The organism is Kitasatospora purpeofusca (assembly GCF_034043715.1).
Taxonomy (GTDB): Bacteria; Actinomycetota; Actinomycetes; order Streptomycetales; family Streptomycetaceae; genus Kitasatospora; species Kitasatospora purpeofusca_A.
The window spans coordinates 1-57671 of record NZ_JAXCLC010000048.1; the positions used below are offsets into that span (position 1 = coordinate 1).

Here is a 57671-nt window from a genome sequence, read left to right on the forward strand (position 1 = left end):
CCCCCCCGGCCCGACCACGTCGTCGCGGACAAGGGCTGCAGCTCCCGTAGGATCCGCGCCCGGCTGCGCCGGTGCGCCGGACCTTAGGGCTTCGGCTTCTCGGTCCAGTCCTCGGCCAGTAGTCCGAGTACGACCTCGTCCAGGAACTCCCCGCTGACCCAGGCCGACCGGCGCAGCGTGCCCTCGAGCGTGAAGCCCGCGCGGGTGGCGGCCCCGACCATCGGCAGGTTGTCGGCCAGGGTGTCGACCTGGAGCCGGTGCAGGCCGCGCACGGTGAACCCGTAGTGGCACAGCAGCCGCACCACCTCGCCCGCCAGGCCGCGCCCGCGGAAGCCGGGGCGCAGTGCGATGCCCAGGTGGGCGACGCGGTTGTGGGTGTCGATGCCCCACAGCAGTGCCTCACCGGCCAGCTCGCCGGAGGGCAGCTCCACCACGGAGAACAGGGCCGCGTCGTCCCCGGCCGGTGCCACGGCGTACGGGGATTCCGCGGCGCCGGGGGAGATCGGCCGCCACGGCCGGGAGTCGGCCCGGGAGCGGGTGGGCACGTCGTCGTAGAGCTCGCTCTGCAGTACCGGGACGTCGCTGTCGTGGCGGGCGCGGAGCCCGATGCGGGAGGTTTGTAGCATGTCACATTGCTAACAGCCCTGGCCTTGCCCCGGCAACCGGTTTTCGCCTCCGGTGGCGGCCCGGGCGGGGAATGCCTCCGTGGTGGACGGCTGTTGGCAGGGACGTGACCGCCTCGCCCGCCCTCCGCCTCTCCGTACTGGACCGTTCCCGGACCCGCCGGGGGGAGGAGCCCGCGCGGGCGCTGCGCGACACCGTGGCCTTCGCGGTGGAGGCCGAGCGGCTCGGCTACCACCGGTTCTGGGTCTCCGAGCACCACGGCGTGCCGGGCGTGGCCGGTTCGGCGCCGACGGTGCTGGCGGCGGCGGTGGCCGCGGCGACCTCGCGGATCCGGGTCGGCACCGGCGGGGTGATGCTCCCCAACCACCAACCCCTGGTCGTGGCCGAGCAGTTCGGTGTGCTCGCGGCGCTCTTCCCCGGCCGGATCGACATGGGCCTCGGCCGGTCGGTGGGCTTCACCGACGGTGTCCGCCGCGCGCTGGGCCGGGAGAAGGACGCCGCCGACGGGTTCCCGGAGCAACTCGCCGAACTGCTCTCCTGGTTCGACCCCGCCGCGCGCGGTCCCGGCGGAGTGCACGCCCGCCCCGCCGAGGGCCTGGACGTCCCGGCGTACGTGCTGGCCACCGGTGCGGGCGCGGAGGTCGCCGCCGACGCCGGGCTGCCGCTGGTGATCGCGGCCGTGCGGGGCGAGGAGGCGATGCTGGCCGCGATCGACCGCTATCGGCAGCGCTTCCGGCCCTCCGCCCGCGCGGAGCGGCCCTACGTGGTGGTGTCGGGGACGGTGGCAGTGGCGGAGACGGAGGACCGGGCCCGGGCACTGCTCGTCCCGGAGGCCTGGTCGAGTGCCCACAGCCGGACCCACGGCGAGTTCCCGCCGCTCGAACCCGCCGAGGAGATCCTGGCCAGGCCAATGGCCCCACGCGAGCGCACCGCTTTCGAACAGGCCCTCACCGGCCACATCGTCGGCACTCCCGCCCGGGCCGTCGGTGACCTCGCCGCGCTGCTGGAGCGCACCGGCGCGGACGAGTTCCTGGTCACCACCAGCACCTACGACCGGGCGGAGCTGCTCACCTCCTACCGGCTGCTCGCCGAGGCGGCCGGGTCGGCGGGGTAGGCGGAGCCGGTCCACGGGCGGGAGTCGGGGTCGGCGAACGGGCCGTCGAGGGCAGCGAGTTCGTCGGCGTCGAGGACGAGGCCGGCCGCCGCCGCGCTGTCGCGGATGCTGGCGGGGCGGCGGGCGCCGGGGATCGGGACGACGGCGGGGGAGAGGGCGAGCAGCCACGCCAGGCCGACCTGTTGCGGCGAGACGCCGCGCGCCTCGGCGACGCGGTGGAAGGCGGTGCGCGCCGGGACGCCGTCCGCGGGATCGTCCAGCACGCTCCGGGCGAGGCCGCCCAGCGGGCTCCACGGCAGGAACGCCAGGCCCAGCCGTTCGGCGAGCCGCAGCTGGGGCAGCGCGCCGCGGTCGGCCGGGGAGAACCGGTTCTGCACCGAGACCAGCCCCGGGCCGAGGATCTCCCGCGCCGTCAGGATCTGTTGCTCGTCGACATTGGAGATGCCCGCCGCGCGGATCTTTCCCGCGTCCAGGAGTTCGCGCAGGGCTCCCACCGAGTCCGTCCAGGGCACCCGGGGGTCGGGCTTGTGCAGCTGGTAGAGGTCGATCGCGGCCACGCCGAGGCGGCGCAGCGACTCCTCGCAGGCCCGCCGCAGGTGCTCGGGCCGGCCGTCGACCGTCCACGAGCCGTCCCCCGGACGCCCGCGCCCGCCCTTGGTGGCGACCAGCACGTTCGCGCGGTCGGCGGGGGAGCGGGCGGCCAGCGCGCGGGCGATCAGGCGCTCGTTGTGGCCGGCTTCACCGGCGTGCCAGTGGTAGGAGTCCGCGGTGTCGAGCAGGGTGACGCCCGCGTCGATCGCGGCGTGCAGGGTGGTGAGGGCGGCCTCGGGGCCGGGGCGTCCCTCCACCGAGAGCGGCATCGCGCCGAGCCCGATCGCGCCGATGCTCCGCTCGCCGAGGGTGCGCTGTCGCACGGTCACACGTCCTTTACGGTGGTGGTGGTGGTGGTGATGGTGGCGGCGACCTCGACGGTGGCCCCGGCCTCGGCGGTCGTGGCGGCGGCGGCCTCGCCCACGGCGGCGGGCAGCCAGGAGCCGAGCGGCGAGAACGAGAGGCCGAGCGATCCGGCCCGCCGGGTGTCCATCGGGTACCAGCGGTCGAAGGAGAACGGCGCGTGGTCCGCGCCCTCGGCCGGCCGGTAGCGGGCGGTCGTCCCGAGCTGTCCGGCGATCAGCTCGGACAGTGCGACCGCGTCGATCGGCTCCGCCGAGGCGGCGTTGACCGCGCCGACCGAGGACGAGGCGGCGACCGCGACCAGGGCGGCGGCGATCTCCTCGTGCCGGACGAACGAGGTCGGCTGCGGCCGCTCGTGCACCGCGACCGGCCGACCCGCGGCGACCGCCCCGGTGAAGTGTGCGAGCCGGCCGGTGAAGTCCAGCGCCCCGCCGCCCAGGACGTGGGCGCTGCGCACGCTCGCCCAGCCGAACGGCGGCTCCCCGGCGGCGAGGACGGCCTCGGCCTGGCGCTTGCCCTCGGCGTAGGAGGTGGCTTCGCCGCCGAAGTGCCGCACGAGCGCCGCCGGGTCGTGCCACGGCAGGTCGAGGTCCACCGGCCAGTGCGCCGGGTCGACGGCCTCCTCGCTGACCGGCACCCCGGGCGTGGTGCGGACCAGTGGCGAGGTCGCGGGGTCGTAGACCTCCATGGTCGAGGTCATCACGTACCGCGGGGTCCGGTCGGCGAAGACCCGGCGGGCCACCGCGGCCTGGGCGGGCGTGTACAGCACCTGGTCGATCACCGCGTCGAAGGTGCGGTCGCCGAGGGCGGCGGTCAGCGCGTCCTCGTCGTCCCGGTCGGCCAGGACGTGGTCCACGCCGGGCGGCGGCGGTGCGGAACCGCGATTGACCAGGGTGACCTCGGCGCCGGCGTCGCGCAGCAGGGTGACCAGGTGGCGGCCGAAGTACCTGGTCCCGCCGATCACGGCGACCCGGCGCGGGGCGCGGTTCCCGGCGGTGGCAGTGGCACCGGAGTGGCTCGTGGTGGAGTGGCTCATGGCCACCACTCTGCCGCCGTGCGGTCATCAGCAGAACTGCTGATCTACTGAACACGTCATCAGTTGAACTGGTGACCTGGCCGAGTCGGCCACGCCCCGCGTCCCGTCAGAGCCAGCCGCGTCGCGCCGCCTGCACCCCGGCCTGGAAGCGGGTGGTGGCGCCGAGCCTCACCAGCAGGGTGGAGACGCGCCGCACGACGGTGCGCCGCCCCAGGCCCAGTCGCCGCGCGATCGCGTCGTCCGTGGCGCCGCTGGCCATCAGGACGAGGATGCGGCGGTCCCGGTCGTCGAGCTGGAGCCCGGGGCCGGAGGTCGACGCCGGGACGGCGAGCCGCCAGAGCGTCTCGAAGACCGCGGCCAGGGCGCCGAGCAGGCTGGACGGACGGACGAGCAGCGAGACGACGCCCGCCCGGTCGTCGGCGGGCAGGGTGACGATGGCGAGGTCGTCGTCGCCGAGGGCGAGCTTGAGCGGCGGCTCGTCGAGCGTCCGGGCCTGCTCGCCGGCCTCGATCATCCGCGCCATGTTGGGGCCGGCGACCGGGTCGTCGAAGGCGCACCCGCCGTAGATCGCGCGGTAGGCGACGCCGGCGGCCATCCGCCGGCGTTGCAGCACCTCCTGGTCGAGGTAGTGCGCGGAGTCCCCGGAGTACGGCGGGACGTCGATGACCCGCACCTCGCGCCGGGCGGCGAGCTGCAGCCGCCGTCCGGCCGCGAGGACCTCGGCGTGCTCCTCGACCACCTCCAGTGCGGCGTAGCCGCCGGCACCGCGGCGGGCGAGCCGGTAGAGCCGGTCGAGTTCGGCCCCGGCCCGGCGTGCGTCGGCCCGTCGGACGGCGTCGCGCTGGAGCGCGGCTTCGACCACCTGGCCCGGGGGCAGCGCCTCCCAGGTGAGCCGCCGGTGGTCGCAGGCCACCACGATGCCCTCGTCGGCGAGTTCGCCCAGCAGGGCGAGCAGGGCGTCCTCGCCGATCCCGGCCTCCGCCGCGAGGTCGGGGAGACGCGCCTGCGGCCGGCCGATCAGCCAGTGGTAGATCCGGCCGCGCTCGGAGTCGGGATCGAGTACGTCGTGGAGCACGGCACCTCCGTTCTCGCCATGTCCATGGCGATATGACGAGTCGTCGAAGCCTACCCGCGCCGGTGGCGCACATGCGCCGGTGGCCCAAGCGGGCCGCCGGGCGCTCTGGCGCGCGGCGGGGTCGGATCGCGAGAGTTGCTCGGTGTCCGCACAGTTCGCCGGGCGTCCCCTCCGGACGGCCGGCGCACGGCCGCGCCCTCACGCCCAAGGACGACCCATGACAGCTGCTCCACCCACTGCCCGGCCCGCGCGTGCGAGGACGGCGGTCGCCGCCCTGGTCGGCGCCCTCCTCCTGCTCCTTCTGCCCGGCGTGTCGTCCGCGCGGGCCGGGGTGCCCGCCCCGCCGCCGATGACGGACGGCTTCGGACTGACCAGGGTCGGCGCCGTGACCGGCAGCGCCACGAACTTCGTCCTCACCGTGACCACCCCCCAGGTCGCCGGCGAGCACACGATCCGGATCCTGCTGCCGGACGACTACGCGGACCGCCCCGACAAGCGGTACCCGGTCCTGTACTTCCTGCACGGCGCCTCGGACAACCCCGCCAACCCTGGCCTCGCCTACCCCGCCCTGACCGCGGCGACCTCGATGATCACGGTCGTCCCCGACGGCGGCCTGCGCGGCTGGTACACCGACTGGCTGGACAGCGGCACGGCGGCCGGCCCGCAGAACTGGCAGACCTTCCACCTCACCCAGGTGGTGCCCTTCATTGACGCGAACCTCCGCACCCTCACCGACCGGAAGCACCGCGCGGTCGGCGGCCTGTCGATGGGCGGCTTCGGCGCGCTGCACTACGCCCAGGCCCGCCCGGAACTCTTCGGCCACGTCCTCACCATGTCCGGCGCCGACGACCTCTCGGCCGACGAGATGGTCATGCGGGGCGCCGTCGTCGGGACCCTGACCAACGCCGGAACCCTGCTGTGCGCCCCGAACGGCGGGCAGCCCTGCGGCTTCGACTTCGGACCCACCGTCTCCAGCGACGCCGTCTTCGGCACGCCGTACCCGGTCTTCGGCGCCGACTGGCGCTGGAACGCCGCCGACCCCACCGGCCACGCCGGACTGCTGGCCGACACCGGCATCGCCGTCTACACCGGCAACGGCAACGGCAACCCCGCCGGCATGGAGTTCTGGGCCGAGGGCACCGCGACGCGCTTCACCGACCGCCTGACCGCCCTCGGCATCCCGCACCGCTACGTGAACTACGGCAACGGCGCGGGCTGGGGCACCGCCTGCGACGGCGGCCACAGCTACGGCTGCTGGGCCCAGGACCTCGTGGACTACGTGCCGCGCCTCGAAGCCGCCTTCGCGGCCTGACCCGGGCCCGCCCGGCGCAGTCGCCGTCCGCGCGCCGCCCGTGCGCACCGCACCACGGTTTCCCCTCCCGACGAAAGGACCGACCCGTGCCGTCGACCTCCGCCCCGCCCGCGGCCCCGAGCCGCCGCTCCGCCCCCTGGCTGCGCCTGCTCGCGGCCGTCCTGGTGACCTGCTGCGCCGCGCTCGGCCTCACCGCCGCGCCGTTCACGGCGACGCGGGCCGACGCGGCCGTCACCGCAGCGTCCGGCGCCGCCGCCGGACCGACCGCGACCTGCGCCTCCCCGCAGCAGTGCCTGACCATCACCTCGCTCAGCAACGGCCGCCGGCTCGACGTCCAGAACGGCTCGACCGGCGACGGCGCGTACGTCGTCACCAACTCGGCGCCGGGCTACCACCAGTCCTGGCGGCTGAACGTCGACGCCTCGGACTCCTCGTTCACGATCGTCAACAACACCACCGGCAAGTGCGTCGACCTCGCCTGGCTCACCCCCGCCCTGCGCCAGCAGACCTGTGCCGGCCAGGCCAGCCAGAAGTGGTTCCTCCAGCCGGTCGCCGGCGCCGAGGACTCGTTCATGATCCGCCACCAGGGCGACAACACCTGTCTCGACCTGCTGCTCGGCGGCAACTACGACGACGCCTGGACCGACCAGTACGCCTGCAACGGGACGGTGAACCAGCGCTGGTCCACCGGCTTCCCCGCGGCGGCCCGGAACCTCGCCGTCGACCACGCCGCCAAGCAGTGCCAGAAGGACATCTCCACCTGCTCCTGGGCGCTGAAGAGCGAGGCCCCGGCGGCGCCGCTGCCCAAGGTCTGCGTCTCCTCGGTCTGGTTCAACAACACCTCCGGCACCGTCCAGCAGGCCTTCTCGGTCACCAACATGAGCGGGTGGTCCAACAGCATCGGCGCCGACATGGGGACGCAGATCTCCGCCGGCGTGCCCGGCGGGGCGCTCACCACCGTGGTCAGCACCGCGCTGCACTACAGCAACGTCTGGCAGGGGTCGACGACCGTCAACAACAGCGTCGCGGTGTCCGTCCCGCCCCAGCAGTACGGCTGGGTGACGCTCGCCGAGCTGGCCCGCAAGGTGACCGGCACCTGGACCTTCGACGCCCGGGGCCTCCCCTGGACGGCCGAGGACACCCTCACCGTGCCGCTCACCTCCGACCCGCAGGCCGGTGCGACGCTCTACATCGCCAACACCAGTCCGACCTTCACCAACTGCGCCTGACCTCCCGGTCGTGGGGGCCGCGCAGGACGCGCGGGCCGCGCGGGCCGCGCGGGGGCAGTGCGTACGGCGGACGGACCGGGCGGAGCCACCGCCCGGTCCGTCCGCCGTCCGCCGTCCGCCGTCCGCCGTCCGCCGTCCGGCTCAGGTCAGTGGGTCGGGCCGGAGTGTCACCGTCTGCGGGAGGGTGACGGCGAGAAAAATACCCCCGCGGGTATCCTCGGAGCTGGTGGGAGACCCTTCCCCCCGGATCCGAGGAGTCCCGAGATGTGTCGTCGTACCAAGTGCCGCACCTGCGGCAAGGCCGGCTACGCGGGGTGCGGCATGCACGTCGACCAGGTGCTGGCCGGCGTCCCCAAGGCCGAGCGCTGTGCCTGCGACCGGGGCGCGGGAGGTGGCGGTGGCGGCCGGGTCGGCGGCCTGCTGGCGAGGATCCTGGGCCGCCGCTGAACGAGGCGGAGCGGCGGAGCGCGGCCTCCTTGCCGCACTCCGCCGCACTCCGCCACACTCCGCCGCACTCCGCCGGGCGCCCGGACCGCCCCGGCGGCTCAGTCGTGCGAGAAGGAGATCCGCGGCAGGACGCGGTCGAGCCAGGCCGGGGTGTGCCAGGCGGCGGCGCCGGCGAGCCGGAGCAGGACCGGCAGCAGTACCAGTCGGACCAGGGCGGCGTCCAGCAGCACGGCGACCCCGAGGACGATGCCCATCTCCTTCGGTGGCAGCGGTCCGGAGAGCGCGAAGGTGAAGAACACCGCGACCATGACGCCCGCCGCCGCGAAGATCACCCGGCCGGAGTGCGCGAGGGCGCCGACCATCGCCTCGCGCGGGTCGCCGGTGCGTTCGTAGTGCTCCTTGGCGGAGGCGAGCAGGAAGACGGTGTAGTCCATCGCGATGGCGAAGATCATCGCGAAGAAGAACACCGGCGCCCACCCGTCCAGGAACCCCTGCGGGGCGAAGCCGAGCAGGCCCGCGCCGTGGCCGTCCTGGAAGACCAGCCGGGCCACGCCGAAGGCCGCGCCGGTGGACAGCAGGCCGGCGGCCGTGCCGAGGGCCGAGATCAGCGGGGCCCGCAGGGCGACCAGCAGGAGCAGGAAACCCAGGGCCATCACGACCCCGATCACCAGCGGGGTCTTCGCGGTGAGCAGGTGCTGGAGGTCCAGGTTCTCCACCGCCGCGCCCCCGACCAGGGCGTCCGGCGGCAGGTCGGCCCGCAGCGTGTCGACGGTGCGCGCGAGGTCGGGGCTGGACGGGTCCACGGTGGGGACCGCCTGGAGCATCGACCAGCCGGAGCCGTCGGCGGCGGGCTGCGCAGGCAGCACCCCGGCGATCCCGGGCGTGGCCGCGACCCGGGCGGCGGCCCGCGCGACGTCCAGTGCGCCCGTCTCCGTGTCCGCCTGCGCGGGGAGGAGGATCTGCAGGGTGCCGGGCGCCCCCGGGCCGAAGGCCTGCTGGACCGCCGCGTACCCGGCGCGGGCGCTGCTGTCCTCCGGCACGACGGTGATCGAGGGCATCGCGGTGCGCAGCCCGAGGACGGGCGCGGCGAGGGCGACCAGCACGACGAGTGCCCCGGCGCCGTAGCGCAGCGGGTGCCGCCACAGCCGCTCGCCCCAGGCGGCGAAGCGCGCGGACCGGTGCGGGCCGGCGTTCAGCCGGGGCAGCGCGAGGGCGTCGACGCGGTGGCCGAGCCGGCCGAGGACGGCGGGCAGCAGGGTGAGGGTGGCGGCGAGGACGAACAGGACGGCGAGCATGATGCCGCCGGCCATCGACCGGAACGCCGGGGACGGCACCAGCATCACGGCCGACAGGCTGACCAGCACTGTCGCGCCGGACAGCAGGACGGCCTTGCCCGCGGTGTCCATGGTCTCCGCGACCGCGTCGGCCCGACCACGCGCGCGGGCGGCGCGGAAACGGACCACCAGGAACAGCGCGTAGTCGATGCCCAGGGCCAGGGCGAACATCATCGCGAAGTTCATCGCCCAGACGGAGATCGGGAACAGGTGGCCGATCAGCACCAGGGAGCCGGCGGAGGCGGCCAGCCCGGCCAGGGTGAGCAGCAGCGGCAGTCCGGCGGCGACCAGCGATCCGAAGGCCAGCACCAGGATGGCCAGGGTGACCGGCCAGGACATGATCTCGGACTTCATCATGGCGTCGTGGTTGGCCTTGTTGAAGTCGCTCCAGAGCACCGAGGCCCCGGTGGCGTGGACGTCGACGCCGTCCCCGGACAGTGCGTTCAGCGGGCCCTTGAGGTCGTCGGCGGCGCGGACCATGTCGTCGGGGGAGGCTTTCGCCCCGGCGAGCAGTACGGCGGTCCGGCCGTCCGGGCTGATGGTGGTGCCCGGCTGGGGCGGGACCACGGTGGACACCCGGGGGTCGGCGGCGGCGAGCGCGGACGCCCGGTCGAGGACCTGCCGGACGGCCGGATCGTTGACCGGCCGGTCGGCGCTGACGACGATCTGCAGCGCGGTGGAGGCGTTGCCGCCGAAGTGCTGTTCGGCGACCTGCCGGGCCTTCACCGACTCGGAGCCGTCGGCCTGCCAGCCGGCGCCGGACAGCGCCGTGGTGACCTGCGGGGCGAAGGCGCCGAGGGCGAGGACGGCCAGCAGCCAGCCGGCCAGGACCGTCCTGATGTGCCGGGCCGACCAGAGGCCGAGCCGGCCGAGCGGACCCGGGGAGGCGGGTGGTCCGGCGGGTGTGGCGGCGGGTGACCGGTCGAGGGCGGCGTCCGGGTGTTTCACGTGCTGCTCCGATCCTTGGGCGGCCGGTCCTCGGCGGCCGAGGGGGCGCAAAATACGGGTGGGGGTATCTGGGAGGGTGAAGAAAAGGGCCCACCCCGGGTGGGCCCGATCGGCCGGATCGGCCGGTCAGCCGGTGAGTGCGGCCAGGGCCGCGCGCAGGCGGGTGGCCGCCTCGTCGGCGACGGGCGCCAGCTCGGGCTTGCCGGTGACCCGGACGAGCAGCTGCGGGTCCATGGCCTCGACCAGGGTGCCCCCGTCGACGGCGCGGACCACGACGTTGCACGGCAGTAGCAGCCCGATGTGCCGGTCGGCCTCCAGGGCGCGGTGGGCGAGGGGCGGGTTGCAGGCGCCGAGGATCAGGTAGTCCTCGATCTCCTCGTCGAGCTTGGCCCGGAGGGTGGCTCGGACGTCGATCTCGGTGAGGATGCCGAAGCCCTGTTCGGCGAGTGCGGTCCGGACCTGCTCGACGGCCTCGGTGAAGGGCCGGTCGAGGGTGACGGCGATCCCGTGGTCCATGTGGTGCTCCGTTCCTGGTGCGGTGGCGCGGTTCCGTCCGCGCCGCCGGTGCGTCGGGCTCGGGCTCGTGCTCGTGCCTGCACCTCACTGTACCCCCGGGGGTATTTTTCCGGGCACTTGCCGGAGTCCGGCCCGGAGCCGTGTCGACGTACGGACGCCGTACGGGCGGTCGTCCGCAAGGGAGTTCGCAAGAGAGTTCGCAAGGGAGTTCGGCGTGGTCCAGGTATTGTCAGGAAACTTTACTTACCACTAGGCTCCCCGACGGCGGCTTGGCGCGGCGCCCGCATCGCCGGGGCGTGACGTGCTCAGCGAGAGCTCTGACCCGGCCGCCGCGGTGGTGCGGGCCACCGCCCGGCCGGTGGCTCGCGTGCGAGCCGGCCGGAGTCCAGCTCTCGCCGTCGTTCGAGGTCAGGGAGTCCAGGGATGCGTCCCGAAGTCTCAGTGAGGCCTGTACACATCGGAGTGTTCGCCGCCGTGCTCGTGCTGGTGGGCGGACTGCTGCTCGGCTGGTCCGGGCGGGCGGGAGCGGCGGCCGATCCGCTGCTCTCGCGGGGCAAGGCCGCCACGGCCTCGTCCACGGAGGGCTCGTCGTACGCGGCGGGCAAGGCGTTCGACGGGAACACCGGTACGCGGTGGGCGAGCACGGAGGGGAAGGACCCGCAGTGGCTGCGGGTCGACCTCGGGGCGAACGCCGCCGTCTCGCGGATCAAGCTGGTCTGGGAGGCCGCGTACGCGAAGGCGTACCGACTGGAGGTGTCCGCGGACGGAACGGCCTGGACCCCGCTCGCCGAGGAGAAGGCGGGCAACGGCGGGACGGACGAATGGACCGGCCTGAGCGGGAAGGGCCGCTACGTCCGGATGTACGGGACGGCGCGCGGCACGTCCTACGGGTACTCGCTGTTCGAGATGGAGGTCTACGGGACCGCGGACACGACGCCCTCGCCCACCGGGCCGTCCCCGACCGGGACGACGCCGGGCGGGGCCTTCACCGTGGTCGCGGCGGGCGACATCGCCGCGCAGTGCACCGCCTCGGACAGCGCCTGCGCGCACCCGAAGACCGCGGCGCTCGCCCAGCGGATCGACCCGAAGTTCTATCTGACGATGGGTGACAACCAGTACGACGACGCCAGGTTGGCGGACTTCCGGGCCTACTACGACAAGACCTGGGGCGCGTTCAAGGCGAAGACCCACCCCGTCCCCGGCAACCACGAGACCTACGACCCGGCCGGTTCCCTCGCCGGCTACAAGTCCTACTTCGGCAGCATCGCCTATCCGCAGGGCAAGAGCTGGTACAGCTTCGACGAGGGCAACTGGCACTTCGTCGCCCTCGACTCCAACGCCTTCGACCAGAGCGCCCAGATCGACTGGCTGAAGGCCGACCTCGCGGCGAACGGCAAGAAGTGCGTGGCCGCCTACTGGCACCACCCGCTGTACTCCTCGGGCGGGCACGGCAACGACCCGGTCTCCCGGCCGGTGTGGCGGATCCTCTACGACGCCAAGGCCGACCTGGTGCTCAACGGGCACGACCACCACTACGAGCGGTTCGCCCCGCAGGACCCGGACGGGAAGGCCACCGCGGACGGGATCGTCGAGATCGTCGGCGGGATGGGCGGCGCCGAGCCCTACCCGATCGAGCAGGTCCAGCCGAACAGCCAGAAGCGGATCAGCGGCGAGTACGGCGTGCTGAAGCTCGACCTCACCGACTCCGGGTACGGCTGGAGCTACGTCGGTACGGACGGCAAGGCCAAGGACACCAGCCCGACGTACAGCTGCCACTGATGATGTACCTGGCCACCACTGGCCGCCGTGCGGACGCGCCGCCCCGCCCCGACGGGGTGGGGCGGCGCGTCCCCGGTACGGTCGTCGCGCTCGGCGCGGTCAGCCTGGTCACCGACGTCTCCTCGGAGATGGTCACCGCCGTGCTGCCGCTCTACCTGGTGCTGGGCCTCGGCCTGTCACCCCTCCAGTTCGGCTTCTTCGACGGACTGTTCAACGGCGCCACGGCGCTGGTCCGGCTCCTCGGCGGCCGGCTCGCCGACCGGGGCGGCGGCCGTCACCGGACGGTCGCCGGGGCGGGCTACCTGCTCTCGGCGCTCTCCCGGCTCGGCCTGCTGCTGGCGGGCGGCGCGGCCGGCGGGATCGCCGCCGCGATGGCCGCCGACCGGCTCGGCAAGGGCGTCCGCACCGCCCCCCGGGACGCGATGATCACGCTCAGCGCGCCGCCGGAGGCCCTCGGCCGGGCGTTCGGCGTGCACCGGGCGATGGACACCACCGGGGCGCTGCTCGGCCCGCTGGTCGCGTTCCTCGTCCTGTGGGCGACGGCCGACGCCTACGACGCGGTGTTCGTCGTCAGCTTCGCCACCGGCCTGCTCGGCGTGGTGGTGCTGAGGCTGTTCGTCCCCGCCGACCCGGCGGCGCCGACCCGGACCCGGACCCGGACCCGGACGTGGACGCTCCGGCCGACCGCCCTCGCCGGCCCGGCCCGGGCCGCCCAGCCCGTCCGGGCCCCGAAGCCGGCCCGGGCCGCGCCCCGGCTGCTCGCCGACCCCGCCTTCCGGCGGGTGGTCGTGGCCGCGGCCCTCCTCGGCGCCGCCACCGTCGGCGACTCCTTCCTCTACCTGCTCCTCCAGCGCGGCCTCGACCTCCCGGCCGCGCTCTTCCCCCTGCTGCCGCTCGGCTCGGCGGCCTGCTACCTGCTGCTCGCCGTCCCGGCCGGGCGGCTCGCGGACCGGAGCGGACGGCGGATCCCGTTCCTCCTCGGCCACGGCGCCCTGCTCGCCGCCTACCTCACCCTGCTGGCCCCGGCCGGACCGGCGGTCGCGGTGCTCGTCCTGGTCCTCCTCGGTGTCTTCTACGCCGCCACCGACGGCGTGCTGATGGCCCTGGCCGCGCCCTCGCTCCCGGCCCACGGCCGGGCGAGCGGGCTCGCCGTCCTGCAGACCGGCCAGGCCCTGGCCCGCCTGGTCGGCGCCGCCGGCTTCGGCGCGGCCTGGACGTGGTGGGGTCCGCGCCCCGCGCTGGCCGCCGCCGCCCTCGCCCTCGCCGCCGCCCTCACCGCCGCCTGGCGGATCCTGCCGGGAAGGAAGGCCCCATGAAAACCCGCTCGACCGCGCTGGTGCTCGCCGTCCTCGTCCTCCTGGGCGGCTCACTCGGCTATGTGCTGCACGCCCGGCAACGCGGCGGTGCGCCGCAACTCGTCGCCGCCGAGGCCTCGTTCACCCTGGACCTACCCGGCCTCTACTACCGCGACACCGCCACCGGCCGGGTCGCCCGCAGCCCGGGCGGCGTGCCGGACGGCCCGTCCTGCGCCCGGTTCTACGCCGCGGGCGACCGGGCCCTGTGCCTGCGGGCCCTGCCCGGCACCCCGGCCCGCACCGAGGCGGTGGTCTACGACCGGCGGTTCACCGAACTGCGGAAGGTGACCGTCCCCGGCATCCCCAACCGGGCCCGGGTGTCGCCCTCCGGGCAGGTGCTGTCCTGGACCACCTTCGCCGTCGGCGACTCCTACGCCGCCGGCCGGTTCTCGACCCGGACCTCGGTCCTCGACCTGCGCACCGGCTATCTGATCAAGTCCGTCGAGGAGATCCCGCTGACGATCGGGGACACCCGCCACCACGCCGCCGACATCAACTACTGGGGCGTCAACTTCGCGGCCGACGACAACCGGTTCTACGCCACCGTGTCGACGGGCGGCCGTACCCACCTGGTCGAGGGCGACCTCAAGGCCTGGTCGGCCCGCACCCTGCGGGAGAACGTCGAGTGCCCCTCGCTCTCGCCGGACGGGACCCGGATCGCCTTCAAGAAGAAGGTCTCCGCCGACCCCGTCGCGCCCTGGCGCCTCTACGTCCTCGACCTCGCCGACCTCCGCGAGCACCCCCTCGCGGAGACCCGGAGCGTCGACGACCAGGCCGCGTGGCTCGACGACAGCACCCTCGCCTACGCCCTCCCGGCCCACGGGAGCAAGGCCACCGACGTCTGGTCCACCCCCGCCGACGGCAGCGGGACGCCGAGCCTCGTCCTCCCCGGCGCGTCGTCCCCGGTCACCGTGCCGCCCGCGTCCCCGGCGTCGCCCTGAGCGACGTCGGGGTCCTGGCCCGCCCGTCCTCGCCGCCTGTCCCCGCTGTCCGTCCTCCCGCCCGTCCTCGCCGCTCGTGCTCCCGCCCGTCCTCGCCGCCGGTCCTCGCGCCCGTCCGCGCCGCCCGGTGGGTCCGGGCGCGGCGGCGTCTTGGCAACGCGCCGCCCGCCGTGCCACTGTGCGAAGGCGGTGCGGCCGGCCCCCGGCTCACCGGGGTGGCACGCCGGCCGTGCGGCGGGGTTTACGCACGGCGTCCGGGTTCGTGATCTCGTGTTAACGCCGTCTTCCTACGGTGCCGGTGGTGGGTCCGCCCACCGTCGGACGGCCCGGACCGGTAGGACCGGGGCCGGAGATCGCGACCTGAGAGGGAGCCGCAGTGACGGTACCGGGCCCGGACCCCGTCCGGAGCGTGCGCAGCGTCTGTTCGTACTGCGGCGTCGGCTGCGGCCTGCTGCTCGACGTCGCGGTGGACGGGGCGACGGGCCGTCGCACGGTGATCCGGGCGTCCGGCGACCGGAACCACCCCGCCAACGGCGGGCGGCTGTGCACCAAGGGCGCCACCACCGCCGAGATGCTCGCCGCGCCCGGGCGGCTGGGCACCGCCCTGGTCCGGGCCGAGCGCGGCGCCGAGGCCCGGCCCGAGGACGTGGACGCCGCCATCTCCGCCACCGCGCGCCGGCTGCGGGCGGTGCTCGACGAGCACGGGCCGGACGCGCTGGCCTTCTACGTCTCCGGTCAGCTGACGCTGGAGGCCCAGTACCTGGTGAACAAGCTCGCCAAGGGCTTCGTCCGCACCAACCAGATCGAGTCCAACTCCCGGCTGTGCATGGCGAGCGCGGGCAGCGGCTACAAGCTGTCGCTGGGCGCGGACGGGCCGCCCGGCTCCTACCGGGACCTCGACCACGCGGACGTCTTCCTGGTGATCGGCTCCAACATGGCCGACTGCCATCCGATCCTGTTCCTGCGGATGATGGACCGGGTCAGGAATGGCGGCGCCAAGCTGATCGTCGTCGACCCCCGGCGCACCGCGACCGCCGACAAGGCCGACCTCTTCCTCCGGATCCGGCCCGGCACGGACCTGGCGCTGCTCAACGGACTGCTGCACCTGCTGGTCGAGAACGGCGACACCGACCCGGCCTTCATCGAGGAGTTCACCGAGGGCTGGGAGCAGATGCCCGGCTTCCTGGCGGACTACCCGCCCGCCGAGGTCGCCCGGACGACCGGGCTCGCCGAGGAGGACATCCGCGCCGCCGCCCGGCTGATCGGCGCGGCGGCGGAGTGGACGAGCTGCTGGACCATGGGGCTCAACCAGTCCACCCACGGCACCTGGAACACCAACGCCCTGGTCAACCTGCACCTGGCCACCGGCGCGATCTGCCGCCCCGGCAGCGGCCCGTTCTCCCTCACCGGCCAGCCCAACGCGATGGGCGGCCGGGAGATGGGCTACATGGGGCCCGGTCTGCCCGGGCAGCGGTCGGTGCTGGACCCGGCGGAACGGGCCTTCACGGAGGAGCTCTGGGGCCTGCCGCCCGGCACCCTGCGTACCGAGGCCGGCCGGGGCACCGTCGAGCTGTTCTCGCGGATGGCCGAGGGGGAGATCAAGGCGTGCTGGATCATCTGCACCAACCCGGTCGCCTCGGTCGCCAACCGGAAGACCGTCATCGCCGGGCTGGAGGCCGCCGAACTCGTCATCACCCAGGACGTGTTCGCCGACACCGAGACCAACGCCTACGCCGACGTGGTGCTGCCCGCCGCCCTGTGGACCGAGACGGAGGGGGTGCTGGTCAACTCGGAGCGCGGCCTCACCCTGGCCCGGCCGGCCGCCGACCCGGTCGGCGGGGCGCTGCCGGACTGGCGCATCATCGCCCGGGTGGCCTGCGAGATGGGCTTCGCCGAGGGCTTCGACTACGCGAGCGCGGAGGAGGTCTTCGAGGAGCTCAAGCGGGCCTGGAACCCGAAGACCGGCTGGGACCTGCGGGGCGTGAGCTACGCCCGGCTGCGGGCCACCCCCGTGCAGTGGCCGGCCGCCGACCCCGACGGGCCGGCGCGCAACCCGGTCCGCTACCTCAACGACGGGGTCAGCCAGACACTGCTGGTGCGGCCGGACGGGAGCCGGCCGAGGCTGGCCTTCCCGACCCCGTCCGGCCGGGCGGTGTTCTTCGCCCGACCTCACCTGCCGCCCGCCGAACTCCCGGACCAGGACTACCCGTTCTGCCTCAACACCGGTCGGCTGCAGCACCAGTGGCACACCCTCACCAAGACCGGCCGGGTCGCCGCGCTCAACCGGCTCGACCCGGGCCCGTTCGTCGAGGTCAACCCGCAGGACGCCGAGGCGCTCGGCGTGGCGGACGGCGACCGGCTGGAGGTGGCGTCGAGACGCGGGCGGGCCGTACTGCCGGCGGTGGTCACCGACCGGGTGCGGCCGGGGGACTGCTTCGCGCCGTTCCACTGGAACGACCTGTTCGGCGAGTACCTCAGCATCAACGCGGTCACCAGTGACGCGGTCGACCCGGTCTCGTTCCAGCCGGAGTTGAAGGTGTGCGCGGTCGCGCTGCGTCCGGTGGCGGCGCCGGTCCCGCCGGAGGCGGCCGCGCCGCCGGTCGCGGAGCCCGTTACGGCGGCGGAGCCGGTGTCGTCGGTGGAGCCCGTTCCCTCGGCGGAGCGGCAACCGCGGCCGGTCGGGGGAGTGGGCACGCAGCTCGCGGCGCTGGCCGGGCTGCTGGGCGTCGACCCGGTCGAGGCGCCGCGGCTGACGGCCGCCGAACGCACCTATCTGGCGGGCTTCCTGGCGGGCGTCCCGTCCGCGCCGGCCGGGGTCGCCGGGGTGCCGGTACTGCCGGCGCAGGCGCCGGTCGACCCCGAGCGGGCGCGGTGGGTCAACGGCGTGCTGGCCGGCGCGTACTCGCGCCTCGCGCCGGGGTCGGCGGTAGCACTGGGCCCGGTTGAAGCGCCGGAAGCGGCCGAGGACGCGGCCGGGCCGGCCATCGTCGCGGAACCGGCGCGGACCGTGACCGTCCTGTGGGCCTCGCAGACGGGCACCGCCGAGCGGATCGCCACCGGAGTCGCCGAGCGACTGGCCGCCGAGGGCTGGCAGCCGCTGCTGCTCGCCATGGACCAGGCCGGGCCCGCCACCCTGGCCGCCGGGACGCCGGTACTCGTGATCACCAGCACCTTCGGCGACGGCGAGGCCCCCGACAACGGCGCCGGCTTCTGGGAGCGGGTGCTCGCCGACCCGCCCCCGGACGCCGACGGGCTGCGCTACGCCGTCCTCGCGCTCGGCGATTCGAGCTACAGCGACTTCTGCGGCCACGGGCGCCGCCTCGACCAGCGGCTCGGGGAGCTCGGCGCGACCAGGATCGCCCAGCGCGCGGACTGCGAGCCCGACTACCAGGACGCGGCCGACCGGTGGTTGGAGCAGGTGGTGGCCGCGCTGGCCGCCCCGGCTGCCCCGGCCGGCCGCACCCCCACCGCCCCGCCCACCCCGGCGGTCGTCCCCGTGCCCCGGACCGGGTACTCCAAGGAGTCGCCGTTCGGTGCCCGGATGACCGGCAGCCGGCTGCTCAGCCTGCCCGGCTCCGCCAAGGAGGTCCGGCAGTTCGCCTTCGCCACCCGGGGCGGCGCCCACAGCGAGGAAGGCGACCTGGGCTACCGGGCGGGCGACGTCCTGGGCGTCCGGGCCCGGAACTGCCCCGAGCTGGTGGCCGAGTGGCTGGCCGTCACCGGCCTCGACCCGGACGCCCCCGTCACGGTCCCCGGCGCCGGGGAGGTCCCGTTCGCCGAAGCCCTCGGCGGCCACCTGGAGATCGCCCGGATCACCCCGGACCTGCTCCGCTTCGCCGGTGAGCGGTCCGGCGACCGCGCCCTCAGGCGGCTGCTGAGGCCGGACAACACCGGGGAGCTGGCCAAGTGGACCTGGGGCCGGCAGGCCGTCGACGTGGTCGGCGCGCTGGCGGTACGGGCCGGGGCCGCCGACTGGGCCGCCGTGCTGAAACCGCTCCAGCCCCGGCTGTACTCGATATCCTCCAGCCCGCTCGTCCACCCGGACGAGGTCCGGGTGACCGTCTCGGTGGTCCGCCACCCCAACGGCGCCGGCCGGATGCGCAAGGGCGTCTGCTCCACCTATCTCGCCGACCGGGTGACCGACGGCCCGGTGCCGGTCTTCGTCCGGCCCACCGCGCACTTCCGGCCCCCGGCGGACCCCGCCACCCCGATGATCATGATCGGCCCCGGCACCGGCGTCGCCCCCTTCATCGGCTTCCTGGAGGAGCGCCGGGCCCTCGGCCACACCGGCCCCAACTGGCTGTTCTTCGGCGAGCAGCGGCAGTCGACGGACTTCTACTACCGCGAGGAGCTGGCCGACTTCCGGGCCTCGGGCCACCTCGACCGCCTGGACCTCGCCTTCTCCCGGGACCAGCGCAACAAGGTCTACGTCCAGGACCGGATGCGCGAGCACGGCCTCGGCCTCTGGGACTGGCTGCGCAACGGCGCCCACCTCTACGTCTGCGGTGACGCGGCCCGGATGGCCAGGGACGTGGACGCCGCACTGCGCGAGATCGCCCGCACCCACGGCGGCCTCACCGAGGAGGAGGCCGCCGTGCACCTCAAGCAGCTCGCCGCCGACAGGCGCTATGTGCGCGACGTCTACTGAGCCTCCTGGACGCCTTGTCACCCGGTCATGAAGTCCCCCACCCGCAGGGCCCGCCGCACGATCCGGACATCGCCGATGTACCCGTGGAACACCTTGTCCAGCACCCCCGCGTACGCGTAGCCGCCCACCATCCAGGGGCGTCCGAGGGTGGCCAGCCCCACGGCCGGGGTCGCCGGGTTGCGGGCCACCTCGCAGCCGTCCACGAACATCCGGCTGAGCTTCCCGTCGTTGACGACCGCGACGTGCCACCAGCGGTCCAGCGGCAGCTGGTGGCCCCAACAGGTCGACGCGCCGGTCTGGTTGACGGGGTAGACGCACCACTGGAGCGCGGGCGCCTCGGAGAGGCTGAGCGTCACGACGGGCTCGTCGGCATCCGTGCCGGGGCCGCTCCGGCCCGCCTCGGCGGCCGTCCCCCAGCGGCTCAGCAGGGCGGACCAGCGGCTCTGCCCGGAGTCCCAGTCGGCGGGCAGCTTGCAGAACGCCTCGACGGTGAAGCCGCGTTCGAAGGTCTCCCGGTTCAGCGGGGCGTTGGGCGCGGTCTGCAGATAGGTGCCGCGCACCGGCGAGCGGGTGCCCTTGAACAGCAGGCTGCCGTGGCCCGGCTGGTCCGGGTGGTGCTCCGAGGACCAGCTGAGCCCGCCGTCCGGGGTGCCGGGGGCGCTCTGCGGGTACAGGTCGTTGCCCTGCCCCGTCAGGTCCTTGACGACCTGCCGGGCCGTGACCGCGGCGCCGTCGCCGCCGCCCTCGAAGCGCCAGTACGCGGCGGTGTCCCGGACCAGCAGCTCGGACGCCCGGCGGGCGGGGCGCGCCGGGACGGGCGCGAAGCCCGCGAAGCGCCGCTCGAAGTCGATCGCGAGCGAGAAGCGGTCCACGTCCGAGGTCAGTTCCACCTGCTGCGCGGCCAGGGTGTTGCGCTCCTCGGCCGCGATCTCCTGGATCCACGGCGAGTAGGTCGACACGTCGACGGTGTTGCGGTCCAGGTCGAAGCGGTACGCCCGGATCATGGCGGCGCCGCCGTAGTAGCGGTCCTGGTAGTTGGTGATGTGGACGTGCACGTCGTGGCCGGCCTTATTGGTCAGCACCGTTCGGCCCGGCGGCCAGTAATGGCCGTTGACGGTCAGGAAGATCTGGTCGTTGCCGCTGATCAGCCGCTCCCAGAGCTGCCGGCCGTAGTCGGACAGCTCGGCCCGGCCTCCGTCGTCGGCGTACGCCAGCTCGTGGGTGGTCAGGATCACCGGCACCCTGGGGTTGGCGGCGATCACCGCGTTGGCCCAGGCGAAGCCCGCGTCGGAGAGCCGCCAGTCCAGCGAGAGCAGCATCCACGGGCGCCCGCCGGCCGTGACGAGGTGGCAGGTGTTGTAGCCGTCCGGGCTGGAGCTGTGGTGGCCGGCGGTACGGGCGGCCCGGGCCGGGCCGAAGGTCTCCAGGTACGGGGTGCTGCCGCGCCGGTCGTCGGTGGAGGAGCGGACGTCGTGGTTGCCGGCGAGTACGCCGTAGGCCGCGCCGGCGTCGTCCAGCAGGCCGAACACCTTGCTGACGGCGGCGAACTCGCCGGCCAGCCCGTTCTCGGTGACATCGCCCAGGTGGGCCAGGAAGACGATGTTGTCGTCCGTCCCGTCCTCCCGGTTGACCCCGCCGTCGAGCACGTGGCGGATCGCGGCCTCGACCGGTGCCGGGTGGATCCGGTCCTGGTCGAACAGGTACTGGGTGTCCGGCATGACGACGAGGGTGAACCGGCGGGCATCCGGGTCGGGCTGCCAACGCCGCTGTCCGGCGGACTTCTTGGCCTTCCCCGCTGCCGCCCCGGCTGCCCCGGCCGCGTCCGGTCCGCCGGAGCCGACCGCCGCTCCGGGGCCGGCCGCGTGGGCGGGCGCCGCGCCGAGCAGGCCGAGGCCCGCCGTGCCGACCCCGGCGCCCAGCAGGCCCGCCCCGCGCAGGAACCGGCGGCGCCCGGCCGCGGCGGGCCCGTCCCCGTCGAGCTCGGCGGTGCGCGGGCACTCGCACGGATGCCCGGACTCGTGGTTGTCGTGCATGTTCGCTCCCGGAAGTGGTGTGGCCCCCGACCGTAGGTACCGGGTCTGGTCGGAGATCATCGACCGGGCCACGCCCCGCTGAACAGCGGCCGAACCCGTCGGGCGCTGCTCGCGGCGCCCGACGGGTTCGGCCGGAGGCGGTTGGGGGGCCGCTTCCGGGAGCCGGTGGAGCGGCCGTCAGTCCTGCTGCGCGCCCTGCGGCTCCAGCAGGGCGCGCGCGGCGGCGAGTTCGGCGCGGGTGGCGTCAGCGGCGGCGGTGAGGTGCTCGAAGCTGCCGGGGCCGATCGGGATCCGGACGGGCAGCGGGCCGGGGGCGGCGGCGAGGCGGAGCACCTCGCGGGCGAAGTCCTGGGGGCGGCCGATGCCCGGCAGGGCGGCCATGCCGCGCAGCTGCTCGCGCATCGGCTCGGTGCTCGCGCGGTAGGTGGGGGAACGGCCGGCGGCATCGGTCACCGAGCCGCCGTAGTGGGTGGCGTACCCGCTCGCGGCCAGCGCGGCGACCCGGATGCCGAACGGGGCCGCCTCGGCGGCGAGCGCCTGGGTCATGCCCTCCAGCGCGTGCTTGCCCGTGACATAGGCGGCCAGGCCGGGGAAGGCCGTCCGCCCGGCGAGCGAGGAGACGTTCAGCACCAGCCCCCCGCCCTGCGCGCGCATCAACGGCAGCACCAGCCGGGCGAGTCGCCAGGGACCGACGACCAGTGTCTCCAACTGGTCGCGGAGCTCCTGGTCGCCGACCTCCTCCACGGTGCCGAACACGCCGTTCCCGGCGTTGTTCACCAGGACGTCCACCCCGCCGAAACGTTCCACCGCGGTGGCGACGGCCCGCTCGCACTGCCCGGGGTCGCGCACGTCCAGGGGCAGCGCGAGGAGCCGGCCGGGGTGCTCGCGGACCAGGTCGTCCAGGGTCTCCGCCCGGCGCGCGGTCGCCAGGACGCGGTCACCGGCCCCGGCTGCCGCCCCCGCCAGCGCCCGGCCCAGCCCGGTCGAACAGCCCGTCACCAGCCAACGTCTTGTCATGCTCCGTGCCCCCGTCTCGTCCTGCCCGGCTCCCGGGACCGGACACCGTCCCACCCCGGCGCTCCGTCGCCCAGACCTCCGGCAGACCGCCCAGGGGGCGTGCGGGAGCGTGGCGGTCCCGTGGCCACCGGAGCGCGCGCCCCCGTCGGGGCCGGTGGCGTGCTCCGGCCCGGACGGCGGCCGGGGGCGCGGTGGCGCGCCCGGAGGGGTACGCCCGCCGCCTCACGCCCCGGCGTGCGCTCCCGGACCACCTGCGCCGAGCTCCCGGCTCCCGGCTCCCGGCGTCCCCGACGCGGCGCCCCGGACGTCGAACAGCCCGGACGTCGAACAGCCCGGATGCCGGACGGTCCGGACGCCCCGGATGCCGAACAGCCCGGACGCCGAACAGCCCGGATGCCGGACGGTCCGGACGCCCCGGACGCCGAACGGCCCGGCGCGGGAGAACCCCGCACCGGGCCGTTCGGCCACGAACCTCCGGGCACGCCCGGCCCGGTCAGCCCCGGTGCTCGAACAGCGGGACCCGGACCGGCTCCGGCCGGTCCCGGTCCCGGTCCAGGCCGGACAGGGAGGCGTCGTGCGGCGACAGCATCAGCGCGATCCCGCCGAGCGAGAGCAGGACGAGGACGGCCACCGCGAGCGGGGTGATGAACTGCGAGGCCGGCAGGCCGCCCACCGGCGTCCGGCCGTCCAGCACGACCGAGACGGCGGCCATGCCGGTGTAGTGCATCGCGACCACCGCGACCCCGGCGATCAGCGCCGAGGCGAGCGAGGCGAGCATGCCGGTGATGTTCAGGGTCATCCACAGCGCGGTGGCGGACGCGGCGACGGCGATCGCGATCGAGCCGGCCACGGTGAGGGCGTCGTAGGAGACCTGCCCCTGGACGTGCATCGCGGCCATGCCGAGGTAGTGCATCGCCGCCACGCCCAGGCCCATGACGGTGCCGCCGATCAGCAGGGTGCTCAAGCTCCGCGGCCGGTAGCCGACATAGAGGATGCCGAGGCCGCAGACCACGATCGCCAGCACCAGGCTGCACATCGTCAGGGGCACGTTGTAGAGGATGGTCGAGCCGCTGACGGTGAAGCCCAGCATCGCCAGGAAGTGCATCGTCCAGATGCCGCAGCCGATCTCGGCGGCGCCGAGCAGCAGCCAGCCGAGCCGCCTGCGCGGCGGCAGGTCGAGGGCGCGGACGGTGCAGCGCAGGCCGAGCGCGGCGCCGGTGCAGGCGACCAGGTAGGACAGGACCGGGTTGAGCCAGCCGTAGTGGAAGCCGTCGATGACGGCGGGGTGGGGGTGCATGAGATTACCTGAGCTGACGTTTCGTTGATGGATGCGCACGGGAACGGCCCGCGCGGGGCCACGGTCCGGTGCGGGGTTCCCGCGCGCGGCGGTGCGGGCGGGACGGGTCGGCGACCCGGTGCTGCCCGTCCGGCGTCGAGGGTCACGGACGGCGCCACGGGTGTCGGCAGGCGGGAGGGGCGTGCGGGAGGGGCCTCATGGGCGGCCGCACGCAACGGGAAGCCGTCTGCCGGGCCTCACGTGCGGGTACATACTATCTGCCCGCCGAGGTCAAGATCTGTTGGGGGTCGTCCTCGCGGATCTTTGGTGAAGATCCGCCGCTCGGGCCGGACACCGCCGCCGGCCGCCGCCAGGGGCTGAGCGACCGGCCCGGTCGGCCGATCGACCTGTCCGTACGCGGAAGCGGTGCCGTCGGGGTACTGTCCTCTCCGCGTCCGCCCGGCCGCCCGGCCGCCCGCCGAGCAGGGCGGCGGCACCAGCGCGGACCCGGGGGGAACCACCATGCTCGACGTCAGACGGCTCACCATGCTCCAGGCCGTGGCCGAGCACGGCAGCTTCAACCGCGCCGCCACCGCCCTGCTGCTGACGCCCTCCGCCGTCTCCCAGCAGATCGCGGCCCTCGAACGCGGCCTCGGCACCACCGTGGTGGAGCGGTCGACGCGCGGGGTGCGGCTGACCGAGGCGGGCCAGCTGCTGGTCGACGCCGCCGTCGCGGTGGGCGCCGAACTGAGGCACGCCGAGGACCGGATCGCGCGCCTCGGTGCGGACCGGCCCCGGCTGACGCTCGCCACCTTCACCAGCGGCGGCCGGCACCTGCTGCCGCCGGTGCTGGCCCGGTTCGCGGCGGCGCACCCGGAGGTCGAACTGCGGATCGTCGAGCGCGAACCGGAGGACAGCCTCCCGATGGTCCGCGACGGCAGCGCCGACCTCGCCCTCGCCTACCACTTCGACGGGCCCCTGCCCGTCGTCCCCGGCGACCGCTCCGGCCTGGAGTGGACGCCGCTGATGACGGACCCGCTGTCCGTCGTCCTGCCCGAGCACCATCCGCTGGCCGGCCGGGACGCCCTAGACCTCTCCGAACTGGCCGAGGACCCGTGGGTGCTGGGCTGCTCGAAGACCGAGGCCTTCCTGCGCCGCCACGCTCTGACGGCCGGTTTCGAACTGCGGGTGGCGGGCTCCACCACCGACTACTTCTTCGCCCGTTCGCTGGTCGCCGCCGGCGTCGGCGTCTCCCTCGTCCCGCAGGTGGCCCTCGACCCGCCGCAGCCCGGCACCCGGGTCGTCCCCGTCACCCCGCCGCGCCCCGCCCGGCACTTCGGCCTCGCCCTGCCCCGCCGGCGCCGGGCCCGTCCGTACGCCGACGCGCTCGCCGCCCTGCTGCACGCTCGTGCCACGGACCCCGCCCCCGGCCCGGCCTGACGCCCCGGTCCGATCTTCCGACCTGATTCCCGGCCCGATGGCCGATCCGATTCCCCGGACGCTGTCGGTCGCCGCCGGCGCCTCCCGCTCCGGCGGAATTGTCAGTGCCTCCGCATAGGGTTGGAACAACGCCGAGGGGAGCGCCGGAAGGCGCCGGAAAAGGTGTTGGGAAAAGGGGAGAAGAATGTCCACGAACAGGATCGACCACAAGGTCAACCACGTCTCGCTGGTGGTCGACAAGTCCGGCTCGATGCGCCAGCACGAGCAGCAGCTGGTCCGGGTCGTGGACGAGTTCGTGAAGGGCCTCCAGGAGGAGTCCGACCGGCTCGGGCACGAGACCCGCATCAGCCTTTACGCCTTCGACCACGAAGTGCGGAACCTCGTCTGGGACATGGACGTCAAGCACCTGCCGTCCCTCAAGGGCCTCTACCGGGTCGACAACGGCGCGACGGCGCTGATCGAGGCGGCCGTGAAGTCTGTCGACGATCTGAAGAACATCTGGGAGGGGTACGGGGAGCACTCCTTCCTCCAGGTCGTCGTCACCGACGGCGAGGAGAACGCCTCCGGCTGTTCCGAGAGCGGCAAGATGCACATCCGTATACCGGGCGCCAAGGGCAAGGCCGTGCTGCGCGGCTGGATGGAGCGGATCCACGGGGCCATGGCCGGGCTCCCGGACCACTGGACCTCGGCGATCCTGGTCCCGAATTCCCTGGCCAAGCGCACCGCCCAGGAATACGGGTTTCCCGCGGGCAATATCGCGATCTGGGACGCCGACTCCAGCAAGGGTGTCGAGGAGGCGATCGGCACCGTCAAGTCCGCCGCCACGAGCTTCCTGCGCGGCCGGGAGAAGGGGGTGCGGGGCACCAAGAACCTCTTCACCATGGGCCAGGACCTCAGTGCCGCGGACGTCACCGCCGAACTCGACGCCCTGGACGCGGGTGCGTACGCCCTCGTCCCGGTCGACCGGCAGCTCCCCATCCGCGAGTTCGTCACCGGCGCGGGGCACACCTATCGGACCGGGTGCGCCTTCTACGAGTTGTCCAAGCGGGAGCGGATCCAGGGCGGCAAGCAGCTCGCCGTCGCGGAGAAGGACCCGGCCACCGGCCGGATGACCGGCAAGGTGTTCTCGGGCCCGGCAGCCCGCCGGCTGCTCGGCCTGCCGGCCTCGGAGACCACGGTCAAGCCCGGCGACAACCCCGCCTACACGGTGTTCGTCCAGTCCACCTCCGTCAACCGGAAGTTGGTGCCCGGTACCGAGCTGCTCGTCATGCTGCAGCCGTAGCCGTAGCCGTAGCCGTAGCCGTAGCCCTGTAGCCCTGTAGCCCTGTAGCCCTGTAGCCCTGGTCGGCCCCGGCCCGGAGCGGCGGCTCCCCGCCGCCCCGGGCCGCCCGGAACCGTCGAGGGGCCGTTTCGGCGATGGGGTTTTCGGCCATCGTGGCGGATGTTTTTGGTCGCTGGCGGGGCCCGGTCGGGGTGCGGGCCGGTCCGGGTTGCTCGGACAGGTGATCGATGGTTACCTCGGTCCTCGTGACCTCGTTGGTACCAGGTGTCTCATATGGAACTGACGTTCCATCGGTTCATGACAGTTCGTCAGAAGACTTCCGGGGGGAGGGATTCGACCCAGTAGATGGGGTTCCGCCCGAAAATGTCGGCGGACCGGGGCCGGGGGTGGTCGTCCCGGTGGTGGTGGATGAGAAAGACCTCTGTTTCTTCGATCACCCGCTCGACCATGTGCCGGGAATGGTGCTGGTGGCGGGGGTGCTGGACGTCCTCGGGGCCCAGGCACCGGAGTGGGTCGACGCGGACGGTGGCCGGTTACGGCTCTCGATGAGCTTCGACCGGATGTGCGAGCTGGGTCCTCCCGTGTGGCTGAGCGGCGGTCCGATCGCGGCCGACGACGGGCCGGCGTGGGAGTTGGTGGCGCTGCAGGACGGCGAGGCCGTCAGCCGGGCCTCGGTCCGCTTCGGCGGGACGCCGGCCCCGGTCCGGACCGGGCCGGAGGGCGCGGTTCCCGCCGATCCGGCGCTGGTGCACCGGCACCGGCCGGAGAACGTCCTGCTGGGCGGAGCGGTGCGGGTCGAGCGGGCCGCGGTACTGGTGCCGCCACCGGGCCACCGGCTGGCGGGCGCCGGGGTGCACACCCTGGGCGCGCTGGTGGAGTCGGCCCGGCAGATGGCGACGATGCTGGGCCACACGGCCCACGGGCGGGACCTGGACGCGCAGATGCTCTGGCTCTCGCTGGAGGCGGATCTGCCGACCGGCCTGCCGGTGGAGGTGCCGTTGGAGTTGTGGTGGGAGTTCGCACCGGCGCGCGGGGCGCGTGCGGTGTACCGGTTCGCGGTGGTGGATGCGGAGAGCGGCGAGGGGTACGGCCGGTTGCAGATCGGCGTCCACACCCTCAGCCGCGCGGGTTACTTGAAGCGGAGGTCGGCGAAGTGAGTGGCGCGGAACAGGTGACGGGCACCGGCTCGTCGTGGGCGGTGCGGGCACCGCAGTTGTTGTTCGTCGTCGCGGTACTCGCGGTGGCCACCGGGCTGGTGGTCCACCTGCGGCACGCGGGCGAAGGGGTGGACCTGGTGGCGGCCGTCCTGGCCGCCTGCTACCTGGCGTGGCTGGCGGTCGAGATCCCGGTGACCTTCCGGACCTCGGGCTCGGCGCCGCGCGAGTCGGCGTCGCTGCTGTTCTACGCGACGGCCCGGATCGCGACCGTGTCCGCGGCCGTGCTCGGGCCGCTGCCCTGGGACGAGTGGTCGCCGCTGCTGCTGCTCCCGGCGGCGGTGTTCGTCGGCGGGGTCGTGCTGCGGCAGGTGGCGATCCGCACACTGGGGCGGTTCTACTCGCACCATGTGACCCGGCAGACGGACCACCAGGTCGTCACCTGGGGCGTCTACCGGTTCATCCGGCACCCCGCCTACGCGGGAATGCTGTCGGCGCACGTCGGTTTCGTGGCGTTCTTCCTGAACCCGCTGAGCGTGGTGCTGCTGGTGGTGCTCGCCGCCGCGATCACCTTCCGCATCCGTACCGAGGAGCGGATGCTGCTGAACATCCCCGGCTACCGCGACTACGCGGCCGGGCACTCCCGTCTCGTGCCGGGTCTCTGGTGAGCGCCTCCGCCCGCCCGCCGCGGGTCGGGGTGCCGGCGACGCCGGACGAACTGCTCACGACCACGCGTTCGGTGCGGCTGCGGCTGGACCTGTCGCGCCCGGTGGACCTCGACCAGGTCCGCGAGTGCGTGGAGATCGCGCTCCAGGCGCCCAATGGCGGCAACACCCAGCGCTGGCACTGGCTGGTGGTGGCCGAGGACGGGATGCGCAAGCGGGTCGCCGAGGTCTACCGGCGGGCGTTCGAGGCCCGTTACCCGCCGACCGCCGCCGCCGGGGTGTCGGCGGGCGCGGTACCGGTCGGCGGGGTGTCCGAACGGATGCTGGCCGGCGGCCGGCACCTCGCGGAGCACCTGCACGAGGTGCCTGTGTTGGTGATCCCGTGCCTGGAACTCGGCAGCCGCCCGCTCACGGCGGCCAACCAGGCGGGGGTCTGGGGCTCGCTCCTCCCCGCCGCCTGGAGCTACATGCTCGCCGCGCGCGCCCGCGGCCTGGGGACGGCGTGGACGACGGTGCACCTGGACGCCGAGCAGGAGGTCGCCGACCTCCTCGGGCTGCCGGGCGACGTGCGCCAGGGGGCCCTGATCCCCACCGCGCACGTGTTGGGGGACGGATTCGGACCGGCGCCGCGCCGGCCGGTGGACAGCGTGCTGCACCTGGACGGCTGGGGCGGCACGGGATGGGGCGGTGGGGGCGCATGACGGAACTCGTGGTGACCACGGCGACGGACGGCGGCGAGGTGCTGGCGGACGCGGCGCGGGTCGGGAACAAGTTCGCCCGGCAGGAGGTGCTGCGCCGGGCCGGGTTCCGGATACCGGAGTTCTTCTGTCTGACCGCCGCCGCCTTCGACGAGGCGCTGGACGCGCTGCGCCCGTCCCTGCCGGCCGAGCCGGCGCCCGGCGCCGAACGGGCGGAGGTGGAGAGCTGGTGCGCGGCGGCCCGGGAGGCCCTGGGCGGCGCGCGGCTGCCGGTGGCGCTGGCCGAGCGGATCCGCAAGGAGTTCGCGGCCGTGGCCGGGCCGGACGGCCTGGTGGCGGTCCGGGCGTGCGTGGTCCCGGCCGCCGCCGGGGCCGCGGAGGCCAACGCGGCCGAGGCGGCCGAGGCGATCGGCGAGGACAGCGCGGTCGACCCGTTCGCCGGTATGAGCGACAGCTTCCTCTACGTCGACGAGGACGCCCTCGAGGACGCCGTCCTGCGCTGCTGGGCCTCCGCGTTCAACCCGCAGGCCGTGCGCTACCGGACCCTGCGCGGCCTGGACCCGCTGCGGGCCCGGGTGGCCGTCGGCATCCAGCGGATGGTGCTCGGCACCCGCTCGTTCGTCGCGTTCACCCGCGACCCGCGCGACGGCGCGGTCCGCCGCGTCGTCGCGGCGGCCTACGGCATCGGCGAGGGCGTCGTCCAGGAGAAGGCGGACATCGACCACTTCTTCCACGACCCGGCCACCGACGAGGTGACCGCGCGCACCGTGCGCAAGCAGTGGTCGATGGGGCTGCCCGAGGGCGCCGCCGCCGGTGCGCCGGTGCTGCTGCCGGTGGCGGGCGGACTCGCCGACGTCCCGGTGCTGGACGACCGCCAGGTGCGTGCGGTGGCGGAGCTGGCCGCGCGGGTGGAGGAACTCTTCGGCGTCCCCCAGGACATCGAGGGCGCGCTCACCGAGGACGGCGTCGTCCACCTGCTCCAGGCCCGCCCGCTGGTCACCGCGCCGCCCACGGCCGGGCAGTCGGCAGGACAGCAGGCCGGGCGGCCGCAGACCGCCGGGCAGACCACCGCGCAGGCGCAGACCGCCGGGCCGGCGGCCGGGCAGTTCGCGACGGAGGAGCCGGGGGCCGCCCGCGTCTACTGGGGCAACCACAACATCACCGAGAGCTTCCCCGGCGTCTCCGGCGCGCTGACCTTCTCCCAGTCCCGCGAGTTCTACCGCCGCTCCTTCGCCGACCTCTACCGGCGGATGGGCGTCCCCGAGTCCTGGGTGCGGGACAACGCCCACCGCCTCGCCCGGATGGTCGGCTACCTGGAGGGCCAGGTCTACTACCGGCTGGACGACTGGCACGCCCTGCACGGGCAGATGCCGATGTTCGAACTCGTGCGCCGCGGCTGGGAACAGGCGATGGGCATCACCGGCCCCGCCCGCGGCGAACGCCGCTGGGCCGCCCCGGCCGTCGCCCTGGCACTGCCCCGGCTGGCCTGGCGCAGCGCCCTCCACCCCTGGCAGGTGAAGAGCTTCCTGCGCTGGTGGGACCGGCAGATGGCCGAGGCCGAGACCGTCGGCGACTCGCCGGAGGAGCTGATCGCCTTCTACCGGCGGCTCTGGGAGCGCGCCGGCGAGCGCTGGGGCGTCACCCTGGTGAACGCGTTCATCGCGCTCGTCGTGCTCGGCGCGGGCAGCGTCCTGCTGCGTCGCTGGACCGGCGAGGGCCCGCAGGTTCTGGTCGGGCTGATGGGCGGCGGGCGGGAGAACCGCTCGCTGGAGGCGGTGCGCGCGGCCATGGGTCTGGCCGAACTCGTCGGCGCCGTCCCCGAACTGCGGGCGGCTGTGCTCGACGACGCGAGCGACCCCGAGCAGTTGTGGCGGCAGATCGTCGAGGGCCACCACGGTGCGGCCGTCGGCGACGCCGCTCGCGGCTATGTCGCCCGCTACGGCGACCGCGCGCTGCACGATCTCAAGCTGGAGGAGCCCACACCCCGCCAGCGGCCGTGGACGGTACTCGCGCTGATCCGCCCGCTGGTGCGCCAGGGCGCGACGGTGGCGGCCAACCGCGCCGACGAGCAGGCCGCCGCCCGCAAGGCCCGGGAGCGTCTGCGCGAGGTGCTCCCCAACCCGGCCCGGCGGGCCGTCCTGCTCGGTGTCACGTCCATCGCCCGCGACCTCGCCCGGATCCGCGAGGACACCCGCTTCTGCCGCACCCAGCTGTTCGGGCTGTCGCGTGACGTGATGTGGCGGCTTGGCGCGGAACTCGCCCGGACCGGCGTCCTGGACGACGCGCTCGACGTCGCCGACCTGACCGTGGAGGAGGTCATCGGCGCCTTCGACGGCACCGGCACCGTGACCGACCTGCGTGCCCTGGTCGCGCTGCGCCGCACGCAGCGCGAGCGCTGGGCGAAGAACCCGCAGCGCCCCGCCCTGCTGGGCACGCCCGCCGGACTGCCGTTCGCCCGGGCGCTGCCGGGGGCGAGCCCGGTAGGCACGGCGGCCGCCGCCGACGACGGCCTGCTGCGGGGCATCGGCTCCAGCGGCGGCGTGGTGCGCGGCCGGGCCAAGGTGGTGCTGGACCCGGCCACCGACCCGGACCTCGCCGCCGGGCGGATCCTGGTCGCCCGGGAGACCGACCCAGGCTGGCTGTTCCTGATGATGTCCGCCACCGGCATGGTCGTCGAACGCGGCACCCTGCTGTCCCACACGGCGATCACCGGGCGCCTGCTCGGCATCCCCACCGTGGTCGCCGTCCCGGGGGCCACCACGGCGATCGCCGACGGCGCCTGGATCGAGATCGACGGCACGGCCGGGACGGTGCGGCTGCTCCCGCCGTCCGAACAGCCCGAGGAGCCGGACGTCCCCGGCTCGGACGTCTCCGGCTCGGACGTCCCGGGCCCGGACGTCCCGGGCTCGGACGTCCCCGGCCCGGCCGATGCCGCCGACGGGAGCGGCCCGACCGACGGAGCCGCCACCACCGACGGAACCGCCACCGCCGAGAAGGGCGACAGGACATGACCGACGACCCGGCCCGTTTCCCCTTCCCGCCCGCCGGCGACGTGCGCCGGCCGGACGCCTACCACGACGTCCTGCACGCCCGCGTCCCGCACCCGGTGCAGCTGTCCAGCGGGCAGCCCGCCCTGCTGGTCACCCGGCACGAGGACGTCACGGCCGTCCTCGGCGACGACCGCTTCAGCCGGGCCGGCTACACCGAGCTGGCCCGCCCGCTGTTCGCCCGCAAGACCGAGTCCGTCCTGCTGGCCACCGCCGACGCGCCCGACCACACCCGGCGCCGGCGCGCGATCCTCCCCGCGTTCACCGCCCGCCAGGTCCGCCTGCTGAGGCCGCGCCTGGAGGCCCTCGCCGAGGAACTGCTCGACGACCTGACCGCCGGTGCCACCGGCGGCGAGACCGACCTGGTGGGCGGCTTCACCGTGCCCTTCCCGATGCGGGTCATCTGCGAGGTGCTCGGCGTCCCGCTCGAGGACGGCGCGATGCTGCGCGCGGAGGTGGACATCCTCATGTCCACCTCCGGCCACACCCGTGAGGAGGTCGCCGCCGCCCAGGCGCGGACGGACGAGTACTTCACCGCCCTGGTCGCCGGCAAGCGGCGCGCCGCCGAGGCCGGCACCCCGGCCGACGACCTGCTCACCCGGCTGGCACTGCGCCCGGCCGACGACCCCGAGCAGCGGCTGTCCGACCGGGAGGTGGTCTCCCTCGGCTCGGGCATGCTGATGGCCGGCTACGAGACCACCGGCAACTCCTTCGGCATGTGCGTGCTCCTCCTCCTGCGCCACCCCGACCTGGTGAAGCGCCTGCGCGCGGAGCCCGCGCGGATCCCGGCGGCGGTCGAGGAGATGCTGCGCTTCAGCTCCCTCAACAACACCGGCGGGGCGCCGCACCTGGTGACCGAGGACACCGTGCTGGGCGGCTGCCCGGTGGCGGCCGGGCGGATCGTGGTGCCGCTCACCGACACCGCCAACCGCGACCCGGCCGTCTTCACCGACCCGGACGCCTTCGACCCCGACCGTGCGGACGTCGGCTCCCACCTCGCCTTCGGCTACGGCCGTCATCTGTGTCTGGGCGCCGAACTCGCCCGGGCCGAGCTGCAGATCGGCGTCGGCGCGCTGCTGCGCCGCTTCGAGGTGCTGGAACTCGCCGTCCCGGAGGACGAGTTGGACTGGCGGCGGACGATGTTCATCAACGGCGTCTGGCAGTTGCCGGTCCGCTGGACGGCGGCCGGTGCCGCAGCGGGGCGGCGGGAGTGAGCCACCCGCCCGCCCGGTCCGCCGCCGCCGGACCGGAGGCGCCCACCGGTACGGCGGCATCCACCGGAGCACCGGCACCCGCCCCGGCCGGCGGGGCCGGCGCGCCGGGCGGCTCCGCCGACCCGGGCCCGCTCGCCGTCCGGCTCGGCGCCTTCCTGCGCGGCAGCTTCCCGCTGCCCCTGTCGCTGGTGTTCGCCGGGGTGTGGGCGGTGGGTGCCACCGGGCTGTTCGCCGCCGCCGACGCGCGGGTCGGGCACTGGCGGCCGGGCTGGGGCACGGTGGGCGCCGTGCTGACCGTCCTGGTCGACCTGCTCCTGCTGCGGGCCGCCGACGACCTGCGCGACCTGCCGTACGACCGGCGCCACAATCCGTCCCGCCCGCTGGCACGCGGCGCCGTGCTGCCGCGCGACCTGTACCTCCTGTCCGGCGCCGGGGCCGCGTTCCTGCTCCTCCTCAACTCCGGCAACCGGGCCGCCCTGCTGCTGATCGCCGCCCAACTCGTCTACACCGTGCTGCTGGTGGGGGCGGAACTGCGGCTGGGGTGGCCGCGCGGTGACGCCGTCGTCACCGGAGTCCTGCTGAGCTCCCCGGTCCAGGTGCTGCTCAACCTCTACCTGTACGCGGTGTTCCTGCACGACACCGGCCTGGACGGCGACTCGCTCGCGCGGGCCGGGAGGCACGCGCTGCCGCTGCTGGTGGTGATCATGCTGGCCGCCACCCACCACGAACTGGCCCGCAAGGTCGTCCGCGAGCCGGGAGCGCACGAGCGCACCTACGTCCGGGTCTTCGGCCTGCGCACGACCGTCGCGCTCGCGCTCGGCTTCGCCGCCGCGTCCGCCGCGGCGTCGTTGGCGGTGCTGCGGCCGTGGACGGGCGGACCGGCCGGGTGGGGCTGGCTGGCCGTGCTGCCGGTCGCCCTCGCCGCCCTCGCCGCCCGCCGTTTCAGCCGGACCGGGGCGGCCCGCTGGCCCGTCGGGGCCGTGGTCGGCTACCTGCCGGCCGTCTTCGTCTGCCACCTGCTGATCGGCCTGGCGGGCACTTCGTGAGGACCGGGAACCTTTACATCGCCGGCCTGTCCATCGCCGGCCTGGCCGCGCAGGTGCCCCGGCGGTGGCCGATCGCCGAGGTCCTGGAGCGCCCCGGCCGGTGACGTGCCGGGGCGCCGCGCCGCCCGCTCGTTCCCGCCCTGCCGTGTCCCGCCCTGCCGTGTCCCGCCCCGCCGTGCCCTGCCCCGTCCCGGCCGTCGCCGGGGCGGGGCGATCGGCTTGCCGGGCGGGCCTTCGCGCCCCGGGCCACCGGCGGGAGCGGCGTCACAGCGCGGCGGTGACGGCGGCCTCGGCATGGATGCGGGTGGTGGGGAAGACCGGGACCGCGCTGTCGCCGGGCCCCACCAGGAGCTCGATCTCGGTGCAGCCGAGGATCACGCCCTCCGCGCCCTCCGCGACCAGCTCGGCGATCACCCGGCGGTACTCCGCCCGGGACTCCTCACGGACCACCCCGAGGCACAGCTCCTCGTAGATCACCCGGTGCACCAGGGCCCGGCCCGCCGGCTCGGGGACGAGGACGTCCAGGCCGTGGGAGGCCAGCCGGTCCCGGTAGAAGTCCTGCTCCATGGTGAACGCGGTGCCCAGCAACCCGACCCGGGCCACCCCGGCGGCCAGGACCGCCGCGGCCGTCGCGTCGGCGAGGTGCAGCAGCGGGACGGACACCGCGCCGGCCACCTGGTCGGCGACCTTGTGCATGGTGTTGGTGCAGATCAGCAGCAGCTCCGCGCCCGCCGCCTCGACGGCGCGGGCGGCATCGGCGAGCAGCCGGCCCGCCGCCTCCCACTCCCCGGCGGCCTGGAGCCGCTCGACCTCGGCGAAGTCCACCGAGTAGAGCACGCACTTGGCGGAGTGCAGGCCGCCCAGCCGGTCCCGGGTGAGTTCGTTGAGGAGGCGGTAGTAGGTCGCGGTGGATTCCCAGCTCATGCCGCCCAGCAGGCCGATGGTCTTCATCGCGCCACTGTGCCACGGCCGCCGAGCAGTCGGCGAACGGACCGTGGGCGGACGATCGGCGTCCACGACCGGAAAGGAAGCATTGTCACCCTATTCAGCCGTGGGGGTGATTTCCGTCGTTTCATGTATCCGGCGGTGATTATGATTTAGGTTCTGTGACTGAGCGTCAGAATCCTTCGAGCACCGACCACATGACCGACAACGCGACATACGGCCGGGTCGACAGCCAGGCCGACAGCCGGGCCGACCGGGCCACCCAGGTGGTCGTCCTCGGCGCGGGCCCGGCCGGTCTGGTCCTCGCCAACCTGCTGCACCGGGCCGGCATCGACTGCGTCGTCCTGGAACGCGCCGACCGGGCCCGCCTGCACAGCCGGGCCCGGGCCGGCTTCCTCGCCGAGAACACCGCCCGGATCCTGGACCGGCACGGCCTCGGCGAGGGCCTGCGCCGCAACGGCCGACCCCACGCCACCTGCGAGTTCCGCACCGACGACGGCAGCTTCCGCCTCGACTACGCCCGGCTCGCCCGCGGCGAGCGCCACACCGTCTACCCGCAGCAGTACCTCGTCGCCGACCTGCTCACCGCCTTCCTGGACGCCGGCGGGCAGATCCGGTTCGGCACCGAGGCGCTGCGGGTGCTGGACGCCGACGGCGACCGCCCGACCGTCGAGGCGCGCGGGCCCGACGGGGAGCCGCTCCGGTGGCGGGCCCGGTACGTCGCCGGCTGCGACGGCCGGCACGGCGCCGCCCGCCGCTCGCTGCCGCCCGGCACGGTCGTCCACCGCCACGACCACGGCCTGTCCTGGCTGGGCCTGCTGGTCGAGGCGCCGCCGAGCCTGGACGCGGTCGGCTACGCGGTGCACGGGCGGGGCTTCGCCGGCCACATGGCCCGCACCTCCGAGATCACCCGCTACTACCTCCAGTGCGAGCGCGGCACCACGCCCGAGGACTGGGACGAGGACCGGGTCTGGGACGAACTGGACCTGCGGATGCGCGCCGCGGAGCACGGCCCGCTGCACCGGGGGAGCGTCGTCGCGCGCACCGTCGTCGACCTGGAGAGCGACGTCGTCCAACAGCTGCGCCACGGCGCCCTGCTGCTCGCGGGCGACGCCGCGAGCATGCCCACCCCCTCGGCGGCCAAGGGGGCCAACCTCGCGGTGCTGGAGGCGGAGCTCCTCGCCGCCGCCCTCGTCGACGAACTCGCGCACGGCGACGGCCGCGCCCTGGCCGACTACTCCCGGCGCTGCCTGGAACACATCTGGCGCGCGATGGAGTTCTCGCACTGGATGGTCCGGCTGCTGCACGCGGTGCCCACCCCGGACGGCGTCCCGTCGGGCTTCGACGCGGGACTCCGGCGCGCCCGGCTGGAGGCGCTGCGCACCTCGCGCGCGCAGCAGGACTGGTTCGCCGAGAACTACGTCGGCCTGTGAGCGGCACCCCTCCCCGGGACCCGCACCTCCCCGAGCCCCGACGGCTCCCCGATCCCCGAGAGCCCACTGATCCCCGACAGGCCACCGATCCCCGTCGGCCCATCGAGCAACACCGGCCGCCGGCGCACCGCACCGAGGACACCCCTGCCATGACCGCATCCCCCATGACCGCATCCGCCGTGACCCCGCCCGCCGTGACCGCCACCGCCACCGCCGTATCCGACAGCACCCGCCTGCGCGCGTCCGCCGACTTCGTCCGCCGCCACGACACCGCCACCCTCCTGCCGCTCCTCCTCCCCGGCCTCGACGGCCCGCAACTCCACTCCCTCACCGGCCACTTGGCGTTCACCCATGCCGCCCTGCTGGTGTTCCCGCCCGACCCGGCGACCCTGCGCGCCGACCTCGCCGCCTGCGGTCTGGCCGCCGACACCCCGCCGCTCCCCAGCTCCGTCGTCCGCGACCGGCTCGCCCTCCGGCACCGCCGCGACGCCGCCGGGCTGGACGTGTCCATCCTGCGCCCCGAGGTACGGTCGGCGGACGGCACCCGCCGCGCGGTCGAGGTGTTCGCGCTGACCGTCCCGCCGGGCTCGGACCTGTGGCCCGTCGCCGAGCACGAGCGGGCCCACCAGCACGAGGCACACCTCGCCTTCGAGGTCCTGCGCCCGGAACCGCTGCTCCTGCGCGGACTGTGCGCCCTGCTCGCCGAGCAGGGCGCCGTCCCCGACGGAGGCGGCTACAACCCGCACGAGAACGGCACGGTCCTCTACTTCACCGCGCCCGCGGCCTCCCTGGCCGGATACCGGCGGGTGGAGCTGTACGCGCCGGGCGACCACCGCGACGTCCTGGCCGGCCACCTCGCCGACGGCCCGGCCGGCTACCGCGCCGACCGGCCGCTCGGCCACCTCGCCGACGGCCCGGCCGACCGCCCCGGGACCCGTCCCTCCGTCGGCCCGCCGGTGGACCACCAGCCCGCCGAAACGCTGCTGCGCCTGCTGACGGGAGCCTGGGCCACCCAGGCCCTGGCGGCCTGCGCCCGGCTGCGCCTGCCCGACGCCATCCCTCCCGGGGCGCCGATCGACCGGGCCGCCCTGGCCCGCCGCACCGGTACCCACCCCCGCGCCCTGGCCACCCTGCTGCGCTACCTCGCGATGCTCGGCGTGGTGACGGCCGAGGGGGAGCGCGTGCGCCTCACCGAGGTCGGCGCCCTGCTCCGCGAGGACGCCCCGGCCTCGATGCGGCCGCTCGCCCTGATGTACGGCGGGCCGTTCTACCGCTCCTTCGGCGCCCTCGACCACACCGTGCGCACCGGCGAGACCGCCTTCGACCACCTGTTCGGCGAGAACCACTTCGACCACTTCGCCCGCGACCCCGAACTCGCCGACCTGTTCGACCGATCGATGGCCGCCAGCACCCGGATGTTCGACCCCGTCCCCGCCCACCCGGCCCTCGCCGCCGCCGCCGCGCGGCCGGACGGCGGCACCGTCGTCGACGTGGCCGGCGGCAACGGCGAACTCCTCGCCCGGGTCCTCGCCGCCCACCCGGGGCTGCGCGGCGTGCTCCTGGAGCGCCCGCACGCCGTCGAGGCCGCCCGCCGCACCATGGCGGAGGCGGGCTGCGCCGACCGCTGCACCTACCGGGTCGGCGACTTCGCCGACGTGCCCGCCGAGGGCGACGTCTACCTGCTCTCCCGGGTGCTGCACGACTGGGACGACGACCGCTGCCGCGCCATCCTGCGCCACTGCGAGCGCGCGATGCCCGCGCACGCGGACCTGCTCGTCGTCGAACGCCTGCTGCCCGCCGACGGATCCGCCTCCCTGGCCACCGCCTGGGACGTCCACATGATGTGCAACGTCGGTGGCCGCGAGCGCCGCGCCGACCACTACGCGGACCTCCTCGCCGCCGCCGGCCTCGACCTCCTCGCCCACACCCCCCTCCCGCTCGACGCCGCCCTCCTCTACGCTCGCCGGCCCGCCCGCCCGTAGCGCCCGTCCTCGGGACCTGCTGGTCCACCGGGCGCCGCTGGTCACGGGGGTCGGGCGAGGTCGCGCAGGTCGGCGGCGGCCCGCACCGCACGCGCGCGGTGCGGGCCGCCGCCGATCCTCCGCCCCGGGCGTCAGGGGCGGAAGGGTTCGCTCGCGAAAGACGCTAGTCTGTCGGCCGCACCATCTAACTGATCATGTGTCAACACGGGGGTTCCTTCGTCATGCCCGTTTCCAGGAGACTGCTCGCCGCGGCGCTGATCGCGACCGCCGCGCTCGGTCTGGCCGCCTGCGGTCCGGACAACCCGCCCGACCAGAGCGCCAAGGGCACCACCGCACCGACCGCCGCCACCAGTGCGCCCGGCTCTGCGCCCGCCGCTGCGCCTGCCACCAAGGGCGCCGCGCCGACCACCGCGCCGACCGGGTCCGCCTCCGACGAGCCGGAGGGCTTCTGCACCCACGCGCCGCTGCCCGCCGGCCAGAAGTGGATCTACCCGGTGAGGGGGACCAGCACCACCACCCTCGCCTACCGGGACACCAAGGACGCCTGCGGCGTCAACGACGTGGCCTTCGAACCGGTCGGCGCCGACCGGACGGCGGCCTTCGCGCCCACCGCGAAGGCGCACCTCAGCTCGGTGATGGCGGCCCCGAAGGACGTCGACCTGGCCGGTGTCGTCAAGCACATCAACGAGTGCCTCACCTCCCCGCACAGCGAGAAGGGCTCCTACCCCTGCTCGGCGGGCGACTACAAGGTGGCCCTCGACGCCTCCGGCAAGGTCACCGAGCTCTGGGAGCGCGCCCACTCCTGACGGGTGGGCAGCCGGGAACGACGAATGGGACCCCTTGACCGGACGGACTGCACACGCCGCACGGACCGCACACGCCGGACGGAGCGCACGCGCCGCATCGGCGGCCCTGGCACTGCTCGCCCTCACGGCGGGCTGCGCCTCGTCACCGTCACCGCGACCGTCACCGTCACTGTCACCGTCCCCGGCCGCGAGCACGTCGGCCGGGGACGACCACGGCGCCCCGGCAGCCGGGGCGCCGTGGCGTCCGAGCGCCGCCCTGTCCGGGGAACGGCTCGCCGCCGTCCTGCTGCCCGACGACGACCTGCCGCCGGGCAGCACCGCCGAGGGCCTCGCCGTCGCTCCGACGGCCACCGCCCTGGACCCGAAGGCCGAGGCGGCCTCCCAGCAGCACCCCGAGTGCGCGCCGGTGCTCCGGGCCATGTTCGAGCGACCGGCCGGGTCCGTCCGCCGCTGGTACGTCACCGGGAGCAACGTGCTCGCCAACCGGACCCAGATCGACGTGGCCGGGATCGCCGACGGGCTGTCCCGGGAACGTTTCGAGGCGCTGCGGGCGGCGGTGACCGGGGGTGGCTGCACCGGCCTCCGGGTCGACAACGGCAAGGGCGGCGTGCAACTGACGGTCGAACCGGTCCCGTGGCCGGGGCTCGACGTGCCGGCCGTCGGCTTCCGGGTGCGGACCCCCACGGGGGCGGTCGCCTCGGCCGGCGGGTTCACCCGGGTCTACCTCTGGGCGGCCGTGGGCGACAACCGGGTGCTGTTCCTGGCAGCCGACGACACCGCCCACGCGCCCGCCCTGCGCCCGGAGCTGGTGACGCCCCAGCTCCAGCGCCTCCTCGCCGCGGCGGGCGGCCCGGCGGACCAGGTCGCCGCCGCGAACTGACGCCGTCGGCCGGGGCCGAAGCCGGGGCCGTGCCGCCGTGCCCCGGCCACCGGGCGAGCGATCCGTTCAAGACGCGGTCCCGGCGCCACGTCGAGACTGCTGCCCATGACCGAACGCAGTTTCACCCCCGCCGCCGGACGTTTCGCTCCGGTCCGCCTCTACGACCCGGTGGTCGCCCTCACCCGCGAGCGGCTGTGGCGCAGCCTGGTCGCCATGCACGTCGCGCCGCGACCGGAGGACGTGGTCGTCGATGTCGGCTGCGGCACCGGCTCGCTGGCGGTGCTCCTGAACCGGGTCGAACCGCGCGCCACCGTGATCGGCGTCGACCCCGACCCGGAGGCCCTGGCGGTGGCCCGGCGCAAGGCCGCCGCCGCGGGCGGCACCCCGCAGTGGCGGCTCGGCATGGGCGACGCCGTGGCCGGGATCGTGGGCGCCGGGACGGCCGACACCGTCGTCTCCAGCCTCGTCCTGCACCAGTGCCCCGTTCCGATGAAGCGCGCCGTGCTGGCCGCGATGCACGAGACGCTGCGCCCCGGCGGCAAGCTGGTGATCGCCGACTACGGCAAGCAGCGCACGGCCGCGATGCGGCTGGCCTTCCGGATGGTGCAACTGGCCGACGGAAAGGCGGACACCCAGCCCAACGCCGACGGCATCCTGCCCCGGCTGATCGCGGAGGCGGGCTTCCAGGACGTGCGGGAGAGCGAGTCCGTCGCGACGTTCACGGGCTCCCTCTCGCTCTACGTGGCCCGCCGGGCCTGAGCGCTCACCGGCCCGGTCCCCTCCCCGGGCGCAGGGCCGGGAGCATCGCGGCGGGCGTCAGTCCCGTCATCTCCCGCATCCGGCGGCCGAAGTGCGCCTGGTCCGCGAAGCCGCCGAGGAGGGCGGCCTCGGCCGGGGTGCTGCCCGCGCGCAGCGCGTCGGCCGCGCGGGCCAGCCGCCGCCAGATCCGCCAGCGTGCCAGCGGCAGGCCCAACTGCTCCTGCGCCAGCGCCCGGAGGCGTTGCGGGGAGAGCCCGACCCGCAACGCCAGACCGGCCAGCGGGACGGCGTCGTTGCCGGCGGCCTCCATCGCCGCGCGCAGCCGGGGGTCGACCCGGGCCGAGGGCAGCGCCCCGGCGTGGCGGACCTGCTCCTCCCGCAGGCCGCGCCACTGCGGCGCCACCGTGATGCCCGCGCCGCCGGGGGCCCGCAGCCGGTCGGCGAACGCACAGTGCGGGTCGATGAAGTAGGTCACCAACTCCCGGATCGGCTCCATCCGGTGGCGTGCCATCGGTGCCACCACCAGCGCGGCACCGCGGTGCCGCACCCCGTCCCCGTCGGTGGCCGTCACCATGGGCACGGGGTCGGCCGCCCCGGGCGTGAAGGCGACCTGGAAGGCCGCGTGCCGATGGGTGTGGCTGTCCGCGAGCGGTCCCCGGTACAGCGCGTACCCCGCCCCGACGACCAGCCGGGGCCCCGTCCCCTCGCCGTTCTCCATCCGGCCGATCCTGCCAGAGCCCGTCCGGCCGCGACACCGCCCCACGGTCGGCGGTCGGCGGTCGTGGTCGTCGCGGTCAGCGGTGGCGGCCCTCCCGGGGGCCAGGGACGCGGGGCAGGACCTCCCACAGCGGGCGGCCGCCCCCGGCCCAGCGGGCCAGTGAGGGCCGGTCGACGAGCAGGATGCCGTGCTCGGCCCCCCACTTGAGGGCCTCGCGGGAGAAGCGGCCGTTGGTGACGACGACGGCGACATGGGCGCCGTGGCTGCGCCGGTAGGTGCCGGCGAGCGTGTAGAGGACACCGACGCCCACCGGTCTGCCGCCGACGGGGTCCTGTTTGTGCTTGCACTGCACCGCCCAGCGGCGGCCCGTCGGGTCCTCGGCGAGGACGTCCACGCCCCGGTCGTTCGCGCCGCCGATCCTGCGCGAGCGGCAGCCGTCCCGCTCCAGCAGGTCGCGCACCGCGTACTCGAAGGCGTCCGGTGCCAGCCGGTCGAGGCCGCCCGGACCGGTGAGCGCCAGTCGCAACCGTGCGGCGTGCAAACGCTGTTCGCGCGCCGCGCGGAGCCGCCGGTGCGCCGTGGCCGCCACCGCGGCGGCGGTCGCGACGGCGGCGAGGACGAGCAGCCACCAGTGCGCCGTCAGCCAGCGCAGGACCGTGACCGCCACTGCCGCGCCCACCAGCCAGGTGACCCCGTCGCCCGGTACCCGGCGGCCACGCCTGCGGTGGCGTACGGGAGTTCGGCGTCCGGTCAACCGTCCTCCGCCCCGGTCACTGGGTGGCCCGGGTGACCACGCCGACGAGCTGGAGGATCGCGTGTCCCCAGCCCGTGCCGGCGATCAGGACGCCGAGCACGATGCTGCTGAACACGGTGAACGCCTCGTCGCCCCGGCTGCGGGCCTCGGTCCGGCGCCGGAGGCGGATCATGATGACGATCGCGACGAACGCCGCCGCGCTGATCGAGTACTGCACGTGCCCACCCGGACTCTCGTCAACGGTGTGTGACGCTCCGATTACTCGGAGCGCATTGCCGCTGGTGAGCATGGCAGGCGTACGGGCGCTCCGGGGGCGGTGCGGGGAATTCGGCCGGATCCGAACCATCGGACTGGCGCAGTTCGTACGCCTCGCGGCGTCCGGGTGGTCCTTCCGTCGATCCCGCGTTCGGCGGGCGAAGGGCCGATCGTGGCGACGGCCGATCGTGGAGACGGGCCGATCGTGGCGACCGGTCCGCTTCCCGTCCCCCCGTCCCCCCGTCCCCCCGTCCGTCACCCGCGCCGGGTCGCGCCCCGGCGGTGCGGGCGGGCGCGGCGTCCGCGCGGCGGCCTCGGGGTGCCCGCCCGGACCGCGCCCCAGCCGGCCGCCACCACCAGGACCACCGCCAGGCCCTGGGCCGCCGACAGTTCCTGCCCCAGCACCAGGAATCCGGCCAGCGCCCCGACCGCCGGGGCCAGCCCGGTCAGAACGGCGAAGGCCGGCGCGGACAGCCGGCGCAGCGCCAGCAGTTCCAGCGTGTACGGAAGCCCCGAGGACAGCAGCGCCACCGCCAGCCCGAGCCCCAGCACCCCGGGTTCCAGCAGGGTGGCGCCGGCCGAGCCGATCCCCAGCGGCAGGCTCATCAGCGCGGCCACGGCCATCGCCACCGCGAGCCCGTCCAACCCGGGGAAGCGCCGCCCGGCCCGGGCGCCGAGCAGGATGTAGGCGGCGCACATCGCGCCCGCGCCGAGCGCGAACCCGGCACCGGCCGGGTCGAGCCGGTCGAAGCCGTCCCGACCGAGCAGCAGGACGCCCACGAACGCCGGCCCGGCCCACAGCAGGCCGGCCGCGCGCCGGGCTGCGACGACCGACATCAGCAGCGGCCCGAGCACCTCCAGGGTCACCGCCGGGCCGAGCGGGATCCGGTCGATCGCCTGGTAGAAGAGGATGTTCATCCCGCCGAGCGCGACGCCGTAGGCGCCCGCGACGGTCCAGTCCGCCCGGCCGTACCCGCGCAGCCGGGGCCGGCAGACGGCGAGCAGCAGCACGGCCGTGATCGTCACCCGCAGCGCCACCGTGCCCAGGGCGCCGGCCCGGGGGAACAGCAGGGCGGCGACGGCGGAGCCGAACTGCACCGAGACCGTGCCGGCCAGCACCATGCCGACACCGGTGGAACTGCCCACCCGGGCGGGCGCGGTCACCGTCCGGAAGCGCCCGCCCCCAGCCCGGAGTCCGCCGCCCGCCCGGCGGCCGGCCGCGAATCCCGGCGGCGCCCCCGCCGTCGTGACCCCTGAACTCGTGTTCGTCATGCTCGTCGTACTCGTCATGCCCTCCACGCTAGGAATCCGCCCCCGGCGCGTGAAATGCCGATCCAACGGCGGTTATGCTCCCCGGGCATGACCATCGAGCTGCGCCACCTGCGAGCCTTCCTCGCCATCGCCGAGGAAGGGACGATCACCCGCGCCGCGGTTCGCCTGCACACCGGCCAGCCCGCCCTGTCCCGCACCCTGCGCCAGCTGGAGGACCACCTGGGCACCCGCCTGGTCGACCGCTCCACCCACCACCTGGAGCTGACCGCCGCCGGCCGGGCCTTCCGGGACCGGGCCGCCGCCGCCCTCGCCGCCGTCGACGCGGCCCTCGACCCCCGTGCCCTGACCGTCCTCCCGCTGCGCCTCGGCCACCCCTGGCCCGCCCTCGGTGAGTACACCGTGCCCCTGCTGCGCCGCTGGGACCGGGAACATCCGGGCCGGCCGCTCGAACTCCGCCGGATCGACGACCGCACCGCCGGCCTCGCCCGGGGTCGGTGCGATGTCGCCCTGCTGCGGGGCGAGGTCACCGAACCCGGACTGGTCACCGAACTGCTGCTGGAGGAGGAGCGGGTGGCGGCCGTCCCCGCGGACAGCGAACTCGCCGGGCGGGCCACCCTCACCCTCGCGGACCTCGCCGCCCGGCCGGTCGTACTGAACACGGTCGCCGGCACCACCACCCTCGACCTCTGGCCGGCCGCCGCCCGCCCCCCGGCGACGATCGAGGTCGACAACACCGACGAGTGGCTCACCGCCATCGCCGGGGGCCGCGCCGTCGGCGTCTCGACCTCGGCGACCCCCCGGCTGCACAGCCACCCGATGATCGCCTACCGGCCGCTCGCCGACGCCCCGCCGGTGCCGCTGTTCCTGGCCCGGCGCGCCGACACGCCGCCGCACCCGTCGGTCCCGGCCCTGGTCCGCCTGATCCGCGAGCTGCTGTCCGGCAGGTGACCGGGACCGGGCCGCCTGCCCCCTTCCCTCGTCTCCGCCCCTTCCCTCGTCGGCGTTCACCTCCGCTCCCGTCGGCCCGCGCCGCCGGACGGGTGGATTGCGTGCCCCCGGGCGCGCGGCGGGGCCGGCCGCCGCACGGGCCGTCGAATACTCGCGCCGTGAGGCGGACGGCGGCGCCGCCGAATGCGGGCCGCGCCGCCCGGACGAGGGAGGACCCCGATGCATCGTCACGGCGCACCCCGGCGGACCGCCGGACCCGGCCGGACCCCGGCCCGCCCGGTGCCGCGCGGCGCCGCACCCCTGCTGGCGGCCGGTCTACTGCTGGGCGTCCCGCTGCTCGGCGGATGCGCCTCGGCCTCCGGCGGCGATCCCGAACCCGCCCCCACGAGCCCCGCTTCCGCGGGCTCCGCCTCCACGAACCCCGCTTCCCCGTCCACCGGCGGCCCGTCCTCCGGCGGCCCGTCCACGACCGGGGCGTCCGCCCCGGCCACCGCGCCGCCGCGGCAGCCCCCGGCCGAGCTGACCGAGGACCAGGTGAACGCCGCCGTGGCCCGGATCGACGGCTACGCGCAGAACGCCCTGGCGAAGACCGGGGTGCCGGGGCTGGCCCTCGCCGTCGTGTACAAGGACAAGGTGATCCACGCCAAGGGCCTGGGCGTCAGGCAGCTCGGCAAGCCGGAGGCGGTGGACCCGGACACAGTGTTCCAGCTCGCCTCGGTCTCCAAGCCGATCGCCTCCACCGTGGTCGCCGGGGTGGTCGGCCAGAAGGTGGTCAAGTGGGACGACCCGGTCACCGCCCACGACCCCGGCTTCGCCCTGGCCGACCCCTGGGTGAGCAGCCAGGTGACGATCGCCGACCTGTTCGCCCACCGCAGCGGCCTGCCGGACCACGCCGGCGACCTGCTGGAGGACCTCGGCTACCAGCGCGACTACATCCTGCAGCACCTCCGGGAGCACGAGCTGGCGCCGTTCCGGGCCAGCTACGCCTACACCAACTACGGTCTGACCGAGGCCGCCGTGGCCGTGGCCAAGGCCAAGGGGGTGGCCTGGGAGGACCTCGCGGCGGACGTGCTCTACAAGCCGCTGGGGATGGACTCCACCAGCTCCCTGCGGTCCGCCTACGACAGCGCGGCTAACAAGGCGACGCCGCACGTGCGTGACGCCGCCGGCTGGCAGGTCAGCACCACCGAGAACCCCGACCCGCAGGCCCCGGCCGGCGGGGTGAGCTCCACCGTGCGGGACCTCGGCCGGTGGATGAGGCTGCAGCTGGCCGACGGCACCTTCGAGGGCAAGCAGATCGTCGACCCGGCGGGACTGAACGAGACCCGGCTGCCCCAGACCGTCTCCAGCCGGACCACCGCGCCCGCCGGCCGGACCGGCTTCTACGGCCTGGGCTGGAACGTCAGCTACGACCCCGAGGGCCGGCTGCGGCTGAACCACTCCGGTGCCTTCTCGCTGGGTGCGGCGACCGTGGTGACCCTGCTGCCGTCCGAGCAGCTGGGAATCGTGGTCCTGACCAACGGCCAGCCCTCCGGCGTCCCCGAGGCGGTGGCCGAGGAGTTCTTCGACCTCGCCCAGTACGGTCACGAGACGGTCGACTGGCTGGGCTTCATGGGCAAGGTGGTGCCCGCCGCCGCCCAGAGCCCGGCCTCGCCGACCGACTACGCCGCCCCACCGGCCGGAGCCGCCCCGGCGAAGCCGGACAGCGCCTACCTCGGCACCTACGGCAACAACTACTTCGGTCCGATGACGGTGAGTTCCGGGGACGGCGGCGGGCTGGTGATGAGCCTGGGGCCGGACAATCTGCGCTTCCCGCTCCAGCACTACGACGGTGACGTGTTCAGCTTCCGGACCCGGGGCGAGAACGCCGCCGGGCTGTCCGGGGTGACGTTCGCCGTGGGGGCGGACGGGAAGGCCGCCACCGTGGTCGTCGAGCAGCTCGACCACGACGGCCTCGGCACCTTCACCCGGAGCTGAGGCCGGACCGGTCCGCCGCGGGGACGCCCGTCGATCGCGTTCAACTCGCCGACAACGAACGGGAGTCGGTGATTCGCGAACCGTTTCCCGGCCGGTGCCGGGCGCGGTAGCCTGGCGGCCGCCCCCCCGGCAGGCGCGGGCCGGCGACAGGATGGCGGGTGGGGCAGTTGTCCTTGCACGAGCGGTACGCGGCGACCATCGGGTGCCGGGTGAGCATCCAGGCCGACCTCGCCTCGACCACGGTCCGGTGGAGCCTCGGCTCCGGGGCGCCCGGCGGGCCGTCGCGGCCACGGGAGGGCGACGAGGTGATGCCCTTCACCTGCCACCGCTGCCGGCGCACCATGAGCATCACGGTGGAGAGCCTGGCCAAGGCCCGGCTGAAGAAGCGCGTCTACATCGCGGTCGGCTGGCTGCTCCTGCTGTCCCTACTGGTGACGGTCCCGATGCTGGTCCACCTGGGCGGCCAGACGTCCGACGAGAACGACGACAGCGGGGCGGCCGTGGTCGGCCTGCTGTTCCTGCTGAGCACCCTGGGCTTCGTCCTCGGCTTCACCGTCGCCGCCCTCGGTCACAAGTACGAGGGCGTCAAGAAGCTCCGCTACATCCGGCCGGACGGCCGTGGGACGGTCTGGGTGAAGGGGCACCGGCTCTTCTGACCGGCCTCCCGACCGGGCACGCGACCATCGTCGGGCACGCGACCGGGCACGCGACCGGGCACGCGACCGGGCACACGACCGGGCACACGACGTGGCACACGGCCGGGCACGCGACCGTCGTCGCGCGCCCGGCCGTCGGCGCCGCTAGAACGCCGAGGTGTAGGCGGTGAAGAAGCGGGCCGCGATCGGCGATCCCGAGCCGTTGAAGCACAGCGCGAACAGGTTCACCGTGCCGGCGCTGCGGCCCCAGGGAGTGGCCAGCCCGCAGTAGTCCGGGCCGGGGCCGAAGGCCGTGACCTGGGCGGTGTCCGAGGGTACCGCGATGTTCGGCAGGTTGACGGTGTAGGGCACCGAACCGGTGAGGGTGTTGACGGCCCCGGAGGAGTTGTAGTTGGTGCCCGGGGGGAGACCGCCGTTGAACCACAGGTAACCGAAGGAGTTGGGCGGCAGGGCCGGGCCGTGCACGGCCCGCTTCTCCGAGTAGCTCAGCGTCCAGCGGGTGTTGTACGGCGCGTTGCCCGCGTTGAAGCAGGCGACCACGACGGTCTGGCCGGTGGCGGCGGGCGACCAGTCGGCGACCTTGCAGCGGGCGCCGGCCGCCGCGTCCACGGCGGTGACCTGGAGGTTGCCGACCGGGGTCGCCTGGCCCAGACCGGGCAGCCAGACCTTCCAGATCCCGGTGCCCCCGGGGCCCACCGTGTCGGTGCCGCCGGCCGAGTTGTACTGGGTGACCACCGACCCGGTGGGGTTGGCGAACACGTAGCCGTAGCTGCCGGCGGGCGGGGACGGCACGCCGCTGCTGGTGGTGTAGAGGACGGTGAACCGGGTGTCCTCGGGCGCGCCGCCCGGGCGGTAGCAGCCCACGGCGACGTCCTGGCCGGTGCCGGCGGTGCCCCAGCCCCGGACCTGGCACCAGCTGCCGGTGCGGCCGACGGCCGTCACGTGCGCGATGCCGCCGGGCCCGGCGATCAGCGGGAAGTGCACCACGTAGGAGCCGGTGCCGACCTGGTCGACCTTCACCGGGTTGGCGGCCGGAGTGGGCCAACTGCCCCACTGGCGGCTGGGATCCGGGACGTAGCCCGGCGGCGGGTTCGGGATGTCGAGGTAGGCGAAGCCCCAGCGGTCGGGCACCGCGGCGTGGGCCGGGCCGGCCGCCGGGAGGCTGACGCCCACCAGGGCCGCCAGCACGGCGAGGACGAGGAGCAGGGCGCGGACGGCGCGGGCGCCGCCGACGGGTCTGACCGGTGGCGCGAAGGTACCGGCGTGCATGGGCATACCCCTTGGACGGTGAGGAGATCACGGGTGGCCTGCGCGGTGCTGCCCGCACTGCTGCTCCGCCCGTGGCCCCGGCGGGGCCTACGCGCGGCGGCCGACGGGGCGACGGCCCCTCAGGGAGGACCGGCGCGGCCCGGAGTCCGGCCGGCAGTGACGGGGTCGGGGGTCAGGCCCGACGGCGCTCACATCGTAGGGGCGCGCCGGGCGGTGGCACAGGCCCCCGGCACGGGCCGCCCGGTCCGCCGTCGGCCGTTCGCGCGACGGCCGTCCGCCGCCCCACCCGCCCCCGGCGGCCCGCCCCGCCACGCCCGCCCCCGCACCGGTACCGGCCGCCCCACCGCGCCCGCTGCGCCCCGCCCCGGCCTGGCCGGAACCGGCCGCTCCGCTGCCGTTTCCCCGGCGGCCGGCCTTCCCCCGGCACGCCGGACGGACTCCCGCGCACTGCGCACCGGCCTCAGAGCGCGAGCTTGAACCCGTCGTGGCTGCGGGTGAAGCCCAGCCCGGCGTAGAAGCGGTGCGCGGCCCCGCGCTGCTTGTTGCTGGTCAGCTGGACCAGCGCGCAGCCGCGCGAACGGGCCCTGGCGATCGCGAGTTCCATCAGGACGCGGCCGAGGCCGTCCCCGCGCCGGTCCGCGCGGATCCGCACCGCTTCGAGCAGTGCCCGCTCGGCACCCCCTTTGCCGAGGCCCGGAATGTAGGTCGCCTGGAGACAGCCGACCACGGTGCCGTCCGCGTCCGCCAGGACGAGCATCTCGTTGCGCGGGTCGGTGTCGATCGCGTGGAAGGCGCGCTCGTACGCCTCCGTCACGACGACGGTCGCCGGGTCCACCGCCCGGTCCTCGTCCGCCAGCAGGGCCAGGACGGTGGGCAGGTCGGCGCGGGTGGCGGGGCGCAGGGTGGGGGCGGAGGCAGGAGCAGGCATGGCCCCGACCCTAACCGGTACCGGGCCTTCCGCTCCCGGCCCCCGCCCCCTCGGCCGGAAGCTGCCTGCCGTACCCGTCGTCGCGGAGGCCCCGCGTCCGTATGATCTGGGCAGCCCGCCGATCGGGGTGCGCGCCGGGTGGATGCCGAGGATGCCCGCAGCGGTCCGTGGCGGCCCGCCGTCGTCGGCGGCCGTCCGCAGCGGGCCGCGGCCGTCCCGCCGGCCCTGAACGGACCAAGGGAGGCGCAGCACAGTGCGGTTCGCAGGTGTGGGTCTGACGCGTGACGGCTACCGGATCGCCGTGGCGGGCGTCGAGGAGGGGCCGTCCGGGGTGGACGAGGTGTACGAACTCTGTGGCCTGGAAGGCCCGTTGGCGCGGTTGGCCGAGCTGGCGGGGGAGTCGCCGGACGGCTTCGCGGTGGTCCTCGACAGCGCCAACGGCATCATGGACGCCCCGCTCGCCGCCCTCGGCATACCCGTCCTCCGGGCCGACCCGCCGCTGCTGACCGACGGTCGGACGACGGCGCGCTCCCTGGCCGCGCTCGGCCGCTCCCGCCCCGAGGCGCTGACGGCGCTGCCGCCGGACGGCTGGACCATGGCCGGCCGCGAGGACGGGATCGCCGCCGCGGAGGCGGCCAGCGGTCCGGTCGAGCGTGAACTCGCCGGACGGGGGCTGCTGTTGGCGGGAGGCGGGGGAGCCGCCCCGCTGGTGGCGCTGACCTTCGACGACGGCCCGCACCCGGAGTACACCCCGCAGGTGCTGGACGTGCTCGCCCGGTACGACGCCCCCGCCGCGTTCTTCTGCATCGGCCTGCACGCCCTCGCCCACCCCGGGGTCGTCCGCCGGATCGCCGCCGAGGGCCACACCCTGGGCAACCACAGCTGGTCCCACGCCTACCTGCCGGACCTCGGCCCGATCGGGCTCCGCGAGCAGCTCGGCTTCACCGGCGACACCCTCGCCCGCGCCTGCGGGACCACCGCCCGCCCGCCACGCTGGCTGCGCCCCCCGTACGGTGGCCGCAGCCCGGAACTCCTCACGGCGGTGGCCGGGTCGGGCCTCACCACGGTGCTCTGGGACGTCGACGCGAGGGACTGGTCGCGGCCCGGCTCCGGGGTCGTCGCGGAGCGGGTGCTGCGCGGGGCCGGGCCGGGTTCGGTGGTGCTGATGCACGACGGCGGGGGCGACCGTTCGCAGACCGTCGCGGCCCTGCCCGAGGTGATCACCGGCCTGCGTCGGCGCGGTTACCGGATCGTCGGCCTCGACGACCTGCTCGCCGCCCGCCCGGTCGGCCCGGTCGGCCCGGTCCGCCCGCTCTGACTTCTTTCCGATCGAGAGGTGGTCTTCCCCCGCGGCGAGCGACGCAGCCACCTCCGTGCGGATGTCATGGAGTTTCGCCATCGGCTACCCGGGCCGGGCTCCGCACCGCGGTTACTCGGCGATGGAAGCCGTATACGCGGCGGCGTCATAGAGATCGTCGAAGTCGGTGCGGCTGGACGGCTTGAGTTTGAAGATCCATGTCCCGTACGGGTCGAAGCTGACGTCGCCGGGGTCGTCCGAAACCTGCTCGTTGACTGCCGTGACCTGGCCGCCGACCGGGTTGTAGTAGTACCCGGCACGTAGGACCGACTCCCAGGACTCGACCTCCTCCCCGGCGCTGATGGTGCGGCCCACCTCCGGGAGCCCGAGCACGAGCATGTCGTCCCTCGAGTCCTCCTTCGCCAGGGGAGCGGAGAAGCCGACTGCGACGGAGCCGTCGGCCTCCCAGCGGGCCCACTCTCCGGTGCGGGCATAACGGCGGTCGGCGGGGACGTTCGCCATGGTCAGGCTCCATTCAACTGAGAATCCGATGGTGACCGCTGCTGTGGGTCAAGGCATCCGTACCCGGTCGCCGGCCCTTGTTCTCAAGCCGGCGGCAAGGTTCGCCAGCCTGGGCCAGGGTCACGACGAAGCCCGTCGCGCCCTTCGGGCGACCGACCGTCCTGGGCCCTCGCGTCCAACGGCTGCCGGGTCGTTGTGCCTGGAGCAGCCGCTGCGGGCGCACGCCTTGTCGCTGATGACGCATACCGTCCCGGCCGGGGCGCAGGGCCCGGCCGGGACGCGGCGTGCACATCGGGATCGGTCCGGCCGGGCGGAACCGTGCGGGAGACGGTCACCGACCGGCCCCCGTCCCACGCCCGGCACAAGATCTCGGCCGGCGTGCTTCAGAGGCTCACCACTCGACGAGTACCGCTCCGGGGCTGCCCGCCGTGCCCACGGAACCCCCTGCGCCGGTCTGGCCCGCGCCTCCGCTCTCCGGCGGCCCGCCGTTGCCGCCGTAGCCGCTGTTCCCGCCGTAGCCGCCGGATCCACCCGCGCCGCCCGCACCGAAGGCACGGCCGCCCGACGCCGTGGCCGCGCCGCCCGCGCCTCCGCTGCCTGCGGCGCCTCCGAGCCTCCCGCCGCCGCCCGTGCCGGGGCCGACATTGATGATCGCGCCGTTCCCGTTGACCCCACGCTGTCCGGCGGTGCCCGCCTGACCGTCTCCGCCCGCAGTGCCGGAAACAATCCGGTTGTCGCCCCCACCGCAGATGGACTCGTTCAGGGGTCCGGGCCCTTCGGGCGTGCCACTGCCCGCGCTGCCTCCGCCGCCCCCGGGCTCGCCCGTGCCCGGGCCCTCCAGGAACGCGCCGGCGCCGTCCCCTCCGGTACCGCCGGAGCCTGCTCCGCCCGCCGTCCCGCCGCCCCCGCCCGCCGCGACGGCGACCGGGCCGAAGCCGCCGAGGAGGTCGCCCTCCAAGGTGACGCGGGTTGCCGCCAGAATCCCCGGCGGTCGGTCCTGGCCGCCCCTGGAGCCGCTGCTCCCGTTGGTGCCGTCGGAGTTGTTGCCCACGCCTCCGCGGCCACCTGAGCCGCCGGCTCCGCCCCCGCGCTCCTCCACGGGGCTACCGACGGCGATGACGAGAACGGCCGGCACATCGGGAATCCGGAAGACAGGAACTGTGCATGTGACGAAGGCTCCCGCCTGGCCGCCCTGGCCTCCGCCGCCGCCACCTCCGCTGCCGCCCCCTCCTCCGCCCGCGCCCGACGAGCCGCTCTCACCCGCGCCCCCGCCCGCACCGCCACCACCGCCCCCTCCACCGCCGCCCGGACCGCCCGCTCCCCACAGGGAGATGGTCACCTGCTCCACCCCCTCCGGAACGGTGAGCTCCTGGACCGATCCCGGCTGGTCGTAGAGGACGGAACCCGAAGCCCGCACATCGGCCACGGCCCCCGGAGCCCGGACCGTGGCCGCCGCGGCGGCAGGTACGGGCACCGCGAACGTCGCCCAGCCGACGGCCAGGGCACTCGCCGCGCCCACGGCGCGTATCGCGGGCCACGGACGTGGCCGCAGCAGTCTCGTGGTGCTGGATTCGATCTCGGCTTCCGGCACGGTGCAGGCCTTTCTCCGGCTGATGGATCGACCCTCGGAGCGCGATCGCCCCGTGCGGCCTCGCCTCAGCCTGGCCAGCCCCACCCCCCTGCGCCTGCGGGATGCGCCCATCGGGACCAGAGGCCGTCCCCGACCACCGACCGCGACCCCCGACCACCGGCCGCCCCCCGTTGCCGGCCGGCGACCAAGTTGCCCGGGCGGGCCAGTGGGGAGGCGGTGGGGCGGCCACCGGGGCGCAGCACCGCCCAGTTTCTGGCCCGGGTGCCGGAGGAACGTCGCGACCTCGAGCGAGCGATCGCCGCTTCCGCGCGTTCGCCTCGCAGTCCGACGGCAGGCGGCACGTCGCTGTCCCGCCGTCCCGGCTCCGGCCCGGTACGAAGGAGACGGTCGTGCCGGACGGGAGGGTGGGGCCGCCGCCGGCGAGGGCGCGCGTGGCGGCGGCCAGGGCCATGTCGGCCGTGGGCCCTACCGGTGACGGTGCCGCGATCCCGACGGCAGCGGCGCTAGCCGCCGGTGTCGCTGTCGCTGTCGTCCGGCCGCGCCGGAACGACGTGCACGGCGGCCTCCTCCGCACCTGAGGCACCGCCGTCGATGCCGACGTCGGACGCGAAGGGGCCCTTCTCCGTGGCGGACCGGGCGCCCTCGTCGGGGGCCACCAGCCGCCCGGCGCGGCGGGCACCCGCGGTCCGGGGGTCGACCGGCTCCCCCTCGCCGTCGGGAAGGTCGCCGATCCCGTCACCCTCCTCGGGTCGGAGGTCGGGCTCCTCCTGGGCGAGGCGTTCGTCCAGCGTCTCGCCCTCCCGCTGCTCGGCGGCCGTCACCCCGACCTTGCCTGTGCCCAGCGGCCGCTCCGGCGGCGAGTAGCCCTCGTCGAGCAGGTCGTCGTAGTCGCGTCCGTCGACCGCGTCCTCCAGGTCCAGGGGCGCCGCGTCCGCCTGCTCCTCCATGTCCCCGGTCGGCTGGTAGACGTCGTCACCCATGCCCTCGTCACCCATGTCGCCACACCTCGTCCGTCGTCTCCGCACTGCCGCGTGCGCGGCGGCCGTGCTCTCGGCTGCTCGCCGCCCTGCGGAACGTCCTCCACGATTCCTCCTCGCGGCCCCGGCGGCCCCGGGCCCGCGTCCCGGCGCGTACCCGCCCAGCACCGGCGAAACCGTCCGGACCGCCCCGCCTCCGACGGCGGTCCCCGGCTGCGCCCGGCCCGTGGGCGAAAGGCGGCCCGGAACGCGCGCGGCGGACGTCGACCACGTCCGCCGGCGGGGCCCGACAGGCTCGTCGGCCGCGACACCATCCCGCCGATCTGCGTCGACGAGACCTACTTCCTCGCCCCGGCCGACCCCGAGACGGCGAAGGTCCCCCGCGTCGCGCCGCCCCACCCCGCCCCGTCCGGTCCCGCCCCGCCCTCGCGGTCGAGGCCGGGCGGTACCCGGGCGCGGCGGACGCCCGGGTACTGCCGGCTGCCCCCGGCCGTGTCTACGCTGCTGTACGTGTCCTCGTCCGCGCGGGATGCCGCGCCCCCCGCCTACGTCCACGCGAGCCTGCCCGGGGCGGTGCCGCTGCTCGGGCACCTGCCCGCACTGGTGCGCGATCCGGCCGCCCTGCTGGCCGGGCTGCACCGCCACGGCGACCTGGTGGACCTGCGGCTGGGGCCCAACCGGCTGGTGGTGCCCTGCCACCCGGAGCTGCTGCGGCAGGTCTACGCCGACGACCGCACCTTCGACAAGGGCGGCCCGATCTACGGACGCTTCCGGGAGATCCTCGGCAACGGGGTGGCGACCTGCGCCCACGCCGACCACCGGCGCCAACGCCGGCTGCTGCAACCGGAGTTCCGGCCCGACCGGGTCGTCGCGTACGCGGAGGTGATGACCCGCGAGGCCGCGCTGCTCACCGACTCCTGGCGGCCCGGCGAGGTGGTGGACGTCTTCCCCTCCTGCTACCGCTTCACCCTGCGGGTGCTGACGCGCACCCTGCTCGGCACCGAGGTGCCGGACGCGCTGGCCGGCCGGCTCCAGCGGGCGTTCGAGACCGCGTTCGCCGGAGCACTGCGACGGGTGGTCCGGCTCCCCGCCGGCCCCCGGTACCGCGCGGCCGTGCGCACCCTGCGGAGCACCGTCACCGAACTGGTGCGCGACCACCGGGCGCACGGCGACGACCGCACCGGCCTGCTGGCGGGCCTGGTCGCCGCCCGCGACGAGGACGGCACCGCGCTGTCCGACGCCGAACTGCACGACCAGGTCGTCGCCATGCTGCTGGCGGGCACCGAGACCACTGCCTCCCAGCTGTCCTGGACCCTGCGCCTGCTGACGGCCCACCCGGACGTCCTCGCCGCCCTCCACCGCGAACTCGACGAGGCCCTGCCGGACGGACGGCCCGCCCGGTGGAGCGACCTGCCCCGACTGCCGTACACCGGCCGCGTGCTGACCGAGGCCCTGCGGCTCCACCCGCCGGGCTGGGTCCTGCTGCGCACCTGCACCCGGGCCACCGAACTCGGCGGCCGTACCCTGCCGCGCGGTACCCAGGTGGTGCTGAGCCCCTACGTCGCCCACCACCATCCCGGGATCTTCGCCGACCCGGCCCGCTTCGACCCGGACCGCTGGCTTCCCGACCGGGCCGCCGCGCTGCCGCGCTGGGCGTTCGCCGGCTTCGCCAACGGCCCGCGCCAGTGCCTGGGCGCGGACTTCGCCCGCACCGAGGCCGCCATCGCGCTGGCCACCCTGCTGGTGCGCCGGCGACCCGTCGCGGTGTCCGGCCGCCGCTCCGACGACCGTCCGATGCGCCTGACCACCGTCCTGCGGCCGCACCGCCTGCGCCTGCGCGTCCTGGACCGCCGCCCGCCGGGGGAGTGACGCGGTGGCGCCCCCGCGCCCGCCCGGCTCGCGGCCCGGCCCGACCTGTGGCGCGGTCCGGCCTGCGGCACGGGTCTGGACAGGCACGGGTCTGGACAGGGACGGGCGAGTCGGCCAGGGTTCACCCTCATGACTCTCCCGATCCCCGCGCAGGGGCCCGGCGCCGGGCGTGGCGCGCTGTTCGACGCGGTCACCGAGGTCGGTGACGCGGCGGTCGCCCTGCTCGCCGGCTGTCGTCGCGCCACCCCGATCCCCGGTGCGGAGTGGACGGTCGCCGAGGCGGCCGCGCACCTGGCGATGGCCAACGAGCTGATGGCGGAACTCGCGGCCGGCGCGGACCGGCCGTACGGGGACGGCACCCCCGGCTCGCTGGCGGCGGCCAACGCGGCCTCGCTGGCCGAGCGGCCGGAGCGGGACCCGGCCGTGCTCGGTGCGGAGATCGCCCGGCAGGCCCGGCGGTTCACCGCGGCGGCCGGCCCGCGCGGTGGTGAGGAGCCGGTCCTGACGCCGCTGGGCGGCATGGACCTGGACACCCTCGGCGCCTATCTGCTGACCCACATGCTGGGCCACCTCTACGACATCGCCGTCGCGCTGGGGCGGCCGCACCCGATCGACCGGCGGCGGGTCGGGCTGACGATGCCCTTCCTGCGGACGGCCGTGCCGCTGGTGGTGGACGCCCGCGCGGCGGCCGGTCACAGCGCCTGCTACCGCCTGCGGGTGCGGGGCCTGGACGGCTTCGCGGTGACCTTCGCGGACGGTGCGGCCGTGGTGAGCCAGGAGCCGCCGCGCCGTCCGGACTGCACCATCCTCACCGGACCGGTGGCGTTCCTCCTCATCGCGCTGGGCCGGTTCACCGCCACCGACGCCCTCCGCCGGGGCAGGGTGCTCGCCTGGGGCCGTCGGCCGTGGCTGGCCGCCTCCTTCCCCGGGCTGTTCGCCGCCCCCTGAGCGCGCGGGGCCGCCGGGCCTCCGCAGCGTGCCGGCAGGGTGGCCGGCCGCTGGACCCCCGTGTCGGGGCCCCGGGCCGGTCAGGCGCAACAGGGCTTGCACTCCTTGACCTGCACGTTGTCGACGACCGGCCCGTACGCCCCGGCGATGGTGCTGGTGAAGCCCAGGGTGGTGGACGTGCCCTGGGCGACGAAGGTGAACTGACGACCCACGTAGCCCATGGCGGCGAACGTCCGGCCGGTGACGTCGAAGGAGAAGTCCTGGAAGTTCTGGCCGTCGATCAGCGCCCGGCCGGTCTTCAGGGCCGGGGCGCCCGCCGGGTTGCCGGCCAGGGAGTAGGTGACCGAGTAGGTGGTGCCCGGGACGGTGGTGAACCTCTGGGTGACGGTGCCGGCGTTGGAGCCGTTGAGGTCCACCGACTGGTCGCCCTCGGCGGCCTGCCAGAAGCCGGCGCCGATCAGGTCGACGCTGCCGCTCGCGACGCTCCACGGACCGATGGTCTGGCCGGCGGCCAGCGGGGTGAAGGAGTTGGCGGGGGCCTTGGGCGTCTCGAAGCTGCCGTCGTCGAACCGGCTGAGCGCCCGGTTGCCGCCCGCGGCCTGGGCCGGGGCGGCCAGGGCGGTGGCGCCGGCGACGAGCAGGGCGACGGCGGCGAGGCGGGTGCGCGAGAACGACATGGGTGCCCTCCAGGGGCTGACGGG

At 75.2% G+C, this 57671-nt stretch carries 46 protein-coding genes; 27 read left to right on the forward strand and 19 right to left on the reverse strand.

The genetic code is table 11. The annotated features are described in order from the left end of the window. Nucleotides 1-83: 83 nt before the first annotated feature. Nucleotides 84-626 (reverse strand): GNAT family protein, encoded by a 543-nt coding sequence (locus SM793_RS23415; RefSeq protein WP_320440238.1) that lies wholly within the window; start codon nt 624-626, stop codon nt 84-86. Between the two features lie 71 nt (nt 627-697). On the opposite strand from SM793_RS23415, the gene SM793_RS23420 reads away from it, so the two are divergent. After that, nucleotides 698-1738 carry an LLM class flavin-dependent oxidoreductase gene (locus SM793_RS23420; protein WP_413816021.1) on the forward strand — a complete coding sequence of 347 codons (1041 nt, stop codon included), beginning with the start codon at nt 698-700 and terminating at the stop codon, nt 1736-1738. On the opposite strand, the gene SM793_RS23425 is transcribed toward SM793_RS23420, so the two are convergent. The 3 genes from SM793_RS23425 to SM793_RS23435 all read right to left on the reverse strand — a co-directional run bounded on the left by SM793_RS23425 (nt 1699) and on the right by SM793_RS23435 (nt 4803). Further along, the gene (locus tag SM793_RS23425; RefSeq protein WP_320440240.1) at nt 1699-2652 is read right to left on the reverse strand and encodes an aldo/keto reductase; all 954 of its coding nucleotides are present in this window, start codon (nt 2650-2652) and stop codon (nt 1699-1701) included. The two genes, SM793_RS23420 and SM793_RS23425, sit on opposite strands and share 40 nt — an antisense overlap. Nucleotides 2653-2654: 2 nt before the next feature. Beyond that, nucleotides 2655-3728 (reverse strand): NAD-dependent epimerase/dehydratase family protein, encoded by a 1074-nt coding sequence (locus SM793_RS23430; RefSeq protein ID WP_320440241.1) that lies wholly within the window; start codon nt 3726-3728, stop codon nt 2655-2657. Nucleotides 3729-3834: 106 nt separating this feature from the next. Then, nucleotides 3835-4803 (reverse strand): helix-turn-helix transcriptional regulator, encoded by a 969-nt coding sequence (locus tag SM793_RS23435; protein ID WP_320440242.1) that lies wholly within the window; start codon nt 4801-4803, stop codon nt 3835-3837. Between the two features lie 217 nt (nt 4804-5020). Between SM793_RS23435 and SM793_RS23440 the strand changes: the two genes are divergently transcribed. The 3 genes from SM793_RS23440 to SM793_RS23450 all read left to right on the forward strand — a co-directional run bounded on the left by SM793_RS23440 (nt 5021) and on the right by SM793_RS23450 (nt 7791). Next, nucleotides 5021-6115 (forward strand): alpha/beta hydrolase, encoded by a 1095-nt coding sequence (locus tag SM793_RS23440; protein ID WP_320440243.1) that lies wholly within the window; start codon nt 5021-5023, stop codon nt 6113-6115. An 86-nt stretch (nt 6116-6201) separates the two neighbouring features. Beyond that, the gene (locus tag SM793_RS23445; protein WP_320440244.1) at nt 6202-7344 is read left to right on the forward strand and encodes an RICIN domain-containing protein; all 1143 of its coding nucleotides are present in this window, start codon (nt 6202-6204) and stop codon (nt 7342-7344) included. A gap of 264 nt (nt 7345-7608) precedes the next feature. After that, the gene (locus SM793_RS23450; protein ID WP_320440245.1) at nt 7609-7791 is read left to right on the forward strand and encodes a hypothetical protein; all 183 of its coding nucleotides are present in this window, start codon (nt 7609-7611) and stop codon (nt 7789-7791) included. Nucleotides 7792-7889: 98 nt separating this feature from the next. On the opposite strand, the gene SM793_RS23455 is transcribed toward SM793_RS23450, so the two are convergent. After that, entirely contained in the window at nt 7890-10073 is a 2184-nt protein-coding gene (locus SM793_RS23455; RefSeq protein WP_320440246.1) for an MMPL family transporter, read from the reverse strand. A 126-nt stretch (nt 10074-10199) separates the two neighbouring features. Next, nucleotides 10200-10589, reverse strand: a complete 390-nt coding sequence (locus tag SM793_RS23460) for a DUF302 domain-containing protein (RefSeq protein ID WP_320440247.1) — start codon at nt 10587-10589, stop codon at nt 10200-10202. Between the two features lie 462 nt (nt 10590-11051). On the opposite strand from SM793_RS23460, the gene SM793_RS23465 reads away from it, so the two are divergent. From SM793_RS23465 to SM793_RS23480, 4 genes are all read left to right on the forward strand, one after another. Then, the gene (locus SM793_RS23465; protein ID WP_320440248.1) at nt 11052-12368 is read left to right on the forward strand and encodes a discoidin domain-containing protein; all 1317 of its coding nucleotides are present in this window, start codon (nt 11052-11054) and stop codon (nt 12366-12368) included. A gap of 2 nt (nt 12369-12370) precedes the next feature. Further along, complete coding sequence (locus SM793_RS23470) at nt 12371-13684, forward strand: MFS transporter (protein WP_320440291.1); 1314 nt, start codon at nt 12371-12373, stop codon at nt 13682-13684. After that, the gene (locus tag SM793_RS23475; protein WP_320440249.1) at nt 13681-14664 is read left to right on the forward strand and encodes a hypothetical protein; all 984 of its coding nucleotides are present in this window, start codon (nt 13681-13683) and stop codon (nt 14662-14664) included. The genes SM793_RS23470 and SM793_RS23475 overlap by 4 nt, the downstream gene beginning before the upstream one ends. Nucleotides 14665-15040: 376 nt before the next feature. After that, nucleotides 15041-19312: a bifunctional nitrate reductase/sulfite reductase flavoprotein subunit alpha gene (locus SM793_RS23480; protein WP_320440250.1), complete on the forward strand. Its 4272-nt coding sequence runs from the start codon at nt 15041-15043 to the stop codon at nt 19310-19312. Between the two features lie 17 nt (nt 19313-19329). Here the strand turns inward: SM793_RS23480 and SM793_RS23485 are convergent, their stop codons facing one another. The 3 genes from SM793_RS23485 to SM793_RS23495 all read right to left on the reverse strand — a co-directional run bounded on the left by SM793_RS23485 (nt 19330) and on the right by SM793_RS23495 (nt 23659). Then, nucleotides 19330-21345, reverse strand: coding sequence for a LamG-like jellyroll fold domain-containing protein (locus SM793_RS23485; RefSeq protein WP_320440251.1), 2016 nt, complete (start codon nt 21343-21345; stop codon nt 19330-19332). A gap of 177 nt (nt 21346-21522) precedes the next feature. Continuing rightward, the gene (locus SM793_RS23490; RefSeq protein WP_320440252.1) at nt 21523-22362 is read right to left on the reverse strand and encodes an SDR family oxidoreductase; all 840 of its coding nucleotides are present in this window, start codon (nt 22360-22362) and stop codon (nt 21523-21525) included. A 493-nt stretch (nt 22363-22855) separates the two neighbouring features. Further along, on the reverse strand, nt 22856-23659 hold the full coding sequence (locus tag SM793_RS23495) for an MHYT domain-containing protein (protein ID WP_320440253.1): 804 nt from the start codon (nt 23657-23659) through the stop codon (nt 22856-22858). A 501-nt stretch (nt 23660-24160) separates the two neighbouring features. On the opposite strand from SM793_RS23495, the gene SM793_RS23500 reads away from it, so the two are divergent. The 8 genes from SM793_RS23500 (at nt 24161) to SM793_RS23535 (ending at nt 34184) form a co-directional block, all read left to right on the forward strand. Next, nucleotides 24161-25078, forward strand: a complete 918-nt coding sequence (locus tag SM793_RS23500) for a LysR family transcriptional regulator (protein ID WP_320440254.1) — start codon at nt 24161-24163, stop codon at nt 25076-25078. A 184-nt stretch (nt 25079-25262) separates the two neighbouring features. After that, nucleotides 25263-26360 carry a vWA domain-containing protein gene (locus tag SM793_RS23505; RefSeq protein ID WP_320440255.1) on the forward strand — a complete coding sequence of 366 codons (1098 nt, stop codon included), beginning with the start codon at nt 25263-25265 and terminating at the stop codon, nt 26358-26360. Nucleotides 26361-26761: 401 nt separating this feature from the next. Continuing rightward, nucleotides 26762-27517: an AfsA-related hotdog domain-containing protein gene (locus SM793_RS23510; protein WP_320440256.1), complete on the forward strand. Its 756-nt coding sequence runs from the start codon at nt 26762-26764 to the stop codon at nt 27515-27517. Continuing rightward, nucleotides 27514-28182, forward strand: coding sequence for an isoprenylcysteine carboxylmethyltransferase family protein (locus tag SM793_RS23515; protein ID WP_320440257.1), 669 nt, complete (start codon nt 27514-27516; stop codon nt 28180-28182). Before SM793_RS23510 ends, SM793_RS23515 begins: the two co-directional genes overlap by 4 nt. Then, on the forward strand, nt 28179-28880 hold the full coding sequence (locus tag SM793_RS23520) for a nitroreductase family protein (RefSeq protein ID WP_320440258.1): 702 nt from the start codon (nt 28179-28181) through the stop codon (nt 28878-28880). The genes SM793_RS23515 and SM793_RS23520 overlap by 4 nt, the downstream gene beginning before the upstream one ends. Next, nucleotides 28877-31888 (forward strand): PEP/pyruvate-binding domain-containing protein, encoded by a 3012-nt coding sequence (locus SM793_RS23525; RefSeq protein ID WP_320440259.1) that lies wholly within the window; start codon nt 28877-28879, stop codon nt 31886-31888. Before SM793_RS23520 ends, SM793_RS23525 begins: the two co-directional genes overlap by 4 nt. Next, complete coding sequence (locus SM793_RS23530) at nt 31885-33138, forward strand: cytochrome P450 (RefSeq protein WP_320440260.1); 1254 nt, start codon at nt 31885-31887, stop codon at nt 33136-33138. Before SM793_RS23525 ends, SM793_RS23530 begins: the two co-directional genes overlap by 4 nt. Next, nucleotides 33135-34184 carry a hypothetical protein gene (locus SM793_RS23535; protein ID WP_320440261.1) on the forward strand — a complete coding sequence of 350 codons (1050 nt, stop codon included), beginning with the start codon at nt 33135-33137 and terminating at the stop codon, nt 34182-34184. Before SM793_RS23530 ends, SM793_RS23535 begins: the two co-directional genes overlap by 4 nt. 264 nt (nt 34185-34448) lie before the next feature. Here SM793_RS23535 and SM793_RS23540 read toward each other — a convergent pair whose 3' ends face one another. Then, the gene (locus SM793_RS23540) at nt 34449-35135 is read right to left on the reverse strand and encodes an aspartate/glutamate racemase family protein (protein WP_320440262.1); all 687 of its coding nucleotides are present in this window, start codon (nt 35133-35135) and stop codon (nt 34449-34451) included. A 260-nt stretch (nt 35136-35395) separates the two neighbouring features. Between SM793_RS23540 and SM793_RS23545 the strand changes: the two genes are divergently transcribed. From SM793_RS23545 to SM793_RS23565, 5 genes are all read left to right on the forward strand, one after another. Further along, entirely contained in the window at nt 35396-36562 is a 1167-nt protein-coding gene (locus tag SM793_RS23545) for a 4-hydroxybenzoate 3-monooxygenase (RefSeq protein ID WP_320440292.1), read from the forward strand. A 149-nt stretch (nt 36563-36711) separates the two neighbouring features. Further along, a complete protein-coding gene (locus SM793_RS23550) occupies nt 36712-38544 on the forward strand; it encodes a methyltransferase (protein ID WP_320440263.1) in 1833 nt (610 codons plus the stop codon). Between the two features lie 221 nt (nt 38545-38765). Then, entirely contained in the window at nt 38766-39350 is a 585-nt protein-coding gene (locus tag SM793_RS23555) for a hypothetical protein (protein ID WP_320440264.1), read from the forward strand. A gap of 34 nt (nt 39351-39384) precedes the next feature. Further along, a complete protein-coding gene (locus SM793_RS23560; RefSeq protein ID WP_320440265.1) occupies nt 39385-40230 on the forward strand; it encodes a hypothetical protein in 846 nt (281 codons plus the stop codon). A 105-nt stretch (nt 40231-40335) separates the two neighbouring features. Beyond that, nucleotides 40336-40989: a class I SAM-dependent methyltransferase gene (locus SM793_RS23565; RefSeq protein WP_320440266.1), complete on the forward strand. Its 654-nt coding sequence runs from the start codon at nt 40336-40338 to the stop codon at nt 40987-40989. A gap of 4 nt (nt 40990-40993) precedes the next feature. Here the strand turns inward: SM793_RS23565 and SM793_RS23570 are convergent, their stop codons facing one another. The 4 genes from SM793_RS23570 to SM793_RS23585 form a co-directional block, all read right to left on the reverse strand. Then, nucleotides 40994-41707 (reverse strand): AraC family transcriptional regulator, encoded by a 714-nt coding sequence (locus SM793_RS23570; protein ID WP_320440267.1) that lies wholly within the window; start codon nt 41705-41707, stop codon nt 40994-40996. Nucleotides 41708-41783: 76 nt separating this feature from the next. Then, nucleotides 41784-42374 (reverse strand): restriction endonuclease, encoded by a 591-nt coding sequence (locus tag SM793_RS23575; protein WP_320440268.1) that lies wholly within the window; start codon nt 42372-42374, stop codon nt 41784-41786. 103 nt (nt 42375-42477) lie between these two features. Next, nucleotides 42478-42678, reverse strand: a complete 201-nt coding sequence (locus SM793_RS23580) for a hypothetical protein (protein ID WP_320440269.1) — start codon at nt 42676-42678, stop codon at nt 42478-42480. Nucleotides 42679-42971: 293 nt separating this feature from the next. Beyond that, nucleotides 42972-44006, reverse strand: coding sequence for an EamA family transporter (locus tag SM793_RS23585; RefSeq protein ID WP_320440270.1), 1035 nt, complete (start codon nt 44004-44006; stop codon nt 42972-42974). Between the two features lie 69 nt (nt 44007-44075). Between SM793_RS23585 and SM793_RS23590 the strand changes: the two genes are divergently transcribed. The 3 genes from SM793_RS23590 (at nt 44076) to SM793_RS23600 (ending at nt 47569) form a co-directional block, all read left to right on the forward strand. Then, nucleotides 44076-44936, forward strand: a complete 861-nt coding sequence (locus SM793_RS23590) for a LysR family transcriptional regulator (protein WP_320440271.1) — start codon at nt 44076-44078, stop codon at nt 44934-44936. A gap of 219 nt (nt 44937-45155) precedes the next feature. After that, on the forward strand, nt 45156-46913 hold the full coding sequence (locus SM793_RS23595) for a serine hydrolase (RefSeq protein WP_320440272.1): 1758 nt from the start codon (nt 45156-45158) through the stop codon (nt 46911-46913). A gap of 158 nt (nt 46914-47071) precedes the next feature. Continuing rightward, complete coding sequence (locus tag SM793_RS23600) at nt 47072-47569, forward strand: hypothetical protein (RefSeq protein ID WP_320440273.1); 498 nt, start codon at nt 47072-47074, stop codon at nt 47567-47569. Between the two features lie 144 nt (nt 47570-47713). Here SM793_RS23600 and SM793_RS23605 read toward each other — a convergent pair whose 3' ends face one another. After that, complete coding sequence (locus SM793_RS23605) at nt 47714-48838, reverse strand: hypothetical protein (RefSeq protein WP_320440274.1); 1125 nt, start codon at nt 48836-48838, stop codon at nt 47714-47716. Nucleotides 48839-49298: 460 nt separating this feature from the next. After that, nucleotides 49299-49766, reverse strand: coding sequence for a GNAT family N-acetyltransferase (locus SM793_RS23610; protein ID WP_320440275.1), 468 nt, complete (start codon nt 49764-49766; stop codon nt 49299-49301). Between the two features lie 268 nt (nt 49767-50034). On the opposite strand from SM793_RS23610, the gene SM793_RS23615 reads away from it, so the two are divergent. Continuing rightward, on the forward strand, nt 50035-51084 hold the full coding sequence (locus tag SM793_RS23615) for a polysaccharide deacetylase family protein (protein WP_320440276.1): 1050 nt from the start codon (nt 50035-50037) through the stop codon (nt 51082-51084). Nucleotides 51085-51195: 111 nt separating this feature from the next. Here the strand turns inward: SM793_RS23615 and SM793_RS23620 are convergent, their stop codons facing one another. Then, nucleotides 51196-51585 (reverse strand): glycine cleavage system protein H, encoded by a 390-nt coding sequence (locus tag SM793_RS23620; RefSeq protein WP_320440277.1) that lies wholly within the window; start codon nt 51583-51585, stop codon nt 51196-51198. 2094 nt (nt 51586-53679) lie between these two features. Continuing rightward, nucleotides 53680-54171, reverse strand: a complete 492-nt coding sequence (locus SM793_RS23625; RefSeq protein ID WP_320440278.1) for a DUF5709 domain-containing protein — start codon at nt 54169-54171, stop codon at nt 53680-53682. A 492-nt stretch (nt 54172-54663) separates the two neighbouring features. On the opposite strand from SM793_RS23625, the gene SM793_RS23630 reads away from it, so the two are divergent. Together SM793_RS23630 and SM793_RS23635 are read left to right on the forward strand one after the other, a co-directional pair. Further along, on the forward strand, nt 54664-56022 hold the full coding sequence (locus tag SM793_RS23630) for a cytochrome P450 (protein ID WP_320440279.1): 1359 nt from the start codon (nt 54664-54666) through the stop codon (nt 56020-56022). A 129-nt stretch (nt 56023-56151) separates the two neighbouring features. Further along, nucleotides 56152-56970 carry a maleylpyruvate isomerase family mycothiol-dependent enzyme gene (locus SM793_RS23635; RefSeq protein WP_320440280.1) on the forward strand — a complete coding sequence of 273 codons (819 nt, stop codon included), beginning with the start codon at nt 56152-56154 and terminating at the stop codon, nt 56968-56970. An 80-nt stretch (nt 56971-57050) separates the two neighbouring features. Here the strand turns inward: SM793_RS23635 and SM793_RS23640 are convergent, their stop codons facing one another. Then, nucleotides 57051-57647: a choice-of-anchor C family protein gene (locus tag SM793_RS23640; RefSeq protein WP_320440282.1), complete on the reverse strand. Its 597-nt coding sequence runs from the start codon at nt 57645-57647 to the stop codon at nt 57051-57053. Nucleotides 57648-57671 lie beyond the last annotated feature (24 nt).

Excerpts from the sequence above, each read along its gene's own strand:
- SM793_RS23475 (WP_320440249.1), top strand. The coding sequence starts at position 13,681 with ATGAAAACCCGCTCGACCGCGCTGGTGCTCGCCGTCCTCGTCCTCCTG.
- SM793_RS23595 (WP_320440272.1), top strand. The coding sequence starts at position 45,156 with ATGCATCGTCACGGCGCACCCCGGCGGACCGCCGGACCCGGCCGGACC.
- SM793_RS23590 (WP_320440271.1), top strand. The coding sequence starts at position 44,076 with ATGACCATCGAGCTGCGCCACCTGCGAGCCTTCCTCGCCATCGCCGAG.
- SM793_RS23540 (WP_320440262.1), bottom strand. The coding sequence starts at position 35,135 with ATGAAGACCATCGGCCTGCTGGGCGGCATGAGCTGGGAATCCACCGCG.
- SM793_RS23460 (WP_320440247.1), bottom strand. The coding sequence starts at position 10,589 with ATGGACCACGGGATCGCCGTCACCCTCGACCGGCCCTTCACCGAGGCC.
- SM793_RS23585 (WP_320440270.1), bottom strand. The coding sequence starts at position 44,006 with ATGACGAGTACGACGAGCATGACGAACACGAGTTCAGGGGTCACGACG.
- SM793_RS23635 (WP_320440280.1), top strand. The coding sequence starts at position 56,152 with ATGACTCTCCCGATCCCCGCGCAGGGGCCCGGCGCCGGGCGTGGCGCG.
- SM793_RS23640 (WP_320440282.1), bottom strand. The coding sequence starts at position 57,647 with ATGTCGTTCTCGCGCACCCGCCTCGCCGCCGTCGCCCTGCTCGTCGCC.
- SM793_RS23550 (WP_320440263.1), top strand. The coding sequence starts at position 36,712 with ATGACCGCATCCCCCATGACCGCATCCGCCGTGACCCCGCCCGCCGTG.
- SM793_RS23415 (WP_320440238.1), bottom strand. The coding sequence starts at position 626 with ATGCTACAAACCTCCCGCATCGGGCTCCGCGCCCGCCACGACAGCGAC.
- SM793_RS23470 (WP_320440291.1), top strand. The coding sequence starts at position 12,371 with ATGTACCTGGCCACCACTGGCCGCCGTGCGGACGCGCCGCCCCGCCCC.
- SM793_RS23565 (WP_320440266.1), top strand. The coding sequence starts at position 40,336 with ATGACCGAACGCAGTTTCACCCCCGCCGCCGGACGTTTCGCTCCGGTC.
- SM793_RS23420 (WP_413816021.1), top strand. The coding sequence starts at position 698 with ATGCCTCCGTGGTGGACGGCTGTTGGCAGGGACGTGACCGCCTCGCCC.
- SM793_RS23430 (WP_320440241.1), bottom strand. The coding sequence starts at position 3,728 with ATGAGCCACTCCACCACGAGCCACTCCGGTGCCACTGCCACCGCCGGG.
- SM793_RS23620 (WP_320440277.1), bottom strand. The coding sequence starts at position 51,585 with ATGGCGAACGTCCCCGCCGACCGCCGTTATGCCCGCACCGGAGAGTGG.
- SM793_RS23440 (WP_320440243.1), top strand. The coding sequence starts at position 5,021 with ATGACAGCTGCTCCACCCACTGCCCGGCCCGCGCGTGCGAGGACGGCG.
- SM793_RS23610 (WP_320440275.1), bottom strand. The coding sequence starts at position 49,766 with ATGCCTGCTCCTGCCTCCGCCCCCACCCTGCGCCCCGCCACCCGCGCC.
- SM793_RS23450 (WP_320440245.1), top strand. The coding sequence starts at position 7,609 with ATGTGTCGTCGTACCAAGTGCCGCACCTGCGGCAAGGCCGGCTACGCG.
- SM793_RS23500 (WP_320440254.1), top strand. The coding sequence starts at position 24,161 with ATGCTCGACGTCAGACGGCTCACCATGCTCCAGGCCGTGGCCGAGCAC.
- SM793_RS23605 (WP_320440274.1), bottom strand. The coding sequence starts at position 48,838 with ATGCACGCCGGTACCTTCGCGCCACCGGTCAGACCCGTCGGCGGCGCC.
- SM793_RS23505 (WP_320440255.1), top strand. The coding sequence starts at position 25,263 with ATGTCCACGAACAGGATCGACCACAAGGTCAACCACGTCTCGCTGGTG.
- SM793_RS23490 (WP_320440252.1), bottom strand. The coding sequence starts at position 22,362 with ATGACAAGACGTTGGCTGGTGACGGGCTGTTCGACCGGGCTGGGCCGG.
- SM793_RS23625 (WP_320440278.1), bottom strand. The coding sequence starts at position 54,171 with ATGGGTGACGAGGGCATGGGTGACGACGTCTACCAGCCGACCGGGGAC.
- SM793_RS23570 (WP_320440267.1), bottom strand. The coding sequence starts at position 41,707 with ATGGAGAACGGCGAGGGGACGGGGCCCCGGCTGGTCGTCGGGGCGGGG.
- SM793_RS23530 (WP_320440260.1), top strand. The coding sequence starts at position 31,885 with ATGACCGACGACCCGGCCCGTTTCCCCTTCCCGCCCGCCGGCGACGTG.
- SM793_RS23555 (WP_320440264.1), top strand. The coding sequence starts at position 38,766 with ATGCCCGTTTCCAGGAGACTGCTCGCCGCGGCGCTGATCGCGACCGCC.
- SM793_RS23525 (WP_320440259.1), top strand. The coding sequence starts at position 28,877 with ATGACGGAACTCGTGGTGACCACGGCGACGGACGGCGGCGAGGTGCTG.
- SM793_RS23495 (WP_320440253.1), bottom strand. The coding sequence starts at position 23,659 with ATGCACCCCCACCCCGCCGTCATCGACGGCTTCCACTACGGCTGGCTC.
- SM793_RS23485 (WP_320440251.1), bottom strand. The coding sequence starts at position 21,345 with ATGCACGACAACCACGAGTCCGGGCATCCGTGCGAGTGCCCGCGCACC.